The following is a 57,671-nucleotide window of genomic DNA, read 5'->3' on the forward strand; positions in this document are numbered from 1 at the left end:
AAAACCGGGAAACCCTACGACGAAACCACCGCCTGGGCACACCGCAACGACCAAGCCGCTTGACAACTTGGACCCCTGGGATGTCTTCGAGGCTCGCAAGCTCGCACCTCAGCCGGCGGAGGGGGCTTTGTCGGTCTCCACTCGACCGTCAGATACCCAATTCACCTCGCATGCGCGACAACTCGCGATGATACTGCTCGACGTTGCGCATCTTGATGTTCTCGTAGCCGCGGACCATGTCGGGCAGGTCGGCGACAGCGACCAACCGCTCCGCGTCGATCCTGCCGGAGTCGATCGCAGCGAGCATCGACTCGACGAGCTCCCGGTACTCGACGATGAGTGCGCGCTCGGTCCGTCGGATCTCGGTGCGGCCGAACGGGTCCAGCGCGGTGCCTCGCAACCGCTTCATCCGGGCCAACCCCGACATCGGGCGCGTGCTCCACGCGCCCAGCGACATCTTCTCCTTCTTCCCGAGCGCACGCAGCGTCGGCGGATGCAGCCGAACCGCGACCTTGGCGTCGTCCCCGAACTGCTCGGCGACCTGTGACGAGAAGTCCGGGTCAGCGGTCAGGCGCGCCACCTCGTACTCGTCCTTGTAGGCCATCAACTTGTACAGGTTGCGGGCAATCGCATCGGTCAGGCCGGCGTCACCGGCCTCGGTGTGCACTCGCCGGACCACGTCGAGATATTCACGGGCATAACGCTCGTCGGCGTAGGCGGTGAGTTCGTCGTACCGGATCGCGACAGTCCGCGCGAGGTCGCCGGTGATGCCGACCGCATCGACGGCACGCCGTGCAGCGTCACCAGGCTCGGTACCAGCATCGTCGCGGCCGTGCAGCGCGTCGAGGACCGCGGTCACCGCATCGGGGTCGGCGACCACCTGGCGGCCACGTCGGAACGCCTGCGTGTTCGCCGACACCGCAACACCGTTGAGTTCGATCGCGCGTTCGATCGACTCGGCCGAGATCGACAGCGCCCCGGTCTGATACGCAGCCCCGACCATCAGCATGCTCGCGTACTGCTCGTCGCCGAACAGGGCGGTCGAGACGGCGCCGGAATCCAGGTAGACGGCCCGCGCGACCCGCGAGTCGATGGCCGAATGCACTTGTGCGGCTGCGGGAAAACCGACGGTCGTGTCGATGACCATGAGTCCCGTCGGGATCTGCGTCGTCGAGACCACCGCGACCGTCTTCTCGGCCGCGGCCACCTTCAGGTTGACCGGGTCGGTGCCGACCAGCGGGTCGCAGACCAGGTAGAGGTCGCAGTCGTCGGAGGCCACCTTCGCGGCCTGCTCGGCCGGATGTGACGACACCTTGACGTCGCTGACCACCGCGCCGCCCTTTTGGGCGAGACCGGTCATGTCCACGGTTCTCGCCCACCGACCGTCGAGCACGGCCGCCGTCGCGAGCACCTGCGACACCGTCACCACACCGGTTCCGCCGATGCCGGTCACGCGCAACGAGAAGGTGTCCCGCATTGCACGCAACATCGGTGTCGGAACATCCGACGCCGGAATGTCCTGCGCCCGAACCGGTTGCCGCTTGGTTCCGGGAGTGACGGTGACAAACGACGGGCAGTCGCCTTTCAGGCACGAGAGATCGAGGTTGCACGAGCTCTGATCGATGCGTGTCTTGCGCCCGAACTCCGTCGACACCGGATGGACCGACAGGCAATTCGACTTCTCGCCGCAGTCGCCGCATCCCTCGCAGATTCGCTCGTTGATCATCACCCGCGTCTTCGGGGTTTCCATCGTGCCCCGCTTGCGCTTACGGCGCTTCTCCGCTGCGCAATGCTGATCGTGGATCAACACGGTGACGCCGGGAACAGCGGCCAATTCGGTTTGGACGTCCAGCATCTCGTCGCGGTGGCGTACCTCGACCGTCGACGGTAGCCGCAGTGAACGTGTCCGATGCGGATCGTCGGAGGTCACGACGACGCGTTTGACCCCCTCGTCGATCAGCAACGACGTGAGGCGTGGGAGGCTCATCGCGCCGACCGGATCCTGGCCGCCGGTCATCGCGACCGTCCCGTTGTAGAGGAGTTTGTAGGTCACGTTCTCGCCCGAGGCGACTGCTGCTCGCAACGCGAGCGAACCGGAATGCATGAAAGTTCCGTCGCCGACGTTCTGAACGAAATGGTCGGCGGTCACGAACGGTGCCATGCCCAGCCATTGCGCGCCCTCGCCACCCATCTGGGTGACACCGGCGACGTCGCCGACCTGCCGCGGATCCATCAGCAACACCATGGCGTGACAACCGATTCCGGCGCCGACCAAGGTGTCGGGCGACACCTTGGTGGAACTGTTGTGCGGACACCCGGAGCAGAAGTACGGGGTCCGCACCGCCAGCGGCAGTTCGATGCGAGTACCGCGGGCCGCCTTACGGTCGAGCCATGCATGCGCGGCGTCGACCCCGTGCCGCGCAAGGCGTCCGGCGAGACCGCGCGTGACGGAATCGACGTCGAGTTCACCGAAGCGGGAGAACAGTGTCGACCCATCCTCGTTGACCTTGCCGACGATGCGGGGTGCCCGAGGATGCCGGAAAAGGATGTCGCGCATCATCGTTTCGATGAAGTCGCGCTTCTCCTCGATGACGATCACCTCGTCGAGGTCGCCCCGGGCGGTGCCGAACATGAAACGATCGAGGATCTCGCGTTCGATCGGGTACACCATGCCGAGCTTGAGGATGCGGATGCCCAGGCGGCGGAGATCGTCGTCGGTGATACCCATGAGACGCAACGCTTCTCGAAGGTCGAGATAGGTCTTGCCGGCCGCCACGATGCCGATCCGATCGTCCGGGCTGGACACGACCACACGGTTGATGCCGTTGAGACGCGCGTACTCCAGGGCCCGTGGCAGCCGGGTGGTGAGCTGATTCTGTTCGAGCTCCATCAGATTCGCGCCCAGGAGGCGCCCGCTTGGGACGTGCGGACTACGCCCGAGATTGCCGTACACCGGGGTGATGCGTGCCGGATCGACGTCTGCGGTGGCGGCGCCGTCGGCGACATGCGCCGAGATCTTCATCGACGTCCACAGGCCGCTCACCCGGCTCATCATCGCGGCGTGCACGCCGAGGTCGAGGATGTCCTGCGAGTCGGCGGGGTAGAGGATCGGCATGTACAGATCGGCCAGCGCCATCTCCGACGCGCAGGGGACCGTCGAACTCTTGGCGCCCGGATCGTCACCGACGAGGGCCACGGCGCCGCCGTCGGGATGGGTGCCGATGAGGTTGGCGTGCCGGAGTGCGTCGGTCGCCCGGTCGAGCCCGGGAGCCTTCCCGTACCAGTAACCGACGACGCCATCGCGGTTGTCCGCGAGCGATCCCACCTGCGCGGCCAACTGCGACCCCATCACCGACGTCGCTGCGAGCTCCTCGTTGAGCCCGGGACGATGGACGATGTCGTACGGATCGAGGTACTCACGACGACGCGCGATCTCGAGGTCGTAGCCCGCGAGCGGTGAGCCCTCGTAGCCGGAGATGAAGGATGCGGTTCGTAGGTCTTGGCGGCGGTCGACGCGGGCCCGGTCGCGGACCATGCGCACCAATGCCTGGGTGCCGGTGAGGAAGATGGTGCCCGAATCGCGCGTATAGCGATCGTCGAGCGAGAAGCCGTCGTTGCCGTCTGCGCGCTGCTCTACCTGGGCTGATACGAGTTTGCGCGCGCGGTCGTCTGCGAGGGTCATGGGGTTACCTGGCCTTCATTGTGTCGGTCGCCGTTGGCCGGGGTGTGGCGTCGGGCGACGTGGTTGTACGGAACCCAGGGGTGGCGGGTTCCCCACCAATGTACGAGACGGAAGTGACCCGCGTCACGCTTGGCCGAGTGTGCTGATCCGCAGAGTTCGGTGACTAGCGCTCTGACCTGCGCGTAAGCGTCCGCCACCCCCCACCGCTCCCTGAGGTGTTCGAAGGGCAGGTGAACGGGCCACGTCAGCGAGCCACCGGGCCACTGAAAGTAGGGGAAGGTTCTTCCCCTGATTTCTGCCCCTGCTTGTTGAGTCGTCCGCGAGAAAATTCGCGGGGAGGACTCCAGGAGTAGGGGACGAGTTTCTTCCCCTATTTTTCGTGGATCATCGTCGCCTCGTCGCGCTCCACGGCCCTCTTCCCGCTGGGTACCGATATCCGACGGGCTGGCGTGGGCTCCGGCGGACTGACCGGCCGGCGCTGGGAGTCGGCTGTCTGAAGTGGTCGCCGTGACCTGTCCCCGAGGGCATAGTGCCCTCGGAGCGCACTGAGGAAGACTGATTCGGACGTCGTCGAAAGGGTTGTCTGATCAGTATGGATTTTGGTTCGGATTCCGGACGAAAAATCATACTGATCGCTGTCGGAGAGCCTCGTACTCGACTTTCGGCAGGTGGCTGACATCGACGGCCAAGTCGTGTACCGTCCTATTCAGTTAATGACCAGTAACTGAAAGGTCAATGATGACCACAACGGTCGAGGGGTTCCGAACCGCGCACGAGCAGAACCTCGACGTGCTGCGTCAACGGCTGACGACCGTCGCCGCCGGCGGAGGCGAGAAAGCGCGTGCCCGTCACGAATCGCGCGGAAAGCTGCTGCCTCGCGATCGCGTCGACGGCCTGCTCGACGTCGGGTCACCGTTCATCGAGGTCGGGCCGCTCGCCGCCTGGGGGATGTACGACGACAAGGCGCCCGCCGCGGGTGTGATCGCCGGCGTCGGACGCGTGGCCGGCCGGGAATGCATGATCGTCGCCAACGACGCGACGGTCTCCGGCGGCACCTACTACCCGGTCACCGTCAAGAAGCACCTGCGGGCGCAGGAGATCGCGGCGGCCAATCGGCTGCCGTGCATCTACCTCGTCGACTCCGGCGGCGCGATGCTGCTGCAGCAGGACGAGGTGTTCCCCGATCGCGAGCACTTCGGACGCATCTTCTACAACCAGGCGACCATGAGCGCCGCGGGCATCCCGCAGATCTCTGCGGTGCTCGGGTCGTCGACCGCGGGCGGCGCCTACGTCCCGGCGATGAGCGACGAAACGGTGATCGTCCGCAACCAGGGCACGATCTTCTTGGCCGGCCCACCCCTGGTGAAAGCGGCCACCGGCGAGGACGTGACCGCCGAAGAACTCGGTGGTGGTGCCATGCACTCGTCGGTCTCCGGTGTCACCGACCACCTCGTCGACAACGATCAGCAGGCCCTCGCCAAGGTCCGCGACATCGTGGCCACCCTCGGGCCGCGCGCCGCGCCGCAGTGGGACACGGTCGCGCCGCGCGAACCGCTGGCGCCTCAGACCAACCTCTACGACGTGGTGCCCACCGACCCGCGCACTCCGTACGACGTCCGCGAGGTCATCCGGATCATCAGCGACGCAGGTGAATTCAGCGAGTTCAAGGAGAACTACGGAACCACGCTGGTCACCGCTTTCGCTCATGTGCACGGCCATCCCGTCGGCTTTGTCGCCAACAATGGGGTGTTGTTCAGTGAATCCGCGCTCAAGGGAGCGCATTTCATCGAGTTGTGCGATCAGCGTCGGATTCCGCTGGTATTCCTGCAGAACATCACCGGTTTCATGGTCGGACGCGCCTACGAGGAGGGCGGCATCGCCAAGAACGGGGCCAAGATGGTCAACGCGGTTGCCTGCGCCCGGGTGCCCAAACTCACCGTCATGGTGGGCGGCTCCTTCGGAGCCGGCAACTACTCCATGTGTGGTCGCGCGTATTCGCCCCGCTTCCTGTGGATGTGGCCCAACGCCCGCATCTCGGTGATGGGCGGCCCGCAAGCCGCCGACACCCTGGCGACGGTGCGTCGCAATCAGATCGAGCGGTCGGGACAGGAGTGGGCCAGCCACGAGGAGGAGGCCTTCAAATCGCCCATCCGCGAACAGTTCGAGCGGCAGTCCGATGCCTACTATTCCACCGCCCGACTGTGGGACGATGGGATCATCGATCCCGCGGACACCCGAACCATGCTCGGATTGGCCTTGGAGACTTGCCGATACGCGCCCCTAGCAGATGCCAACTACGGCGTCTTCCGGATGTGATGACATGACCGACACGATCAGGCCCATTCGCAGTGTGCTCGTCGCCAACCGAGGCGAAATCGCATGCCGAGTCATCGACACCCTGCGGCGTTTGGGGATCCGAAGCATCGCGATCTACTCCGACGCCGACGCGAACGCACGTCACGTTCGCGAGGCCGATGTTGCCGTGCACATCGGACCCGCCGCCGCCACCCAGAGCTATCTCGACATCGCCAAGGTGGTCGACGCGGCGCGGCAGACCGGTGCCGACGCAGTGCACCCCGGATACGGATTCCTTTCGGAGAACCAGAAATTCGCGGCCGCGCTCGCCGAGGCGGGCATCGTCTTCATCGGCCCGCCTGCCCAGGCGATCGCGACGATGGGTGACAAGATCACCGCTCGCGCCGCCGTCACCGAGCGGAATGTGCCCGTGGTGCCCGGTATCTCGCGTCCCGGGCTCTCCGACGACGACTTGATCTCGGCGGCCCCCGACATCGGGTTCCCGGTGCTGATCAAGCCCAGCGCGGGCGGCGGTGGCAAGGGTATGCACCGTGTCGAGGACGCGGCCGGGTTGCCCGATGCGCTGACGCGCGCCCGTCGGGAGGCGTCGTCGGCCTTCGGTGACGACACCCTGTTCCTCGAACACTTCGTGGACACCCCACGCCACATCGAGGTGCAGGTGCTCGCCGATACCCACGGCAACGTCATCCACCTCGGCGAACGCGAATGCTCACTGCAACGCCGACATCAGAAGGTCATCGAGGAGGCGCCGTCGGCGCTGCTCGACGAGGCCACCCGCGCGCGAATCGGGGACGCGGCCTGCGACGCCGCCCGCAGCGTCGGCTACACCGGGGCCGGCACGGTCGAGTTCATCGTCTCGGCGCACCGCCCCGACCAGTTCTTCTTCATGGAGATGAACACCCGTCTGCAGGTCGAGCATCCGGTGACCGAGCTGGTGACCGGCGTCGACCTGGTGGAGCAACAGATTCGGGTCGCGCGTGGCGAGGTGCTCGCCCTCACCCAGGACGACGTCGTGTTGCGCGGTCACGCCATCGAGGCTCGCGTGTATGCCGAGGATCCGGCGAACGGCTTTCTGCCCACGGGCGGACGCATCGACTTCCTCGTCGAGCCGGACAGCCTGCCGGGCAACGGAATCCGAGTGGACTCCGCGATGCTTCCGGGTCTGGTCGTGGGCAGTGACTACGATCCCATGCTGGCCAAGGTCATCGCGCATGGTGCCGACCGCGAAGAAGCACTCGAACGCCTCGACCACGCGCTCGCCCACACCCGGGTGCTGGGCGTGGTCACCAACATCGACTTCTGCCGCCACGTCTTGGCTCAGCAGGCCGTGATCGATGCCGACCTCGACACCGAACTCCTCGACCGACTCGTCGTGGACTACCGGGCTCCGGCACCCGTCCCGGAAGCACTCGCTCTGGCAGGCATGGCGCGTATCGGAGTTCGTGATCGCAGTGACGTGTGGGAGTCCGCCGTGGGTTGGCGGGTCGGCGGTAAGGCGCCGGTGACCATGCGATTGGTCAGTGGCGGAGAACATTTCACCGTTTCGATCCGGGTCGACGAGACCGGCCATCGCACGCTCACCGGAATGGCGACGGTGACCACAGAAGGCGAGACGCCGGCGCCGAGTAGTGCTGCAGAGTGGAGCGCTGCGGTCGGCTACCTGCCCGAGACCGGACGCTTGATCGTCGACGGGATCAGCCAGTCGTGGTCGTCGGCGCTCATCGGCGACACGTGGTGGGTGGCCGGCCCGCACGGCACGTGGCAACTCGAGGTGGCACGCCCCATCCTCGACGAGGCGGCCGACGACAACGCCGGCGAGATCGTCAGCCCCATGCCCGGAACGGTGGTGGCCGTTCCGGTTACCGACGGCGAGACCGTCAGCCAGGGCAGCCCGGTCGTCGTCGTGGAAGCGATGAAGATGGAGCACTCGCTCACCGCCGCGGTGGACGGTTCCGTGTCGTTGACGGTCAAAGTCGGCGACAAGGTGTCCGCCGGGCAGGTGCTCGCACAGATTCAGACAGAAGCCGCCGATAACGCTGCTCCCGAGGAGAACTGATGGAACTGACGCAGGAATACACCGACCTCATCGCGACCGTGCGCGACTTCGCGCAATCGGTGGTCGCGCCGGTTGCGGCCAAACACGATGCCGAACACAGCTTTCCGTACGAGGTGGTCGCGCAGATGGGCCAGATGGGCCTGTTCGGACTGCCGTTCGACGAAGAGTACGGCGGCATGGGCGGCGACTACTTCGCTCTCGCCCTGGCGCTGGAAGAACTCGGGAAGGTGGACCAGTCGGTCGCCATCACCCTGGAAGCGGGTGTGAGTCTCGGCGCCATGCCGATCTACCGCTTCGGAACCGAGGAGCAGAAGCAGACCTATCTGCCCGATCTCACCGCAGGTCGGGCGTTGGCGGGCTTCGGCCTCACCGAACCGGGCGCCGGTTCCGACGCCGGGGCGACCGCCACCACCGCCAAGGACGACGGCGACTCGTGGATCATCAACGGCGCCAAGCAGTTCATCACCAACTCCGGGACCGACATCACCTCGCTCGTGACCGTCACCGCGGTCACCGGCACTCGCGAGAACGGCCGCAAGGAGATCTCCACGATCATCGTGCCGTCTGGCACCGAGGGGTTTGTGGCCGAGCCCGCCTACAACAAGGTGGGCTGGAATGCGTCCGACACACACCCGCTGAGTTTTTCCGATGTGCGTGTGCCCAAGGAGAATCTGCTGGGCACTCAGGGCCGCGGCTACGCCAACTTCCTGTCGATCCTCGACGAGGGGCGCATCGCGATCGCGGCGTTGGCCACCGGGGCGGCGCAGGGCTGCGTCGACGAAAGCGTGAAGTACGCCAGGCAACGTCAGTCCTTCGGCAAGCCGATCGGCCAGTACCAGTCGGTCTCGTTCGCGATCGCGCGCATGGAGGCCCGCGCGCACGTGGCTCGCACGGCCTACTACGACGCGGCGGCGAAGATGCTGGCGGGCAAGCCCTTCAAGAAGGAGGCGTCGATCGCCAAGATGATCGCCAGCGAGGCAGCGATGGACAACGCCCGCATGGCGACCCAGATCCACGGCGGCTACGGCTTCATGAACGAGTATCCGGTCGCACGGCACTACCGCGATTCCAAGATCCTGGAAGTCGGCGAGGGCACCACCGAAGTGCAACTCATGCTGATCGCGCGGGAGTTGGGATTCGCATGAGCGAGCGAAGCGACGTGGGATTGCCGCTGAGCGAGCGAAGCGACGTGGGATTGCCGCTGAGCGAGCGAAGCGACGTGGGATTGCCGCTGAGCGAGCCGCAGCGCGTCGTGCAGCGTGGGCTCTGGTTCGAGGAGTTCACCGAGAGCACCATCTACGAGCATCGCCCCGGACGGACCGTCACCGAGGCCGACAATGTGCTGTTCACGACGCTGACGATGAACACCCAGGCCTTGCACCTCGACGCGGCGTGGTCGGCGCAGCAGCCCGGCTTCGGCGGGCAGCGTCTGATCAACTCGATGTTCACCTTGTCGACGATCGTCGGGCTGTCGGTGTCGCAGCTGACCCAGGGCACGCTGGTGGCCAACCTCGGCTTCTCCGAGGTGGCCTTTCCCGCGCCTCTCTTTGCAGGTGACACGCTCTACGCCGAGACCGAATGCACCTCTAAGCGCGAATCGCGTTCGCGACCCGGGGAGGGCGTGGTGAACTTGACGCACATAGGACGCAATCAGCACGGCGAGGTCGTCGCGCGGGCGCAGCGGGCCACGCTGGTGCGGAAAAGGCCGACGCAATGACGATGAACTTCACGAATCGACAACTGGCGAACCCGTGGTTGCCGCCCGGGCCCGCGTTGCTGTTTTGTCCGGCCGACCGACCCGACCGCTACGAGAAGGCGCTCGAACGGGCCGACGTGGTGATTCTCGATCTCGAGGATGCGGTGGCACCGGACCGCCGGGCGGATGCCCGCGAGGCGCTGGTGGCCAACCCCATCGATCCGGATCGCACCATCGTGCGCATCAACCCGGCCGGCACCGGCGACTATCGGCGTGACCTGGCCGCGGTGGCCGAGACCAACTATCGCGTTGTCATGCAGGCCAAGGCCGAGGACATTGCGTCGATCGTCGACACCGCGCTGCAGACCATCGCGTTGATCGAGACACCGCTGGGGGCGACCCGCGCCCACGAGATCGCCGAAGTGGTGAACTGCGTCGGATTGATGTGGGGAGCCGAGGATCTGGTCGCCGGGCTGGGCGGTAAGTCGAGTCGATTCGGGCCCGACGAGAAGCACCCCGGCCAGTACCGAGACGTCGCCCGCTGGGTTCGTTCGTCGACCCGGATCGCGGCGGCGGCGCACGGGAAATTCGCCGTCGACTCGGTCCACCTGGACATCAACGACACCGAGGGGCTCATCGACGAGGTGCGGGATGCGGTGGCCCTCGGGTACAGCGCCACTGCCTGCATCCACCCATCCCAGGTTCCCTACATCCGTGACGGCTATCGACCCGCGGGCGACGAGGTCACCTGGGCCCAACGCGTGGTCGACGAATCGACTGCGCGCGGTGGTGGGGTCTTCAGCCTCGAAGGCCAGATGATCGACGGTCCGGTGTTGCGTCAGGCCGAGATGGTGCTCACCAGAGTGGCTGCCGCCAAAGAAGTTTCGAACAACGACGAGTGAGTCGGGGAGAACCGGAGCACAACCATGACCGAAAAGGCTTACGCGCGAGGTGAAGACACACCCGCGCTGCTCACCGAGACCATCGGTGCCACACTCGCTCGCACCGTCGAGGCACATCCGGACAACCTCGCGCTGATCGACGCGGCGGCGGATCTCCGGTGGACCTACCGCGAATTCCGCCACGGCGTGCGCGCTCTTGCGGCGGGTTTGCTGCGCATGGGTGTCGGAGTCGGCGATCGGGTGGGCGTGTGGGCGCCCAACCGATACGAGTGGGTGTTCACCCAATACGCGACGGCAGAGATCGGCGCGATCCTGGTCAACATCAATCCGGCGTATCGCCAGACCGAGGTCGAGTACGCACTGGCCCAGTCGGAGATCAGCGTGGTGATCGCTGCCGAACGGTTCAAGGATTCGGCGTATGCGACCATGCTCGACGAGGCTCGGGCGAAATGTCCCGATCTTCGTGAGGTGGTGCTGTTCGAGTCGGCGCGCTGGGAGGAACTCATCGCGGAACCGAGCGAGGACGAACTGGCCCGGGTGGCGGAGATCGCTGCTTCGCTGTCGCCCGACGACCCGATCAACATCCAGTACACCTCGGGCACAACGGGATTCCCCAAGGGTGCCACCCTCACTCACCGCAACATCAGCAACAACGGGTACCTGGTGGGTGAGCTGCTGAACTACACCGACGCCGACCGGATCTGCATCCCGGTGCCGTTCTACCACTGCTTCGGCATGGTGATGGGCAACCTCGCGGCCACCAGTCACGGTGCGGCGATGGTGATTCCGGCACCGGCCTTCGATCCGGAGGCCACGCTGCGGGCCGTCGCCGACTACAAGTGCACGAGTCTCTACGGCGTGCCGACGATGTTCATTGCCGAACTGGCGCTGCTCGATTCGGGCGCCGAGTTCGATCTGTCCAGTCTGCGGACCGGCATCATGGCCGGTTCGCCGTGCCCGGAACATGTGATGCGGCAGGTGATCGACCGGATGAACATGTCGGAGGTGTCGATCTGTTACGGCATGACCGAGACGTCGCCGGTGTCCACGCAGACCCGCGTCGACGATCCGCTGGAATTGCGGGTGACGACGGTCGGACGCGTCGGTCCGCACCTGGAGATCAAGGTGATCGATCCCGTCACCGGCGAGACCCTGGATCGGGGCGAGACCGGAGAGTTCTGCACCCGTGGTTACAGCGTCATGCAGGGCTACTGGAACAACCCGGAGAAGACTGCGGAGGCAATTGATTCCGAGGGTTGGATGCACACGGGTGATCTGGCGGTGATGGCGCGCAATGGGTATGCCGCCATCACCGGGCGGATCAAGGACATGGTGATCCGCGGCGGTGAGAACATCTACCCGCGCGAGATCGAGGAGTTCCTCTACACCCACCCCGACATCCTCGACGCCCAGGTGATCGGAGTTCCCGACGACAAGTACGGCGAAGAACTGATGGCGTGGGTACGCCTGCGTGAACCGGCCACCGATCTCACCGCCGACGACGTGCGCGACTTCGCCGACGGCAAGATCGCGCGTCACAAGATCCCGCGTTATGTCCACGTGGTGAAGGAATTCCCGATGACCGTCACCGGCAAGGTGCGCAAGGTCGCGATGCGTGAAGAGGCGATCGAACTGCTCGGGCAAGATCTGTGAGCTCATCGGACATGGACGAGTTCCGAACCCATCTGCGCGACAACGGCATCGACGTAGGCGACACCTACGAGGCGTTGTGGCAGTGGTCGGTCGATCAGCCCGCGGAGTTCTGGCGCTCGCTGTGGCAGTTCTACGATCTCGACGTCATCGCCGAGAAACCGCTTGCCGAGGGCGCCGACGCGGTGCTGGCGAATTCCGAGATGCCCGGAGCCCGTTGGTTTCCCGACATCCGCCTCAACTATGTGGATCAGATCCTGCGGCATTCGGGCCTGCCGGGTGCGGCGATCGTCGGGATCGACGAGACCGGTGCCCGCTCCGAGATCTCTTGGGCCGAGCTGGGTTCGGCGGTCGCAGGGCTCGCCGCGACCCTCCGTGATCTCGGCGTCGGAGAGGGCGACGTGGTCGCAGCCTATCTGCCACACATTCCGGAGGCGGTGGTCGCCTTCCTGGCGACCGCGAGTCTCGGCGCCATCTGGTCGGGCTGCGGTCAGGACTACGCGCCGGTGGGTGCGGCCGGGCGTCTGGGGCAACTCGAACCGAAGGTGCTCTTCACCGCGGACGGCTACCGCTACAACGGTAAAGACATCGACAAGGCCGCCGACAGTGCGGAACTCGCATCGTTGCTGCCCGAGCTTCGTGCGCGGATCGTCGTCGGGGGTGGCGGGGATGATGCGGACGTGCTCGACTACCGCGACGCGGTGGCAGCAGGAGATCCGACGACCCTCCAACCGGTGAAAGTGGCCTTCGACCACCCGCTGTGGGTGTTGTTCAGCTCCGGCACCACCGGCCGGCCGAAAGGCATCGTGCACGGACACGGCGGTGTCGTCGTCGAACACCTGAAGGCCGCTGGGCTGCACGGTGGACTCGGGGCCGACGACGTGTTCCTGTGGCAGACCGCGCTGAGTTGGATGATGTGGAACTTCCAGATCGCGGGACTGCTCGTCGGATCGAAGATCGTGTGTTACAGCGGATCTCCGCTCTACCCAGATGCCGACCGACTGTGGCAGATCGTCGCCGACGAAAAGGTCACCTACTTCGGAACCAGCCCCGGCCAGCTGCAGGCGTCGCGCAAGGCCGGTCTGGTGCCCGGGCGCGACCATGATCTGTCCGCATTGCGCGCACTCGGCAGCACCGGGTCGTCGTTGGCGGGTGATCTGTTCACCTGGGTCGACGAGAACGTCAAGGCGGGTCTGCCGATCTCGTCGATCAGTGGCGGCACCGACGTGGTCACCGCTTTCGCGGGCGGCTCGGTGGGCGAACCGGTGGTCGCCGGCGAGTTGTCGGTGCGTTATCTCGGTGTGGCGCTGGAGAGTTGGGCCCCGGACGCAACGACGCGCGTCGGTGAGGTCGGCGAGATGGTGGTGACCGCCCCGATGCCGTCGATGCCCGTGGGATTCTGGCGCGACGACGACGGATCACGCTATCGCTCAGCCTATTTCGAGCACGTATGGGAAGGGTCGGGCCCGGACGGTCCGGTGTGGCGGCACGGCGACTGGGTGACCCTCACCGACCGCGGTTCTCTCGTCATCCACGGCCGCAGCGATGCGACGCTCAACCGGCAGGGCATTCGGATGGGTTCGGCCGACATCTACGAGGTGGTCGAAGGGCTCGACGAGATCGCCGAGGCGTTTGTCCTCGGTGTCGACGGCGAGGGCGGCACGTATTGGATGCCGCTGTTCGTCACCCTGGTGCCGGGCGCGACGCTCGACGATGCGCTGCGCGGTCGGATCGCGGCCGAGATCCGCCGTCGGCTGTCGCCGCGGCATGTGCCCGACGAGGTGATCGAGGCACCGGGCATCCCGCATACGCGTACCGGTAAGAAGCTGGAAGTTCCGGTCACCGCGATCCTGGCCGGTCACGACGAGGTGAACGTCGACCCGAAGGCCGTTGACGACTACTCCCTGATCGACTGGTACGCCGAACGAGGTCGCGAACACAGCTGGTGACACCACTGGTGACGGACGGCCGTGTCGCGTCGAGGTGCACCACCGGTAGCGTGTGCAACGACGGTTACAAGCTATCTGTGAGCAGGAGCGAACTCATGACCTATCAACCCGGGGGGTACGGGCAGCAGCCCGCGACCGGTCAAGACTATGGACAGCAGAGCGCTGCGGCGGGATATCCGCAGGCCACAGGGCAGTCGGGTGCCGCCGATCAGTCGGGTGCGCAGTCCTACGGGCAGCAGGGTTACGGCCAGCAGTCCTATGACCCGCAGTCCTATGGACAGCAAGGCTACGACCCGCAGAGCTATGGGCAGCAGGCCTACGGTCAGCAGGGTTACGGCTACGCCCAGCGTCCGCCGAGCCAGGGACTGCCGGCCATCACGCCGCTCATCGTGGCCGGGACCATCGGTCTGTTCGGCCTGGTGGTGCTGTTCTGCGGTTTCGCCACCGGTAGCAGCTACTCGAGCGAATACGTCGACGTGTCGTCGAAGGTCTGGGAGACCTACTTCGTCGTGCCGTATGCGCTGATCGTGACCGCAGGTTTCCTCGCGCTGCTGGCGCTGGTGCCCAAGCTCGACTTCCGGCCGGCGCCGCTGGTGGTTGCCCTGGCCTTGGCTGCGTCGTTCATCAGCGTCTTTCAGATCGCGACCAAGGAAGGTGAGACGGAGACCGGTGCCGGTGCGATCATCGTCATCGTCTTCTCGATCCTCATCGCGCTGATCGCCATCTTCTGGCTGGTCATCGAGGCCGGACTCATCAAGGTGGCGCCGGGTGCGACCGCTGCACCGGCTGCTGCCGCGACCGGCGCAACCGCGTACGGCACCGGCACAGCGGCACCGACCGCCGATGCGTCCGCGTACGGTGCAGCGACCGGTCAGGCCGACGCCTCCGCCACGGCGCAGAGTGCCGCCCAGCCCGCGCCGTCCGATTCGGCGACCAGCGCGTACGGCTCGACGGCCGGCCAGACCGGCCAGCCCGGCTACTCTCCGTCGGCGTACCCCGGTTACGGGTCGTCCTACGCCCAGCCCACCTATGGTTCCTACGGCCAGTCGCAGGCAGCGCCGGCCGGTGGATACTCGGCAGGGGAGGCGAGCGCCACTCCCGGCGCATCGGCATCCGAAGCCGGGGCGTCGGCGGCCGAGCCCGCCGGCCCCGCTGGCGACGAGCACTCGACCACGGTCTACAAGCGTCCGGAACCCCCGCAGAGCAGCTGACCTCTACGACCGCCGCCCCATCTGGACACGCTCCGGGTGGGGCGTCGTCGTGTGATCACACGCTCTTCTCAGCAGGGGTGCGGCGCGTCTGTCGCTCGGGCGTCGACGATCGTGCGACGCTCGTAACCGATGCCCACCTTCTCCCCGACGCAGACCACCGAGAACCTGGCGTCGCAGCTGCGCAGGCTGCGGCGATCCAATCGTGCCCAGCGGGTGGCCTCCGAAGGATCGGCGCGGGAACTGGTGCTGGTGGCGTTCGCGGTTCCCGCCGCGGCTCTCGTCGTGCTGGCGGTCGTGGTCCTCACCGTCCTGTTGATGGCCGGCAGTGGGCTGACCGGACTCGGCACCGCGGTCGCGTCGTGCTGGCTCGCGATTCACCAGGTGCCCGTCACGATCAGCGGTGTGACGATCGGGGTGCTGCCGCTGCTCCCGACCATCGTCGTGGCGGCTGCGACCGGCAGATTCGCCGCCGCGGCGGCCCGATCGCGCGACACCGTGTCCGAACTCCTCGCGGTGGTGGCGTCCGCGGTGGCCGGGCCCGTTCTGATCACCGCCATGTCGCTCGCGGTCGTCATGGACGGCACCACCGTCCTGCCGATCCAATCGCCCAACCCGTTGCTCGCCTTTGTGTACACCCTCCTCGTCCACGTGGCGGGTGCCGTGGGTGGTGTCGTCTGGTCGCGCCGCGGCGACCTGACCGTCCGATGGGGTATCTCGACCACCGACCGACGCGGTATTCGCATGGGTTTCGCGGCAGTGCTGCTCCCGCTGACCGTCTCCGGGGTGCTGGTCACCGTGCGGTTGGTGATGCGGCACTCCACACTCGGTGAACTCATCGAGACCGGCAACGGGTTCGACGGCTACGTCGGCCTGACGATGCTGTCGCTGATGTACCTGCCCAACCTGATGGTCGGCGCGCTCGCCGTGCTCGTCGGCTCCGACGCGCACGTCGGCACCGCCACCTTCGGTCTGTCCGCGGTGCACGGCGGTCCGGTACCGCCGCTGCCGGTGCTGGCTGCGCTGCCGGATCCGCCCGGTCTGGGACGTGCGGGACTCATCGGCTTTGTGGTGCCGCTCGCCATCGCCGGATTCGTCGCGTGGCGGTGCCGCGACCTCGACCCACGCGCCAACGTGCGGTCGGTCGGTGTCGCCGCGGCGGTCGCAGCGTCGATTGTCGCGGTGTTGACGTGGATGGCCGGTGGTCGGCTCGGAGAGTTCGGCGACGTCGGAATCAGCGTCACCTCGGCATGTGTGTACACACTCGGCTGGATCATGGTGGTCGGCATGCTGACGGCCGCGGTGTACGGCGTGTTGCCGTCGACCAAGGCGGCGCGGTCGCGCGTCGTCGACGACGAGGATGCGCTGCCCGACTGGGACGACGACGGTTTCGACGACGACTACGTGATCGTCACCGACGCGGAACTCGACGGGGAGACCGACGAATTCGAGTACGACGACGAAGATGCCGAGTATCAGGACGCTGAATCCGACGAGTACGACGACTTCGACGACTTCGACGAAGTCGAGGATGTGGACGACGAACCAGAGTCCGACGCACCCGTGAATCGTCTGGCCGACGACGACTTCGACGACGACGAGGCCTACGACCTCTACTCGGCGCCCGACCAGCGACCCTGACCCGGCGAGGTCGGTGCGCATGCGCTGACCTGGGCAAACGTGGGGTTGCCGTGCCGAAAAATCTAGGGGAAGAACTTCTTCCCCGGGGTTCACAGTCATCCGCCAGAAATTTCTGGGGGAGGACACCAAGGGTCGGGGAAGAAGTTTCCTCCCCTACTTTTGTCGGCGAGGTGTGCAGCCTACCCTGGCGCAAAGACGACCGTCCTCGGCGATTAGGCTCAGACGCGTGAGTTCCGGACCCATCGCAGCACCGAACGGGCGTGTGCCGATCGTGGTGATGGCATCGGGCACGGGGTCACTGCTCGAATCGTTGCTGGCCCGCACCGCCGATCCGGGCAGTGTGTTCGACGTCGTCGCAATCGTCGTCGACCGCGACTGCCGCGCGGCGCAGATTGCGGTCGAGAACCAGATCCCGCTCATCAGTTGCCGCCTCGCCGATCACGCGGATCGGAATGCCTGGGACCAAGCACTCACCGAGGCTGTCGCCGGCGCGGCGCCCGAGTGGGTGGTCACCGCGGGCTTCATGAAGATCCTCGGTCCGCGATTCCTGGCTCGCTTCGGCGGCCGGGTGGTCAACAGCCATCCCGCACTGCTGCCGTCGTTTCCCGGCGCCCATGGCGTTGCCGACGCATTGGCTTACGGGGTCAAGGTGACCGGCGCGACCGTGCACCTGGTGGACGACGGCGTCGACACCGGACCCATCCTGGCCCAACACGTGATCGACGTCCTCCCCGACGACGACGTCGACACCCTGCACGAACGAATAAAATCGGTCGAGCGTGTTCTGCTCGCCGACGTGGTGACGAGCGTTGTCACCCGAGGAGTAGTCATCGACGGACGAAAGGCCCACATTCCGTGAACGCGCAGCATCCCGACACCCGTCCCATCCGACGCGCACTGGTCAGCGTCTACGACAAGACCGGTCTGGTGGAGCTGGCGACCGCGCTGCATGAGGCAGGGGTGGAAATCGTCTCGACGGGGTCGACCGCCAAAACCATTGCCGCGACCGGCATCCCCGTCGTCGAGGTGTCCGAGGTGACCGGGTTCCCCGAATGCTTGGACGGCCGCGTGAAGACCTTGCACCCCAAGGTGCACGCCGGGTTGCTGGCCGACCTCCGCAAGGAGTCGCACATCACCCAGCTCGACGAATTGGGTGGCACCGCTTTCGATCTGCTGGTCGGCAACCTCTATCCGTTCACCGAGACCGTTGCCTCCGGTGCCGGCCCGGACGAGTGCATCGAACAGATCGACATCGGCGGACCGGCGATGGTCCGCAGCGCCGCCAAGAACCATCCGGTGGTGGCGGTGGTCGTCGATCCGGCCGACTACACGTCGCTCACCGACGCGCTGAGCGCGGGCGGTTTCACACTCGCGCAGCGACAGGCATTGGCCGCCAAGGCCTTCCGTCACGTCGCCGACTACGACGTGGCGGTTGCGGAGTGGATGTCCACCGTCGTGTCGCCGGCGCAGGAGAGTCCGGAGTTCCCGGAGTGGACGGGTGCGACGTGGTCGCGATCGGCAGTGCTGCGCTATGGCGAGAACCCGCATCAGGCGGCCGCCCTCTACATCGACAACGCGGGCAGCGGGGGCCTTGCGACCGCAGAGCAGTTGCACGGCAAGGAGATGAGCTACAACAACTACACCGACTCCGACGCCGCGTGGCGCAGCGCGCACGACTTCGACGCACCCGCCGTCGCAATCATCAAGCACGCCAACCCCTGTGGCATCGCCGTCGGCGCCGACATCGCCGAGGCGCACCGCAAGGCGCACGCCTGTGATCCGGTGAGTGCCTACGGTGGTGTCATCGCCGCAAACCGCGAGATCACCGTCGAGATGGCGGAGCAGGTGGCCGAGATCTTCACCGAGGTGATCATCGCCCCGGGCTTCGCCGACGGTGCACTGTCGGTGTTGACCCGCAAGAAGAACATTCGCGTCCTCGTCGCAGCGGCCCCGACCGATGGGGGCCTCGAGACCAAGCCGGTGTCCGGTGGACTGCTCGTGCAGCAGCGTGACGTCCTCGACGCCGATGGCGACAACCCGGCAAACTGGACTCTTGCAGCCGGTGACCCGGTGGACGCGGCGACGCTGGCTGATCTCGAATTTGCCTGGCGCGCATGCCGTTCGGTGAAGTCCAATGCGATCTTGCTGGCCAAGGGCGGCGCGTCGGTCGGCGTGGGAATGGGGCAGGTGAATCGCGTCGACTCCGCGCATCTCGCGGTCAAGCGTGCGGGCGACCGTGCCGAGGGAAGTGTTGGCGCGTCGGATGCGTTCTTCCCGTTCCCCGACGGTCTGCAGGTGCTGCTGGCTGCCGGCGTGAAAGCGGTTGTGCAGCCCGGCGGGTCGATCCGCGACAACGAGGTGATCGCGGCGGCGGCCGACGCCGGGGCGACGCTGTATCTCACCGGGGCACGGCATTTCGCTCACTGATCTCGCGCTGCTGGTCGTCGCCGGGTTCGGCGCCGGTCTGATCGGCTACATCACGGGGCTGGCCTCGGTGGTCAGCTATCCGGCGCTGTTGGCCGTCGGCCTGACCCCGATCGCCGCGAACGTGACCAACACCGTTGCCCTGGTGGCGGTCGGTGTGGGCAGCACCGCCCAATCCGGTCGTGCGTTGCTCGACGGCGATCGTCGTCAACTCGTCGGCGGTGCCATCGCGTCGCTGATCGGTGGTGTGGTGGGCGCGGTCTTGCTGTTGGTGACTCCGGCAGGTGCTTTCGAGGCGGTCGTGCCGTACCTGGTGGCGATCGCCGCCCTCGCGCTGCTCGTGCAGCCGGCACTTCGACGCCTGGCCACCAGCCATGCCGAGCGGCCGTCGGTGTTCCTGTTGGGCGTCACCGTGATCGGGATCTACGGCGGGTACTTCGGTGCGGGGGCAGGCATCATGATCCTCGCTCTGCTCCTGGTGGTCACCAGCGAACCGCTGTGGCGCGCAGCGCTGTCGAAATCGTTGTTTCTCGGCATCGCCAACACCGTGGCCACGATCGGGTTCATGATCTTCGGCCCGGTCCACTGGTGGGCGGCGCTGGCCATGGCGGTGGGTTGCCTGGCCGGCGGCTGGTGTGGTCCGCCGGTGGTCAAACGACTGCCCGCCGGGCCCCTCCGGATTGCGGTGGGGCTCGGCGGGCTCGGTCTCGCGGTGTGGCTGGCCCTGCGCTGAGAACAGTTCAGCGCTGCGGGGGAATGGGATTGCCGTTCTCGTCCGAGCCTGGGGGATAGGTGCCGTTCGCGTACGGGTTGAAACCGTTGGTGAACAGAGTCGCGACGTCGAGGCCTGGTTCGATCTGCCCGATCCGAACGCCCTCGTCGACCCAAACCTTGAACTCCTTCGGATCGATCACCCCGCCGGGCACCGGGATTCCCGCACTCTTCCACTGTGCGACGAACTTTGTGTTCTCGTTACGCCCACGCTTGTTGATGATCTCGGTGAGCTTGGCGACCACCTCCTCGCGAGGATGAAGCTGCGCCCACCGGACGGCTCGAGCGTAGCCCTGCACGAAATCGACGACAGCATCCTTGTTCTGTTCGATGAAGTCCTTGCGGAGGACGGTGGTCGAAATGGCCAGCGATCCGATGAGATCGGTGTCGCGGAACAGTTCGTGCAGCCCGCCTGCCTGCACTGCCACATCCTTGAAGATGGTGCCGAGATTGCCGATGTCGATCTGGCCGGAGCGCAGCGCCTGCTCGGTGTTGATGGGTGGCACCACGGTGAGGCCGACCTGCCGAATCTCGCCATCCGACAGCCCGTTTCGATGAAGCCAGGCGTTGATGACGTACTCGTGATAGGCGCCGAGGGTGTTGATCCCGACCTTCTTGCCGATGAAATCGCGAGGCGCCTTGATACCGCTGCCTTCCAGCGAGTAGTAGCCGGAGAACGTCTGCTGGTCGGAGCCCACATCCGAGATGACCGCGGTGATAGGTGAACCCGCCTGTTGGAGTTTGGCCACCGACCCGTTGAATGCGGCACCCACGTCGACCTGGTTGGTGGCGACGGACTGGATATCCTGCGGCCCACTCGTCGTGTCGCCGACCCACTTCAGTTTGATCTTGCTGAAATACCCCAGCGCGTCGGCCAATTCGTACCATCGAACCGCCGACGTCTGTCCCTGATACCGGATGACCACCTTGCCATCCTCGACCTGTGTCGCGTTGGGCGAGCAGGCGGTGACGACAGCCGCCGCCAAGGCGACGAGAGCGAGGAGGAACGCAGTTGCGCGGCGTGGACGCCAGGTGCGAGTCATGTTCGTATCTCCTGTCTCTGCCCGGTCAGTCACGCGCCACGAAGCGATCACCGGATACGGCCACCGATGGGCTGCCGTCGGGGCCAACGGGGACGTCACCCTCGATGGTTGTCCGGAACAGGGTCCGTCGAACGTCGAGGTGGTTGATGTCGCTGGGTGCCAGGTGTGCCGTGGCTCGGTTGTCCCAGACCGCGACACTGCCCGCACGCCAACGGAATCGAACCGTGTAGGCGGGGTTGGTCACCTCGTCGAACAGCAGATCGAGCAGGGCGTCGCTCTGGCGGCGCGAGTAGCCGATGATGCGGCTGGTGAACCCGGGTGTCACGAACAGGATCTTCTCCCCGGTCCGCGGATGGACCCGCACCACCGGGTGCTCGGCGACCAGCGGTGCGGAGGCCACCTTGCGCCCGTACTCGCTGGCGTCGGTGAACACCGGTTTGCGTCCTCCGAACCGATGTTCGGCGCGCAGTCCGTCGACGAGTTCCTTCAGCGACTCCGGCAGCCCCGCATATGCGGCAGCCAGATTCGTCCAACTGGTGTCGCCGCCACGCTCCGGTGCGACGTCGGCGCGCAGGATGGTCACCGCCGGTGGATTCACCAGCGGGGTGACATCGGTGTGCCATTCGCTGGTGTAGCTTGCGGCCTTGACCCCGAATTTGCGTTCGTACTCGCGGTTGTCGACGGTGAGGATCTGCGGGAACTCGGTGGGGGCGTCGTCGTCATAGGGGTGCGAGTCGGTCACCGCCCCGAAGATGCGCGAAAACGCGATCTGCGCAGCGTGATCGAGGTCGTGCTGATCCCGGAAGAACAGCACCTTGTGTGCGTGCAGTGCCGCGACGAGCGCGTCGGCGGTCTGCGGTGGCAGCTCGCGCGACAGGTCGATGCCGTCAACGTAGGCGCCGATGTTGCCTGCTGCGCGGTGCAATTCGAGATCGATGATGGTCGTGTCGTCTGTGATGGTCATGGTTGTCCGTTCGTGTTCGATGATGGGTTGGCAGGTAAGAAAACTCAGCGACGCGTCGACAAGAAGGGTTCGCCCGAGACGGAATTCGACTTTCGCCCATCGACTCCCACGGGTATGTCGCCCTCGACGGTGGTGCGATGCAACACCCGCACCACGTCGAGATGCCCGAGGTCGGTGGGGGCGAGGTGAATGGTCGCGCGGTTGTCCCACACGCCGACACTGTCGGGCGTCCAGGCGATCCGGACGGTGTAGGCGGGATTGGTGACCTCGTCGAACAGCAGGTCGAGGATGCGGTCGCTGCGCCGAGCGCTCAGTCCCACTATGCGGCTGGTGAATCCGGGGTTGACGTAGAGCAGTTTGCGGCCGGTCACCGGATGCACACGCACCACGGGGTGCTCGCTGATGATCGGTTTGTCCCGGGTGAGGCTCTCCGATTCCGATCCGTCGCTCCACTGGGGTGCCCGCCCGCCGAAACGGTTCTCGGCGTTGAGCCCTTCCAGGAATCGCTGCAGCGACGCAGGCAGATTGTCGTATGCGGCAGCGAGGTCGGCCCAGGTGGTGTCGCCACCGAACTCGGGTACCAGTTCCGCACGCAGGACTGTCACCGCCGGCGGATTGACCAGCGCGGTCACATCCTGGTGCCAGAAGCTGGCATAGCTGTACTGGCGCCCGCCCGCACGGCTCGCGTACGTCCGCGAGTCGACCTCGAGGATCTCCGGAAACCCGGCCGGCGACTTGTCGGTGTAGCCGAGCGGATGCGCACCGGTCACCGGGCCGAAGTACTCGGTGAAGCGGATCTGCTGGTCGTGATCGAGCCGTTGGTCGCGGAAGAACAGCACCTTGTGCTCGAAGAGTGCGTCCCGCAGCGCATCACCCACCTGGGCGGTGATGTCGTCCTTCAGGTCGATCCCGGATACCTCCGCTCCGAGGTAACCCGCGATGGGTTCGACGGTGAGCTGTGCGGTATCCGTCTGGCGGTTCTCGATGACTGAGGTCATGGTTGTTGTCTCCTGATCGGTGAGCCGTATCGGCGGTCTGGACTGCCGTTCTTCTCGACTATCGATCGGCGCCACACGGGCGCAAGGAGGGCATCCACATTGTGGAAACGAACGGCGATTCTCGGGCCAATCGGGTCGGAAAAGTTCACCCTGCACACAAGGATTCACCCGCATCGGTCTGTGGGTGAGCATTGGACGCGACAGCTCACCGCTGAGTGCCCACCGGTCGCGAAGGAGGCCATCATGGATCTGAACCAGAAGGCCCGCACCGGATCTCAGTCGGTCGAGCGGGCGATTGCCGTGCTCTTCGCCTTCGACGGTGAGGACGCGGCAATGTCGCTCACCGATGTGGCCGATCGGGTCGGTCTGCCCGTGAGCACCACTCATCGCATCGTCGGAGCTCTGGTCAAGGGTCGTCTGCTCGATCGGGGGGCTGACGGCAACTATGTGATCGGGCCCGGCATCGTCGACCTGGCCGCACGCGCATTGCCGGAACTCGATCACAGTGCGGCAGCTCCGCATCTGCATCAACTGGCGGCCGAGATCGGCATCACCGCGAGCCTGGGCATGGAGGTGAAAGGCGAAGCCGTGACGGTCTACTCGGCGCATCCGCCGATTCGGTGGTGCAACCAGCAGATCCCGGAACCGAGAACGGCGTTGGACACCAGCGCGATGGGGCAGGCGATCGTTGCCTTCCATGCCGGCGGTCGTCGGCCCGCACTGCGACGCGGCGCCGCGTCGTCCGACGTTCGCCGGCGGGGCTATTCGATGGCCACCACCGCATCGGGGGTGACCGCGGTGGCCGTACCGGTGTTCGACGGCGCTGGCCGGGTATGCGCGTCGATCGGCGTGCAGGCGCGCAGCGCACGGCTCAACCGGGAGTTGATCGGCCGGGTCGTACCGGTGATGAGGTACACGGCTCGCGCCTTGACGCCGGTGCTGGCGTCGGCCGATTCCGGCAGGACACAGATGGAACAAATACCGGGGGTGAGATGACATGACCGAGCAGACACCGAAATTGGAACTGCGCGGCGTACGCAAGGTGTTTCCGGCACGGGGCAAGCCAGACTTCCTCGCGCTCGCGGATGTGACCGTTGCCGCGCAGCCGGGCGAATTCTTGGTGCTCGTCGGCCCGAGCGGCAGCGGAAAATCGACGTTGCTCGACCTGATCGGCGGCCTGACCCGCCCGACGGCGGGGGAGATCCTGCTCGACGGCACACCGATCACCGGGCCCGGCCTGGATCGGGGCATCGTCTTCCAGCAGTACGCGCTGCTGCCGTGGCGGACTGCCCGGGCCAACATCGAATTCGGGTTGGAGGCCAAGGGGGTGCGGCGGCGGGCGCGACGGCAGATCGCCGACGAATACCTGGCGCTCGTCGGTCTCACGGGTTTCGGTGACCACTACCCGCACGAGCTCTCCGGCGGGATGAAACAGCGGGTCGCGATCGCCCGCAGCCTCGCCTACGAACCCGAGATCCTGTTGATGGACGAGCCTTTCGCCGCACTCGACGCGCAGACCCGGGAGGGTTTGCAGGACGAGCTGCGCAAGATCTGGCGGGCCACCGGCAAGACCATCCTGTTCATCACGCACGGCATCGATGAGGCCGTCTACCTGGGGAACCGGGTGGCCGTGCTGTCGGCGCGGCCCGGCCGGATCACCGAGATCGTCGACATCGACCTTCGTCGGGAGGGGATCGAGGACCTGCGGTCGTCGGCTCAGTTCCGTGAGTACCGCCACCATCTGTGGCTTGCGCTCCGGGCGCAGCGGGATGCCACGCAGCGGGATGCCACACAGCGGGATGCCACACAGCGAGATGCCGCACAGCGAAATGCAAGTGGTCTGGTGGGAGCGTCGAATGTCTAGCGGCGTGCAGTTGGCTCTGTCCGACAAGCACATCGAAGAGGCGACTGCTGTGCCGGAGACCACGGAGGACTCCGCCGCTGTGGTGGCCGAGGCGTCGGACGATCGAGCGGCGTGGTGGCATCGTGTGTCGTCGGTGGCGGGCAAGGGTGTGCGGGTGTCGCTGGTTCTGCTGGTGCTGGCGCTGATCTGGGAGGTTGCACCACGCATCGGCGCGGTCGATCCCACCTTCCTGCCGCCGGCGTCCACCGTTGCCCAGGCCCTGTGGGAGCTCATCGGCAACGGCCAACTGTGGCAGCATGTGTCGGCCAGTCTGAGTCGCGCCCTGGCGGGCTACCTGATCGCGGTGGCGATCGGGATTCCATTGGGCCTGCTCATCGGCTGGTACCGGCTCGTTGCCCAATGGCTCAACCCGGCGCTCGAACTGTTCCGCAACATCGCGCCGCTCGCATTGCTGCCGGTGTTCGTCCTCGTACTGGGGATCGGGGAGACCTCCAAGGTCGCGCTGGTGGTGTACGCGTGCCTGTTCCCGATCCTGCTCAACACCATCTCGGCGGTGCGTGATGTGGACCCGCTGCTCATCAAATCGGCTCGTTCGCTGGGTCTTTCGCCGGCACGTCTCTTCGCCAAAGTCGTGCTGCCGGCCTCGTTGCCGACGATCTTCACCGGGCTGCGCCTCTCGGCCGCGGCGTCGATCCTCGTGCTCATCGCCGCCGAAATGGTCGGGGCGCAATCGGGATTGGGCTTCCTCATCATGGCGTCGCAGCTCAGCTTCCAGATCCCGGAGATGTATGCGGGGATCGTCGCGATCGCGGTGGTGGGCGTCATCTTCAACGCGGTACTGGTGCTCATCGAACGGTACTTCACGCGGTGGCGGGTCGACCCCGGTCACTGAACCATGTCGAAAGGACAACAACACACCATGTCTCGTCAACTGCATCTGAATGCGTTCGTGCTCGGCGTCGGGCACCACGAAGCCGCGTGGCGGCATCCGCTGACAGATGAGCAACGAGTGCTGGACCCGCGGCACTACATCGAGGTCGCCCAGCTCGCCGAACGTGGGCTTCTCGATTCGGTGTTCTTTGCCGACATCCTCGCGGTGGGACCGAATGTCGCGCGCAACTCGCAGCAGGTGTTCGAGCCGATCACCTTGCTGTCGGCCATCGCCGGGTCGACCCAGAGGATCGGTCTCATCGCGACCGCTTCGACGAGCTACAACCATCCGTACACGCTGGCCCGTGCCTTTGCCTCGCTCGAGCACATCAGCGGCGGGCGGGCCGGATGGAACGTCGTCACGTCGGCGACCGCGGACGAGGCACGCAACTTCGGGTTCAACGGAACTCCCGAGCATGCGCAACGGTATTCGCGTGCAGAGGAATTCGTTGATGTCGTCACCGCGCTGTGGCACAGCTGGGAGTCCGACGCATTACGGCTCGACGTCGATGCGGCGTTGTTTGCCGACCCCGACAAGGTGCACACCGTCGACCACGTGGGCCCGCACTTCACCGTCCGCGGTCCGTTGAATTCGCCGCGTTCCCCGCAGGGTCGGCCGGTGCTGGTGCAGGCCGGGTCGTCGGAGTCGGGTAAAGACCTTGCGGCCAGGATCGCGGAAGTGGTGTTCACCGCGCAGCGCTCTGTTGCCGACGGCACCGCGTTCTACGACGACCTCAAGAACCGTGCGTCGCAGTATGGGCGGGGTCGCGACGAGATCGCCATACTGCCGGGGATCGTGCCGTACATCGGTGACACCGAGGCGCAGGCCCGCGAACTCGAGCACGAGTTCACCACGCTCATCTCGCCCGATTACGCGTTGCGACAGCTTTCGGTCTTCTTCGGGCAGGACCTGAGCGGGATCGCGCTCGACGACCGGTTGCCGCCCCTGCCGCAGGAGTCGGAGATCGAGGGCAACAAGAGCCGCTCGAGTCTCGTGCGTGCACTGGCAGAAGGTGAAGATCTCACCGTGCGGGATCTCATCGGCCGGCTCGGCGGCGGCCGCGGGCATCGGACCATCGCCGGCACGCCGCAACAGATCGCCGACGACCTCATCGAGTGGGTGGATGCGGGTGCCGCGGACGGATTCAACATCATGCCGCCGTACCTGCCCGGTGGACTTGAGGCATTTGTCGACAAGGTGGTGCCGATCCTGCAGGAGCGCGGGCGTTTTCGTACCGAGTACACGGGTTCGACGCTGGCGGGTCACTACGGTCTCGACGCCGCGGCGCGAGGCGAGGTTCGTGCGGCGTCGCCGGTGACCCGGTAATCCCGGCGCCTTTAAATCGTGCTGCGACTAATGCTGTGTGACAATCAGATCCTGCACTACAAAGGCGTGGTAGCCACTGCACAGCAACCGAAGGGAGAGCCGAGAACATGCGCTGCCACGCGATGAACTGGTCGGATGGCTCCCATCACGGCTCTCCTCCCGAAGTTCCCGGATTCCGCGCCTGACCTGCACGATCCAACCGTCATTCTGACGACACAAGGGAACTCCGATGACCATCTCCATCTCTGACTCTGCCGTGCCCGCATCCGATCGGGGCGCCGCATCCGATCAGAATGCCGGCACCATCACCTCCGGCGTCGAACTCGACGTCGACGAATTCGGGCCCCACTTCGGTGCCGAACTGCGCGGCATCGACGTCGCGAACGCGTCCGACGACGAGGTCCGCGCGATCCGTCGGGCGCTGATCGACTACAAGGTGATCGTGCTGCGCGACCAGCAACTCGACGACGAGGCCCACATCGACTTCGGGCGCCGCATCGGGGACCTCACCGTCGGACATCCGGTGTGGGACAGCGGCGACGTCCCCGACGAGGTGTACTCGCTCGACTCCGCCGACAACGGATTTGCCGACGTCTGGCACACCGACGTCACGTTCATGCCGCGACCACCACTCGGCTCGATCCTGCGTCCAGTTGTGTTGCCCCGCAACGGCGGTGACACCAACTGGGCCGACGCCGAACTGGCGTATCGGTCGCTGTCGGAGCCCATTCGTACGCTCATCGACGGCCTGACCGCGGTGCACGACGGCAGCCGCGAGTTCGGCTACTACCTCAAGCAGCGCCGCGGCGGTAAGGGCAACGAATGGGACGGTGCCGAGGTCACCGAACTGACGCCGGTCTCGCACCCGGTGGTGCGGGTCCATCCCGAGACCGGTCGCAAGTCGTTGTTCGTCAACCCCGGATTCACCTCGCACATCGAAGGTGTGTCCGACGCGGAGAGTCGAGGCATCCTCGACCTGCTCTACGCACACCTGACCAAACCCGAGCACATCGTCCGACATCGTTGGCGCCTGGGCGATCTCGTGCTGTGGGATAACCGCAACACCGTCCACTACGCCAACCGCGACTACGGAGATTCGCGTCGCGTCATGCACCGCATCACGCTGCGTGGAGATGAGCCCGTCGGGCCGGTTGCCTGACTCGAAGGGTTACGTGACGGACCTCCACCGACCGTCGGAAATCTGTACCTGGGAGGTCGACCAGGTCCACAGTGCACGTGGTCAGACTGAGGCGTACAGGTAACTGACGGGGTGCTGGCCCCCTTTCCTCGTTTATTCAACCAAAGGGTTGACAACGACGTCGCGGAGGCGCAGGCTCGTACTCAACCAAACGGTTGAGTAACGGCACCGGGAGCGAAGCGATCGGGCCGAATGTCAGGAGATGACGTGGCAGACGAGTTGTCCAAGGTGTTCGCTGCGCTCGCAGATCCGACCCGACGCGACATGGTCGCCCGGCTCGCGGTCTCCGACGCGACGGTCAGCCAACTCGCCGAGCCGTACGACGTCAGCATCCAGGCGGTGTCCAAGCACCTCAAGGTGCTCGAGGACGCCGGACTGGTGACTCGCAGCCGTGCGGCCCAGACTCGCCCGGTCCATCTGGAAGCGGAGGTGTTCGACCTCATGACCAAGTGGATCGAGCGGTATCGCCGACGTGCGGAGGAGCGCTACCAGCGTCTCGACGTACTGCTGGCCGAACTGAACGAAGGCCCGTCAGGTGCAGCGCCTGGCGACGAACAACCACGAGCGAAAGGACAGGCGTCATGACCACCACCCGATACCCCGAGGCAACAATCGAGGCGGACAAGGAGGTGCCCATCATCCGCATCACCCGCGACTTCCGGGGCACCCCAGCGCAATTGATGAAGGCGCACACCGACCCCGAACTGTTCGTCCGCTGGGTCGGCCCGGATGCGATCAGCAGCCGGATCATCGACTGGGACGTGCGTGACGGCGGGAGTTGGCGTTACGTCTCCGAACACGACGGCCAGGAGTTCGGCTTCCGCGGCTGCTTCCACACGGTGTCGGACGACAAGATCGTCCAGACTTTCACCTTTGAAGGCATGCCCGACCAGGTCGCGCTCGAGACCCTCTGGTTCGAGGACCTCGGCGACGGCATCACCCGCCTGCATGCGCAATCGCTCTGCGACAGCTTCGAAGCCCGCGACGGCTGGCTCGCCTCCGGCATGGAGTTCGGGGTCAACGAAGGTTACACCGCACTGCAGAAGCTCATCGCCGACGGCGTGATCTGATCATGGCACTGGTGGAACTCTCTGCCGCGCAACGCCATCGGCAGGTGAGTGAGCGCTTCGGGGCCGTCGCGGACTCGGTCTCCGACTGGGACGCGCCGAGCCCGGTCGACGGCTGGGCGGCGCGCGACGTCGTCGGACATCTCGTCGAATGGTTCCCCGGCTTCCTCGCCGGCGGCGGTGTGGTGCTCGCCCCAGGGCCTGCCGTCGCCGACGATCCGGTGGCGGCCTGGGTGGCACATGCCGCCGCCGTCCAGGATCTGCTCGACGGTGACCGAGCCGACGAACAGTTCACCCATCCGATGGCCGGCACCCATCGTCTGGCCGACGCGATCGACCGGTTCTACACCGCCGACGTCTTCATGCACACCTGGGATCTCGCCGAGGCGGCCGGTGTCGACGCCGCCCTCGACCCCGCGTTCGCGCAGCAACTCCTCGACGGGATGGCGGGGATCGAGGACATGCTGCGGGCTTCCGGGCAGTACGGGCCGAGGGTCGAGGTGCCCGACGACGCGGACGTCGTCGTCCGCCTTGCCGGTTTCATCGGCCGCGATCCCGGGTGGCGGGAGAAATAGGGTCGGCACCGATCGCCGGTCGCGGAGTACCGTGGACGAGGTGCCAGAGGAGAATCTCATCACCAACACCTCCCAGACCACCGAAACCCGCCATCCGTCGCCCCGAACCGTCGGTGAGCTGCGCGCCAGCGGCCACATCCAGCGCAGCATCCGCGACGAGATCCGCAACAACCTGCTGACCGCCTTGAGGACGGGCGCCGATCCGTGGCCGGGCATCGTCGGCTTCGAGGGGACAGTGATCCCGCAGCTCGAGCGTGCCCTGATCGCCGGTCACGACGTCGTGATGCTGGGCGAACGTGGTCAGGGCAAGACGCGCATCCTGCGCACCCTGACCGGCCTGCTCGACGAATGGACGCCGGTGATCGCCGGCTCCGAACTCGGTGAGCATCCCTACGAGCCGATCACCCCGGCGTCGATCCGCAAGGCCGCCAACCTGCTCGACGATCTGCCGATCGAGTGGCGTCACCGCAGCCAGCGCTACAGCGAGAAGCTGGCCACCCCGGACACCTCGGTGGCCGACCTGGTCGGCGACATCGACCCGATGAAGGTGGCCGAGGGCCGCAGCCTCGGCGACCCCGAGACCATCCACTTCGGGCTCATCCCACGTGCGCACCGCGGCATCGTCGCCATCAACGAGCTGCCCGATCTCGCCGAGCGGATCCAGGTGTCGATGCTCAACGTCATGGAAGAACGCGACATCCAGGTGCGGGGCTACACGCTGCGGCTGCCGCTCGACGTTCTCGTCATGGCCAGCGCCAACCCGGAGGACTACACCAATCGCGGTCGGATCATCACGCCGCTCAAGGACCGTTTCGGCGCCGAGATCCGGACCCACTACCCGATCGAGCTCGACGACGAGATCGCCGTGATCGAGCAGGAAGCCGACCTCACCGCGACCGTCCCGACCTTCATCACGGAGATCCTGGCGCGTTTCACCCGCTATGCGCGTGATCATCCGTCGATCGATCAGCGGTCGGGTGTGTCGGCCCGATTCTCCATCGCCGGCGCGGAAACCGTTGCGGCAGCGGCATTGCACCGCTCCGCGGTGACCGGCGAGGAGCAGGCCGTGGCGCGGGTCGTCGACCTCGAGTCGGTGATCGAGGTGCTGCGCGGCAAGATCGAGTTCGAGTCCGGTGAGGAGGGTCGTGAGCTGGAGATCCTCGAACACCTGATGCGTAAGTCCATCGCCGACACAGTTCGTGCTCATCTCGGCGGCATCGACATGGCGCCACTGGTGGATGCGCTGGAGAGCGGCGAACCCGTCGTCACGGGGGATCGGGTCACGGCCGTCGACTTCCTCGGTTCGATCCCGTCGGCGGAAACCACGTCGGAACTGCTCGACGACATCGCCGAGCGCCTCGACGCCGAGGCCGACGGTGAGCGCGCGAGCGCCGTCGAACTCGCATTGGAAGGCCTCTACCTGGCCCGCCGGATCGGCAAGGAGGCCGACGAATCTGGTCAGACGCTCTACGGGTGAGGGAGTGAGCATGGCGCGCAAGAGCTTTCATCGATCTCGGTATCAGCGCTACAGCGGTGGGCCCGATCCGCTGGCGCCTCCCGTCGATCTGCGTGATGCGCTTGCCGAGATCGGCGACGACGTGATGGCGGGTGCCTCACCGCAGCGAGCGCTGCGGGAGTTCCTGCGTCGCGGCACCCCGGACATGCGTGGGCTCGACAAACTGCGCGAGCAGATCAATCGTCGGCGGCAGGAATTGCTCAAGCGCCGCAACCTCGACGGGACGTTCAACGAGATCCGCGAACTCCTCGACCATGCAGTTCTGGAGGAACGCAAACAACTCGCCCGTGACCTCGACGACGACGCACGTTTCGCCGAGATGCAGATCGGCAACCTGCCGCCGTCGACCGCGCAGGCCGTCGAAGAACTCTCCGAATACGACTGGCGCTCACCGCAAGCCCGCGAAGACTTCGAGAAGATCAAGGATCTCCTGGGGCGCGAAATGCTCGACCAGCGCTTCGCCGGCATGAAGGAAGCCCTCGAAGGCGCGACCGAGCAAGACCGCCAACGTGTTTCGGAGATGCTCTCCGATCTGAACGAGCTCCTTGAGGCGCATAATCGTGGTGAGGACACCACGCAGCAGTTCGACGAGTTCATGGACAAACACGGCGACTTCTTCCCGGAGAATCCGCGCAACACAGACGAACTCATCGACTCGCTGGCTCAGCGCGCCGCCGCGGCCCAGCAGTTCTACAACTCGCTGACGCCCGAGCAACGCGCCGAACTCGATCAGCTCGCGCAGCAGGCGTTCGGGTCGCCGGAACTGATGAACCAACTCGCGCAGATGGATTCGGCGTTGCGAGAGGCGCGTCCTGGTCTCGGCTGGGATGACGGGCAGTCGTTCTCCGGCGACCAGCCGATGGGGATGGGGGAGGGTGCGGCCGCTCTGCGCGACATCTCCGAACTCGACGCACTCAGCGAGCAGCTATCCCAGCAGTATGCGGGCGCGCAACTCGACGACATCGACCTCGACGCCCTGGCCCGTCAACTCGGTGAGGACGCGGCCGTCGACGCCCGGACCCTGCAGGAACTCGAGAAGGCACTCAACGAGCAAGGGTTCTTCGACCGCACCTCCGACGGGCAGCTCCGACTGAGCCCCAAGGCGATGCGGCAGCTCGGGCAGACCATCTTCAAGGATGTGGCCGAACAGCTTTCGGGTCGACGCGGAGATCGTCAGACCCGACGCAGCGGCCTTCTCGGCGAGCCGACGGGGGCCACTCGCGAGTGGGTGTTCGGTGACACCGATCCGTGGGACGTCACCCGCACGGTGTCGAATGCCGTGCTGCGCACCGTGTCCGAGACCACCGAGCCCGCGCTGACGACTGCCGAGATGGCGCGTGAGGGCGTACGCATCGACGTGCGCGACGTCGAGGTCGCCGAGACCGAGACCCGCACCCAGGCTGCCGTCGTGCTCCTCGTCGACACATCGTTCTCGATGGAGATGGAGGGCCGCTGGACACCGATGAAGCGCACCGCGATTGCGCTCAACCACCTGATCTCCACCCGATTCCGCAGTGACGAACTGCATCTCATCGCGTTCGGGCGGTACGCGCGGTCGATCGACATCGCCGAACTGACCGGGCTGCAGCCGCGGATGGAGCAGGGCACCAACCTGCATCACGCGCTGCTGCTCGCGCAGCGTCATCTGCGTCGCTTCCCCAACGCGCAGCCGGTGGTGCTCGTGGTGACCGACGGTGAGCCGACCGCTCACCTCGACCCCAGCGGCGAACCGTTCTTCTACTACCCGCCGCACCCGCAGACCATCGCACTCACCGTTCGCGAACTCGACCACGTCGCTCGTCTCGGCGCGCAGGTGACGTTCTTCCGGCTCGGGGAAGACCCGGGACTCGCGCACTTCATGGATCAGATTGCTCGTCGGATCGGCGGCCGGGTGGTGGCCCCCGACGTCGACGGGCTGGGCGCGGCCGTCGTCGGCGACTACCTCCGCTCACGACGGGGTCGCCGGCGCGGCTGACACTCCCGGTTGGCCTGCCCCTGATCCGAAGAGTTTGGTAAATAGTCCCGCTGAACTGCGGAAATGAGCCCCCGTCGTGCCCGCAAATCTAGGGGAAGAACTTCTTCCCCGGGGTTCATAGTCGTCCGCGAGAATTTTCCGGGGGAGGACTCCAAGGGTAGGGGAAGAAGTTTCTTCCCCTACTTTTGTGGTGCCGGTTCGCGCCGCCGACGATGATGCCGCCGCTGCGCACTCATGGCAACCACGTGGACGGATCGTGCGTCCATGCTCGACGATGACGCGCTTCCCACCTCGGCGGTTGGGTCGCTGATCCGAGAGGTTGGGTAACCGCCGCGGCGACCTGCGGAAATCTGTACCTGGGAGGCTGGCCACGTGCACAGTGCACGTGGTCTGGTTGAGGGGTACAGATTCCCGACGGGGTCGCGGTGCGTTCCCGTGGTCGGGCCAACGCGGTCGCGCTACGCCCTCGCCGACCGCGCACCCACCACCCACAGCACGATGCCGACGACGGTCAGAATGAAACCGAATCCGCCGCCGAACACCGCGAGCAGAATGCCGCCGGCGCTCATGGCGACCACGCCTGCGCTGAGCGCGGGTGCGCCGTACGCGGGGCGGTCGCAGCTGATGGTGTAGGAGCCGCTCGCCTTGATCTCGACGGTGCGGAACGATTCGATCTGTTGACCGTCGTAGCCGAAGTTGGTGCTGACCTCCGAACCTCCGGTGACGTCGGCGGGACCGTCGAAGGTGCAGGTCGGGGTAACGCTGTCCTCGGGGGCGAACAGCTGCAACGAATCTCCATCGGAGAACGTGCGGGAGGCCGTCGTGTCGATGGCAAAGATGTCGTCGGCCTGGCCGGCGATCTTGCTGAACCCGATCACCGCGAGCACGATCCCGGTCGCGACGCAGGCCACGAGGATGATGGCGCCGATCTATGTCATCCACTTGCCGATTCGCTTCATTCGCGACCGGTTCTTCTTCGCCGGGACTGGCTGGAACGGTTGGTACGGGTTGGGGGTGTAGGGGGAAGGAGACGGAACCGGTGGGTGGTACGGGCCGTACGGCGGGCCGGGCGTACTCATCTGTCGTCTCCTGGGTAAGGGTTGTCTCGGGGCCTTATTCTGGGGGCCATTCTCCGGGTTTCCACGGTGGTCGTCGGCCGGAATCGACACTAGTGTCGGGATCGTGACCACTCCCGACCTTCCGTCCGACGACCGTCGCGCGCGTCTGCGAGCCGCCGATGCCGATCGCGAACTGGTGCACGAGATCCTGTCGGCCGCGATGGCGGGCGGCAACCTCTCGCCGGCCGAGTACGAGGAACGCGCCGGAAAAGCCGTGATGGCCAAGACTTTTGGTGACCTCGACGAACTCACCGACGATCTTCCGGTGGCCCAGCTCGGCGTCGCGTTGCCCACCTGGCCAGTGGTCGACACGACGCGCGGCACGCGGGTGACCGGCAGGTCGGACAGCGCGGCAATCGTTCGTCATCGGCTCGCGATCATGTCCGGCAGCGAACTCAAAGGGACCGCTCCCGTCGGCGGACACCTGAGTGCGACCGCGATCATGGGCGGGGTTGAGATCGACTTGCGCGAGGTCGAGTTCACCGAGCCCGTTCTGACGATCCAATGCGTGGCGATCATGGGCGGCGTCGACATCACCGTCCCGGAGGACGTGACCGTCGACGTCGGTGGTCTGGGCATCATGGGGGGTTTCGGTGGCGCGAACGCGACTGGCGCGCCTGGCGCACCGACGGTGCGCGTCACCGGTCTGGCGCTGATGGGCGGCGTCGACGTCAAACGTAAGCCGGTCGACGAGTAGGCAATTCGACTCGAGTCCTGGGCCGGTCAACCCGTCAGGCAAGCACCAGCGAGATGATCGCGATCGCCGGGATCGACGCGAGGGTGGTGATGAGCGCGGTGTCGCGCGCGAGGATCTGACCGCGCCGATATCGCGTCGCGTAGACCATCACGTTCTGCGCGCTCGGCAGCGCACCGATCACCACCTGCGCGAAGAGTTGATGCCCGGTCTGGCCGAAGCCCCAACGCGCGACGACGTAGACCAGCGCCGGCATGACGAGCATCTTCAGGGCGGTGGCGAGCGCGATGTCGCGTCGTGGGCTCTCGCCCTTCTTGAACACCGTCACACCGGTCAGGGAGAGTCCAAAGGCGAGCAATGCTCCTGGCACCGAGGCGTTTCCGAGCATCTTGAGGGGTTCGAGTACCGGTGCCGGCGGTATCCAGCCAATGAGCGAGACGACAAGTCCGGTCACCCCGCCGATGACGATCGGATTGGTCAGCGGGGTGACGACAGCGTCGCGCCACAGCGAGCGGTGCGCGCCACGATCGAGCGCCGTGAGGTCGAGGGCCAGGAGCGCGATCGGGGAGTAGATGAGGATCTGGAAAAGCAGCAGCGGCGCGATGAACGTCGCGTCGTCGAGCACGAAGATGGCGATCGGGAGCCCGAGATTCACGCTGTTGACGTACGACGACGACAACGCGCCGATGACCAGCTCCGGAACCGCGCGCCGCAGCCAGAATCGGGCCACGACCACGTAGACCAGCCCGATTGCCAGTGCGCTGCCACCCGCGATGACCAGGGTCGAGGAGAAGATGACCGACAGATCCGAGGTAACAAGCGAATAGAAGAGGAGCGCCGGCGTGCAGACGAAGAACACCAGTCGCGACAACACCTCGTGGGCGTGGTCGCCGAGCAGGCGCGTCCGTCCGAGCACATATCCGATGCCCACCACGATGAAGATGACGGTGAACCCGGAAACCACGCCTGACACCAGCCGAGCTTATTCACTACCCTGAAATCCACATCAATCGGGCGATCGTGGAGGAGGTCAGCGTGACCAACACGCCTGGACAGGGATCGGGCCACCAGGACGACGGATGGGTCTCGCTGAACAAGGACGCACCGGTGCAGCCCGCGCCGTATGCACCCACCGAGTTCTCGCCGACCTATCAAGCCCCGCCCACCTATCAAGCCCCGCCCACCTATCAAGCGCAGCCGACCTATCAAGACCCGTCGAGCGATCCGTATCTGGCGGGCTACGGGGCCAATCCGCCGCTTCCGCCGGTCGCGGCGCCGGGGTCCGATGGCTATTACGGGGCGGTGTCGCCGAACCCGTACGGCCAGTACCCACCGACACCCGGGTATCCGCAGTACCCGGCACCGGTGCAGTACGGGGCGTACGGACCCGCGCCGTACGGCTACGGACAACCGATGTCGCAGACCAACGGAAAATCCACCGCCGCTCTCATCTGCGGCATCGCAAGCCTGGTCAGTGTCTTCCTGTTCAGCTGCTTCTCCATCCCGATCTCAGGTCCCACCGGCATCGTCGCACTGGTGATGGGAGTCAAGGCGCGACGCGAGATCGACGATTCGGCCGGCGCGCAGAGCGGCAGCGGCAACGCACTGGCCGGTCTCATCACGGGTGGCATCGGGCTTGCGCTCTCGGTGATCTGCACAGTTCTTCTCATCGCGATCATTTTCGGGACCTACTGAACGACTGATTTCGGCTGCTTTCCGAGGGGGATCGGAACGATCTTGACTAGGCTGTATCCGACGTGCCGCGCCTTGCGGTACCGATCCGTCTGCGCGTCTCGGGGAGCCGCGCGTTTCGAAAGGCCAAGCCGATGACGAACCCGACCGGCGACGACGATCCGTTCAAGAAGAAGCCCGCGGAACCCGAATCGTACGAGCCACCCGCCACGCCTTCCGGGGACGCGACGCGAGTGATCAAGACCGGACCGGGTGAGGGGTATCCACCGCAGGGCTCGCCGAGCAGCCCGCCCCCGCCGTCGTATGGCACACCGCAGCCACCCGCCGGTGGCTACGACGCCACCCGGGTCTCGCAGACACCGCCGCCGTCTTACGGATCGCCGTCCACGCCTTCGTCGGATCCGTCGCAGTACGGCGCTCCGCCGTCGTACGGTGCACCGGGCTCGACGCCGTCCTACGGCGCCCCCGGTTCGACGCCCTCCTACGGTGCATCGACGCCGTCCTACGGTGCGGACCCCGGCGCGTCGTCCGACCCGAACGTGCCGCCGTCCTATGGCACGCCGTCGTATGGCACCCCGCCCGCCAGCCCGTACGGTCAGCCCGGATACGGCGCTTCGGGTTACCCGGCAGCAGGCGCACCGGGGTACCCGGCGCAGGCGAAGAACAACCCTCTCGCAATCGCATCTTTGGTGTGCTCGATTGTCGGCTTGGTGTGCTGTGGCCTCACCGCCATCGTCGGCCTGGTTCTCGGCATCGTCGCACGCAAGCAGATCAAGGAATCCAACGGCACACAGACCGGCGACGGGATGGCGCTGGCCGGAATCATCATCGGCGCCATTGTGACCGTGCTGTTCATCATCTACTGGATTCTTGTGTTCGCCGGCGTGATCGGTAGCTTCGCCTTCGACACCAGCACCGACTACTGACAAGCCTCGTTTTGGAGGTTGCCGTCCTTGCCGGGTAGTCTGGTGAGGTTGTGTGACGCGCCCACCGGGCTGCAGGCGCACTGACCAGGGATCATCGCGCCAGCTGATCGATCCCAGACAGACCACCGTAGGAGAAGGGCTCAACCATGGCTGTACCGAAGCGCCGGATGTCGCGGGCCAACACCCGTAGCCGTCGTTCGCAGTGGAAGGCGGACAATCCCGCACTGCAAGAGGTGAAGGTGAACGGCGTCGTGCAGCGCATTCCGCGTCGTCTGGTCAAGGCTGCCCGCGCGGGCGTCATCGACCTGGACCGTCGCTGATCTAGAGCTGCCCGACGGTCGCGCCGCCGACCGTCGCGACAAACGAACCACCGACCGCCCCTGGGCCTTGTGCCCGGGGGCGGTCGTTCACGTGCGTGACCAACCGTTCGGATCGGTCATGGGCTGGTTACGATGACCGGGCACCACGTCGGTGCACCAACCAACGGGGGGACCAATCAGAATGCCCGAGTATTACGGCGGTTCGTCCGGTGATGATTCGTCGCAATGGGAGCCGACCCAGCTGAGCCAACGACCGGTGACGCCGCCCCGCTTGGACAAGGGGACCCCGCCGCTCCCGATGCCGATCACGCCTCCGCCGGTGTCGGGATCGCTGCCTCCGTTGCCCCCGCCGTCGTCTGCTGCGCTACCGCCGGTGCCGGCCTACGGCGCGCCGTCCGTGCAACCGTACGGTGCTCCGTACTACGGACAGCCGGCGTACGGGCCGCCGGTAGTCATTGCCCCGGTGCGCCGGACCAACGCGATGGCGATCACCGCGCTCGTGGTGTCGCTCGCCGGGTGTGGGTGTCTCAGCTGGTTGGGGATCGTGTTCGGCCTCATCGCGCGCAATCAGATCAAGAACTCCAACGGAACCGAAGAAGGCGACGGGCTGGCCATCGCCGGGATCATCATCGGTGCGATCGCACTTGTCGGAATCCTGGCGTACTTCGTCATCAACGTGATCTATCTGGGTCTGGTCGTCGGCGCATCGTCGACGTCGACCGACTACTGATGCGAAGTGTTCGGCGACCACCGCGCTGAACTGGGCAAATGCGATAGTGTCGTGCCGCAAAATCTAGGGGAGGAACTTCGTCCCCGGGTTTCATAGTCGTCCGCGAGAATTTTCCGGGGGAGGACTCCAAGGCCAGGGGAGGAAGTTTCGTCCCCTACTTTTCGTGGGGCGCCTGCTTCTGTCGTCGCGTTCGGCGGAACGCGACGACAGGTGACTGAGATCGGGCCCGTGAGCGAGTGCTTCCGGGAAATACCCGGAGGACCACCGTCAGGGGCCCGATCCTGGCCACCGGCCCGACCAACCTTCCTGCCCCCACGATCGCCGCCGCCGGCCGGTTCCTACTGGGCGATGAACTTGTTGACGGCGCGGTTGAGGAAGTTCGGGATGAACTTGGCCGCGTTGCCCAGCACCAGGGTCTGGGTACCGACGCCGTAGCTGGTCCGGTGCAGCAGCTTGTCCTGGCGGGTGGGATGTACTGACTCCCACACCTTGTCGGCGACCTGCTCGGGCGTGATCCGGATGCCCAGGGTCTTGGTCGACTTGGCGTCGGCGGCGGCCAGCGCGGTCTTGGCCCACAGCGGCCAGATGCTGACGACGCGGATGTCGTCGGGCTCCCACTCGAGTTCGAGCGCCTCGGTCAGGCCGGCGACAAAGAACTTGGTGGCGCTGTACACGGCGATGTCGGGCTGCCCGTAGATGGCCGACGCCGAGGCGATGTTGACCAGGTGTGCACCGGGCGTCGCCTTCAGGTACGGGTGCGCGGCCTGAGCCCCGAGCGCGACGCCGAGCGCGTCGATGTCGATCTGGCGCTTGATCGCGTCCGGGGAGATCTCGGTCAGCGGACCCTCGTGCAGGATGCCCGCGTTGTTGTCGAGGACATCGAGCGTGCCACCCGTCGCCTCGGTGAACTCACCGAGCGCGTGCGCCCACTGGGCCTCATCGCGGACGTCGAGTTCGCCGACGATCCAATCGGGGTGGTTCGCCTTGACCTTGTCGAGGGCGTCCTTGTTGACGTCGTAGACACCGATCGTCCATCCCTCCCGGTCGAAACGCTCCGCGGTGGCCAGTCCGATGCCCGCCGCGCCGCCGGTGATGAAAATCGATGACATATCCGTCTCCTGCCTTCTGACCTGCGTCGATGAGGTCCTCGGTCTAACTTACTCGCCAGTATATTCCTGTGTCTGTTTACTCGGTCGCAGCCCGGTGCTATCTTGACAACAAGCATTGTCATAACATCACACGTTGTCACGATTACTGGAGGCGAATCAGATGACTGCCGCTATGGACCGCACCCACGCCGGTGAGCCTGAGGCGCCCATCGACAACGTCGTGAGCATGCATGACCAGGGCACCCAGGAAGTGTCCGAGCGTCTTCTCGCGTCGGCCGCGCGGCTGTCGCGCAATGCGATGACCGAGATCGACTGGTCGCTGCCGATGGACCCCACCAAGTACGGCTGCAGCCCGGAATGGTCGTCGCTGTACGGGACGGCGTATTGGGATGAACTCACCGAGGAGCAGCGGATCTCGGTGACCCGCCACGAGTTCGCGTCGATCATGAACATCGGCATCTGGTTCGAGATGATCCTGCAGGAGATGGTGATCCGCGACCAGTACCTCGGCGCGTATCACAGCCCCGAATTCCAGTTCGCGCTCACCGAGATCGCCGACGAGTGCCGCCACTCGATCATGTTCGCCAAGGCGTCGGAGAAGATGGTCGGAACCTCCTACAAGCCCACCAAATGGGTTGGGCGCCTGGGTAAACTGTTCAAGCGAACCGCAAGGAACGAGGTCGCCTACGCTGGCATCCTGGTCGCCGAGGAAGTGCTCGACGTCTTCCAGCGTGGGTGCATGCGCGACGACCGGGTCCTGCCGTTCATCCGCACCGTCAACGAGATTCATGTGCTCGAGGAATCGCGCCACATGAAGTTCGCGCGCGAGGAAGTGCGCGAGTCGATGCAGGGTGTCGGCTGGTTCCGACGCCAGTTCTCTGCGTTCTACGTGGCGCTTGGCGCCTACTTCATCGTCTCGAGTCTGGTGCAGCGCAAGGCCTTCGAGGATGCGGGACTCGACGCGGATCGTGCGGTCGCGGAGATGAACTCCAACTCGCACTTCCAGTCGATGGTCCGGTCGAGTTGCGTGCATCTCATGGAGTTCCTCGACGAGGTGGGACTCCTGACCCGCCCGGCGATGCGCTACTACCGGAAAGTGCACATGCTCTGATGTTCGTCATCACTCAATCCTGCTGCAGCGACGCAGCATGCGTCTCGGTGTGCCCGGTGAACTGCATCCACCCGACGCCCGAAGAACGCGGGTTCGGTAGCTCCGACATCCTGCACATCGATCCCGAGGCGTGCATCGATTGCGGCGCATGTGCAGATGCCTGCCCGGTCGACGCGATCTACCCGGCCGACCGTCTCGGCGCCCGCGATCAGGTGTTCATCGAGATCAATGCCGACTATTACAAGAACAACGCCGACGTGAAGTCCGGCTGGGGTCCGGTGAGCTACCCAGAGATTCCGAAACTCCCTGCGGGACTGCGGGTTGCGCTAGTCGGTACCGGGCCGTCGGGTGGCTACGCGCTGCGCACCCTGCTGGACCGGACCGAGGCGCACGTCACCGTCCTCGACAAGCTGCCAACACCGGGTGGACTCGTTCGTGCCGGGGTGGCCCCCGACCATCCCGGCACGAAAGGGGTGTTGCGTGGATTCGACCTGCTCTACCGCGACCCGCGCGTCACCATGCTCACCAATGTGACTGTGGGCAAGGATATCTCGCCCGACGAACTCGCCGACCACTTCGACGCGGTGTTCTACGCGGTCGGTGCGAGCGAGTCACGTCGCCTGGGTATCCCCGGCGAGGATCTGCCCGGCTCGACGTCGGCCACCGAACTCGTGGCCTGGTACAACGCGGTCCCGGGAGCCGAGCAGGGTCCGCCCATTCGTCGTGGTTCCGACGATGATCCGGCCACCGGTCGGGCGGTGGTCGTGGGGACCGGCAACGTCGCGCTCGACGTCGCACGCATTCTGGTGTCGCCGCCGGAGTTGTTGGCCACCACCGACATCGCCGACCGCGCGCTCGACATCCTGCGGGAACAGAACGTCCACGAGGTGGTTCTGCTGGGTCGTCGGGGTCCCGAGGACGCCGCCTACACGGCAGCGGAATACCGTGCGCTGTCGGAGATCCCGGGCGTCGACGTGGTGGTCCACTCCGGAGGTGACGTGCCCGACCTGACCGGTCCGGCCGACCCGAGTCGTCGTCGAATCGTGTTCCTGTTCCACACCACTCCTGAGTCGATTGTCGGAGATGAGCGAGTGGAATCGGTGAACCTGCGGTCGGGCGAACACCGCCATTCCGTTGCCACCGACCTCGTGGTGCGCTCCATCGGATACCGCTCCACGCCGATCGAGGGCCTCGCCTTCGACGACAAGCGCGGCATCTTCCCCAACGTCGACGGCCGGATGACCGACGACTCCGGCGACGTCATCCCCGGCGTCTACGTGCTCGGCTGGGCCAAGCGCGGCCCGAGCGGGGGCATCGGCGCGAACAAGATGTGTGCACAGGCGACGGTCGAGGACTTCATCGCCGACGCCGTGTCGGGCGCGCTGCGCCGGACCACGCGTAATGCGGGCGACTTCCAGACGCTCATCCGACGCCGCGTGCGGCGCGTCATCGGCTATCGAGGCATGCGCGCCATCGACCGTTCCGAACGCCGACGCGGCGCCGAACAGGGCCGTCCGCGTGTGAAGTTCACCCAGGTCGCCGACATGGTCGGTGCGGCGGGGTGGCGCAAGCGCTGACAGTTCGCTCCCCGTGGTGCCTCTCCCGCTGTGGTGCCCCCTTCCGCTCCCTGAGATGCTCGAGGCGCTAGCCTCACTGCCTCGAAGGGCTGGTGAGACAACGCTCTCAGCTCACCAACGGCTTCGAGGCTCGCAAGCTCGCGCCTGCGCCAGCGGGGGCTCTACGCACAGTCGACGCGCGGTGCAGTGAGCGCCTGACAACGCCCCCGTAACATCGCCGCAAGTGGCATTTCACGCGTACTCGGGATAGTGGCGGGTATGTCCAGCACTCCGCACTTCCTCCAGGGCGTGTTCGCGTTCGCCGGGTCCGGGCTCACCAAACCCGGCCCCATCGACCCGTCGCTGACGTACACGGTGCCATCTGGCCTGACGGCGCAGCCGCTCTACTTTCGTGGCGGCAACAGCTCCGATGACCTCATCTACGTCACGCTCATGCGCGACGGTTCGCCGATGCGGATCTTCCCGATGGGTGCCAAGTCGTCGGTGAACGTGCCGCTGCGCGTCGTGGAGGACGTCGACCCCGACAGTGTCCTGGAACTCGTGCTCGCAGCGCCGGAAGGCACCATCGGCGAAGTCGTGATCGACTTCGGGATGGTCACCTTCTGATGCAGTCGTCGAACTGGGACCCGGACGCAGCGCCCAAACGCCGGCTGGTGGTGGTCGGCAACGGTATGGCCGGGGCGCGCACCGTCGAAGAGATTCTCGCGCGCGGGGGCGGCGACCAGTTCTTCATCACGATGATCGGCGACGAGCCGTACGGCAACTACAACCGAATCATGTTGTCGCATGTGCTGTCCGGCGAAACCTCCACGGACGACGACGACCTGATGCTCAACCCGATGGCGTGGTACTCCGAGAACGGGGTCACGCTGCATGCCGGCGACCGTGCCGAATCCATCGACCGGTTCGCCAAGAGCGTGCGGTGCGAGAGCGGTCGGATCATCGGGTTCGACGTCCTGATCATCGCGACCGGATCGCACACGTTTTTTCCCAACATGGACGGCCTGCGCGAGCCCGACGGCCGACTTGCGCGCGGGGTCTTCGGTTTTCGCACCATCGAGGACACCAACGGAATGCTGCAGATGGCGACCTCGCGAGATCACGTGAAGGCGGTGGTGATCGGCGGCGGACTGCTCGGTCTGGAGGCTGCCTACGGTCTCAAGACGCAGGGCGTCGACGTCGACGTGGTGCATTCGCCCGGCCACCTGATGAATCAGCAGCTCGACGAGCGCGGTGGTCGGGTGTTGCGCAACAAGATCGAGGAACTCGGGGTCGGGGTGCTCACCGGCAAACGCACGACCTCGGTACTGCGCGCCGACGACGGCACGGTCGCGGGTGTGGGCTTCACCGACGGCGGTTCGCTTCCCGCGGACATGATCGTGGTGACCGCCGGCATCCGGCCCAACGTCGAGATCGCTCGCGGTGCCGGATTGGTGGTCGAACGCGGGATCGTGGTCGACGATCAGATGCGTTGCGAAGACGAGGCATTCATCTACTCGGTCGGCGAATGCGCGCAGCACCGTAGCGAGGTCTACGGTTTGGTGGCTCCGCTGTGGGAGCAGGCGGTGGTCCTGGCCGATGTCATCACCGGAGCGAATCCTGCTGCGGAATATCATGGTTCGCGCCTGACGACGAAGTTGAAGGTCGCCGGCGTGGACGTCGCGGCGATGGGTGTCAAAGGGCCCGAACGCGACGACGACGAGTTCGTCCAGTTCTACGAACCGCGCAGCGGTATCTACAAGAGTGTCGTGGTGCGCGACAACAAGCTCATCGGCGCAATGCTGCTCGGCGACATCTCGAAGGCCAGCTTCCTGACCCAGGCTTTCGACGAGAAGGTGCCGCTGCCCGACGAGCGCATCTCGATGCTCTTCGATCTCGGAACACCCAGCGCGGCAACGGGTGCCGCCGAGCTGTCCGACGACGTCCAGGTCTGCAACTGCAACGGCGTCACCAAGGGTGACATCGTGGCATGCGTCGCGTCGGGCTGCACCAGCGTCAGCGACGTCTGCGCCAAGACCCGCGCCGGAAAGGGCTGCGGCTCATGCAAGGGTCTGGTCGCCGACATCGTCGAGCTTGCGGCCGGTGACGCGCTGACCGTCGACAAGTCCGCGGACTGGTACGTGCCATGCATCCCGCTGACCAAACCTGAACTCATCGAAGCCATTCGACGACAGGACCTCCGGTCGGTCACCGACGTGTTCGCCGCGTTGGCACCCGACGGTGAGGACGCGGCCGCCAAGATGCCACTGGCGTCGCTGTTGCGGGTGATCTGGGGCGCGGAGTGGAAACGTGAACCGGGTGCGTTGTTCGTCAACGACCGCGTGCACGCGAACATCCAGCGCGACGGCACGTTCTCGGTGGTTCCCCAGATGAAGGGCGGCGTCACGTCGCCAGAGCAACTGCGCAAGATCGCGGATGTGGCCGAGAAGTACGACATCCCGATGATCAAGGCGACCGGCGGTCAGCGCCTCGACCTGCTCGGCGTGAAGAAGGAAGATCTGCCCAAGGTGTGGGCCGACCTGGGCATGCCGTCGGGGTACGCCTACGGCAAGAGCTTCCGTACCGTGAAAACTTGTGTGGGAACCGACTATTGCCGGTTCGGTCTCGGCGATTCGACTCAGCTCGGCATCGACATCGAGACCAGATACCAGGGGCTCGAGTCGCCCGCGAAGCTGAAACTCGCAGTCACGGGGTGTCCGCGCAACTGTGCCGAAGCGCTGTGCAAGGACTTCGGGGTCGTCGCCATCGGCGATGGGAAGTGGGAGATCTACGTCGGTGGTGCGGCCGGGGCGCACATCCGCAAGGGTGATCTGCTCGCCACGGTCGATTCACCCGACGAGGTTGTCCGGTTATGCGGCATCTTCATTCAGCACTACCGCGAGACCGGAAAGTGGTTGGAGCGCACATATGCGTGGGTGCCGCGGATCTCGATCGAAGAGTTGCGAGCCATTCTGGTCGACGACCGTGACGGTCTGGTCGCCGGGCTTCAGGAGCGCATCGAGGAAGCAGTCGCCGGCTACGTCGACCCGTGGCTCGATCGCGTCGAACCGAAGTCGCCGGCCCAGTTCACGCCTGCGCTACCGCTATTGCCGTTACCTGCGGTTCCCGCGCGTGGTGCGCGGCCGTCTCCGGAGGTGGTTGCACGATGACCGCCGTATCGAGCGGAACCGCAACGGTTGTGGGGCCGATGGAAGACCTGATGGTCGGGGAGGGTCGGGCTTACTCGTTCCAGGGCAAACAGATTGCCGTGTTCCGGATGACCGACGGCACGTTGCGCGCCACCGACGCGATCTGCCCCCACAACGGCGGACCACTCGCCGACGGCCAGTTCGACCTCGGCACCATCGTCTGTCCGCTGCACCAATACGCCTTCTCGTTCGGCGACGGAACGTGCCGGAACGGGGCGGTCGGGTCGGTGACGGTTTACCGGGTGGAAGACCGCGACGGCGAGATCGTCGTGTGGTTGTGATCGCCCGGGGTGGATGGCACCTACCAAAAGCGACCACGTACCGCTGCCTGAGGTGTGAGGAGCGCAAGCGACGACCTACGGCTGCCTGAGGTGCGAGGAGCACCCACCGCTGCCTGAGGTGTGAGGAGCGCAAGCGACGAGCCTCGAAGGCCTGGCGACGAAACATCGATAGCCGCCTACCGGCTTGCTTGACCGCCAAACATCGAAAGCTGCCTACCGGCTTGGCGGTCGAACAATACTCCACAACGAACTCGTCGGCGTGTTCTCTGTGGACAACTCGAGCGCGGAAGTTGGAACGACATCCCTTGCGGCCACGATGGTCTGATGGGCTACGCATACATCATCGAGTGCGCCGATGGCGTCTACTACTCCGGTAGCACCGTCGATCTCGACAAGAGGATGAACCAGCACAGCACGGGCCAGATCGGATACACGGCCAAGCGTCGGCCGCTCAAGCTCGTGTGGGCGATGGAATTCCCGAGTGTGCGCGAGGCGTATGCCTTCAAACGACGGTTGCACGGCTGGTCGCGGCGGAAGAAGAAGGCGCTGATCGACGGAGATTTCAACGTGCTGAAGTCTCTGTCGAAGCGGCGGGGTGGATTGCCACGAAAGCGAGAGTAGAGAGTTGCACGGCTCCGATGTTTTCGTCGCCTGGCCTTCGAGGCTCGTCGCTTGCGCTCCTCGCACCTCAGGCAGCGGTAGGTCGTCGCTGTGCTCCCTTCGAGACGCTCGCAAGCTCGCTCCTCAGGGCGGCGCCTCGCACCTCAGGCAGCGGTAGGTCGTCGCTTGTGCTCCTCACACCTCAGGCAGCGGATGGGGCGCGTAGGGGCGGCGGATGGGTCGGCACCCCGGCAGCGGTGGCTCAGTACACGTCCCGAACGTAGCGTTTGTCGGCGGCGAGGGCCTTGACGTAGGACTCGGCGCTCTTGGCCGAGCGCCGACCATGCTGTGCGACAATCCCTTTGAGAGCGGCGTCGACATCCTTGGCCATGCGCGACGCGTCGCCGCAGACGTAGACGTGGGCGCCGTCGTGCAGCCACTGGTAGAGCTCTTCGCCGTGTTCGCGCATCCGGTCTTGGACGTAGATCTTGCGATCCTGGTCGCGGGAGAAGGCGACGTCGAGGCGGGTGAGCACGCCGTCGGAGAGCATCGAGGTGAGCTCGTCGCGGTAGTAGAAGTCGGTGGCGGAGTACTGCTCGCCGAAGAACAGCCAGTTGGGTCCGTTGTGGCCCAACGCTTCACGCTCGCGAAGGAAGCCGCGGAACGGTGCGATGCCGGTGCCCGGACCGATCATGATCATCGGCGTGTCCGGGTCGGCGGGGGGACCGAAGTGGGTCGACTTGGTGACGTACAACCCCACGTCCTCGGCATCGGCGTGATCGGCGAGGAACGTGGAACAGACGCCGCCGCGCGGGGTGCCGAACATGTTGTAGCGCACGGCCGACACCGTCAGCTGCACTTCCTCGGGATCTTCCAGCGGGCTCGACGAGATCGAATATGACCGTGGCACCAACGATTTGAGCGCAGCAATCCACTCGGCGGCGGTGGCGCGTGCCGGATACTGGGCGAGGACGTCGACGCTCTGTCGGCCCCACATCCAGCGATTGAGTGCATCCTTGTTGCCCGGAGCCACGAGGTCACGCAGCTCCGACGACCCGCTGCGTTCGGCGACCAGACGCACGAAGTCGGGTGTCACCTTCGCGAAGTCGACACGCTCCCGTAGAGCTCGGCGCAGTGTCATGGTGTCGCCGTCGGGAAGGTCGACCATCTCGTTCTCGTCGAGCTTGGTGAGGCTGAGCCACTCGTCGATCAGCGTGTGAGTGTTCAACGGCCAGACACCCAGCGCATCGCCGGTGTCATAGCGAAGAGTGTCCGGAGGGATGCGAAACCCGAAGTTGCGCACGTCTTTCCCCGAACCATCACCGTTGAGTTTGACGTTGCGGGTCAGCGCGGTCACCAGCGGCTGCTTGCGCGAGTAGGCCGGCGCCGTGCGGATCGACGGTGCTGCCGAGGAGTCGGCGGGTTCGCTGACCACCACGACCTTGTCGTCGGTGGCCGTCCCTTCGACAACTGGTCCGTGCATGCTGATCGCTCGGATCACGCTGTCGAGCCAGCCGCCCGCTGATTCTTCGAAGTCCGGTTCGCAATCGACACGGTCGACGATCCGCCGACCGCCGAGTTCGGCGATCTTCTCGTCGAGTTTGCGTCCGTGGCCACAGAAGTCGTCGTAGTTGGAGTCGCCGAAGGCCAGTACGGAGAAGTCGACGCCCGACAGGTCGGGCGCACCCTCGGTGTTCAAGCTGTCCCAGAAGGCGCTTCCGTTGTCCGGTGGTTCGCCGTCGCCAGTGGTGGAGGTGACGAACAGGGTTGTCCCGGAAAGGGTTGCGACGTCGACCTCGTCCATCGATTTCGCGGTGACCGTCCGCCCGGTGTCGGACACCTTGTCGGCCACCGACGTTGCGTAGTCCTCCGCGGCCCCCATCTGCGACGCCCAGAGCAGGGTGACGGTATCCACAGAACTGTCATCGGCAGAAGCGGAATCAACAGGCACGGCCGAAGCCGAGCGCGCAAATCGACCGGCGAGCACCCCGCCGACCCACATCCGTACTTCCTCGCGGATCGGCGCATCGGACGGAATGGTCGGTACACCAACCGGTTCCGCGCCGATCCCGGCGGCAAGCCCGGCCACATACAGCTTCTCGGACGCAGTCAGCTCAGGCGCGGAAATCCCGGCAACGCCCAGAGCGTCGGACAGACTCGAGTGCGGCACTGACATGGACTCCTCAACTACGACGGCGGTTGCGACCTTGGTGAGCGTCACCGCGCAGACCTTGAACTCGGGTTGTTGCGACGCTGCGTCGATGGCGTCTGAGGTGACCGCGTTGATGGCGTAGTGCTCGCCGAACATGTCGTTCCAATGGAATGGCACAAAGCAATTGCCCGGACGTACGCGGTCGGACACCCTGGCGGGCAACACCGCTCGCCCGCGCCGGGACGCGATCTCGACCGTGTCCCCGGTCGACACCTCCATCGCCGACGCATCGTCGGGATGCAGTTCGACGAACGGGTCGGGGTTGAGCTTGTTCAGTTTGGCCACTCGGCCGGTCTTGGTCATCGTGTGCCACTGGTGGGGCAGCCGACCGGTGTTGAGCAGGAACGGGTAATCGTCGTCGGGCATCTCGACAGGGTCGATGTGCGGCCGCGCGAAGAACTGCGCGCGCCGATTGGGTGTGGCAAAGGCCAGACGCGGCACCGAGCCGTCCGCGGCGTGATGGAGCGTCTGACTCCGACCGTCGTTCAAATAGCGGATCGGATTGCGCGCACCACCGTCGGTGGGGTCCGCATCCGGCGGGCACGGCCACTGCATCGGGGTTCGACGCAGGCCGTCGTAGGTGACGCCGCGAATGTCGTAACCCGTTCGAGGGTTGGCGAATTGCTTGATCTCCTCGAAGATATCCTCGGCGCTCGAGTAGTCGAAGGCGTCGGCGTAACCCATCTCCGACGCGATGCGGGCGATGATCTGCCAGTCCGGGATCGCCTGTCCGGGCGGCGGGAGCGCGGGTTCGAACAGTGTGAGGTTGCGTTCGGAATTCACCATCACGCCGGTGGATTCGGTCCACAGCGTCGCCGGGAGCACGACGTCGGCGTAGGCGTTGGTCTCGGTCTCGGCAAACGTGTCCTGCGTGATGACCAGCTCGGCTCGTTCCAGCCCCTCGATGACGGTCTTTCGATTGGCCACGGAGGCAACCGGATTGGTGCAGATGACCCAACATGCGCGGATCTCGCCGTCGGCCATGCGGCGGAACATGTCGATGGTGCCGCCGCCGACGTCGGTGCGCAAGGTACCGCGTGGCACACGCCACACCTCCTCGACGAAGTCGCGGTCGGCGTCGGAGATCACCGCACGCTGACCGGGCAGACCCGGTCCCATGTAACCCATTTCGCGTCCGCCCATCGCATTGGGCTGACCGGTCAGCGAGAACGGCCCACTGCCCAGCCGGCAGATGGCGCCGGTGGCGAGGTGAAGGTTGATGAGCGCGTTGGTGTTCCACGTGCCGTGTGTCGACTGGTTGAGACCCATCGTCCAGCAGCTCATCCAGTTGCCCGCGGTGCCGATCATCTCCGCCGCCCGGCGCAGGTCGTCCTCGGCGACACCGGTCAACTCGGCAACCACGTCTGGCGAGTACGAAGCAGAGAAGTCCGGCATCTGCTCGAAGCCGTCGGTGAAGTCGGCGATGAACTCGTCGTCGGTGTGCCCACCGGCGATGAGCAGGTGCAGGATTCCGTTGAGGAGCGCGAGGTCGGAGCCTGAGCGAACCTGCAGGAACAGGTCGGCCTTGTCGGCGGTCGCGGTACGACGCGGATCCACCACAATCAGCTTCGCTCCGGCCTTGACGCGGTCCATCATGCGCAGGAACAAGATCGGATGGCAGTCGGCCATGTTGGCGCCGATGACGAAGAAGACGTCGGCGTGGTCGAAGTCCTGATACGACCCGGGCGGGCCGTCGGACCCGAGCGACTGCTTGTAGCCGGTGCCGGCGCTGGCCATGCACAGCCGGGAGTTGGATTCGATCTGGTTGGTGCCGATGAATCCCTTGGCCAGTTTGTTGGACAGGTACTGCGCCTCCAGTGACATCTGACCGGAGACGTAGAGCGCGACGGCGTCGGGCCCGTGCTCGTCGATGATGCTGCGCAGACGTTGTGCGGTGTCGGTGATGACCTCATCGAGATCTGCCGAGGTGAGTTCGTCACCGCGTCGCGGACGCACCAGCGGCGTCTCGAGTCGACCACCCCCGGCGAGCATGTCCGCGGTGGTGGAGCCCTTGGTGCAGAGCCGGCCGAAGTTGGTGGGGTGGTCGGTGCGTCCGACGGTCTTGGTGACGATCGGCAGACCACCGTCGTCGGCGACCTGCAGCTTCATACCGCAACCCACGCCGCAATAGGCGCACAGCGAGTCAACGGTTGCAGCGGTCACGCACTCCAGCGTCGGAAATCCATGTTTCTGGACTCAAAGGGCCCGGTTACGCAGCAGTCAACTTGCCCTCACAGCGGCCGCGAGCCCCTGTGCGTACCAATTGAGAACCCCAGGTCAGTCGTTTACGGCGTTGCTCAGCGACATCTCAGTCGTTACGGATAAGACTGTAGGTATGCGCATCCTTGTGGTCGACGACGATCGGGCGGTCCGTGAGTCGCTGCGTCGTTCGCTCAGCTTCAACGGGTATGCGGTGGACACCGCGGGCGACGGAATCGAGGCACTGGAGAAGATCGTCTCCGACCGTCCCGATGTCGCGATCATGGACGTGATGATGCCGCGCCTCGACGGTCTCGAGGTGTGTCGTCGTCTGCGTTCGGCCGGTGACGACCTGCCCATCCTGGTCCTGACCGCCCGCGACACCGTCTCCGAGCGGGTCAGCGGCCTCGACGCCGGCGCCGACGACTACCTGCCCAAACCGTTCGCGCTGGAGGAATTGCTCGCTCGGCTGCGCGCGCTGCTGCGTCGGGCCGCCCCCGAGGACGACGCCGATTCGGAGACGTTGCGCTTCGCCGACCTCTCCCTGGATCCGGTGACCCGCGACGTCATGCGGGGTGAACGGCACATCAGCCTCACGCGCACCGAGTTCGCGCTGCTGGAGATGCTGATGGCCAACCCGCGCCGGGTGCTGTCGCGCAGTCGCATCCTCGAGGAGGTGTGGGGTTACGACTTCCCGACCTCCGGCAACGCGCTCGAGGTGTACGTCGGCTACCTGCGGCGCAAGACCGAGGCCGACGGTGAGGAACGTCTGATCCACACCGTGCGCGGCGTCGGCTATGTCCTTCGGGAGACGCCTCCGTAGTGGCCGGCGGAAATACCCCGTCCGGGCATCTCTCCGATTGGTCGATGCGCCGGGCGATGCGTTCCGGGCGTGACGAGAACCGCGAGATGCGCGCCCCGATTCCCCTCACCCGGGCCGTGTCGTTGCGTGTGCGCGTCACGATGCTGTCGGCGACGGTCGTGCTCGTGTCGGTGAGTCTGATGGCCGCCGCCGCCTACTTCGTGGTGTACCGCGCGATGTACAACGAGGTCGACAAACAACTCGAGAGCCGAGCCGACGGCATGACGGCGCTGGCCAAGACCGGGTTGCTCAACGAGCGTCCCGAATCTCTCGTCGCCGGCACCGTGTTCTCCACCAACATCTCGGTGGCCCTCGTCCGCCCGACGGGGCAGACGTATCTGATCGGCCAGGTGCCGTTCGAGAAGGTCGAGCGGGACGTCGCACGGTCGAAGAACACGCCCGGCAACAACCGGCAGAGCCTGCGAACCGTGGGCAATCAGCGGGTGCTCGCACGCAAACTCGACGACGGGAACACGCTGATCCTGGCGCAGAGTCTGTTGCACACCGACCGGGTGCTCAAACGGTTGGCGTGGGTGTTGTTCGTCGTCGGCTGCGGGGGTGTCGCGTTGGCCGCGCTGGCCGGCACGGCGGTGGCGCGGGCGGGTCTGCGCCCGGTCGCGCGGCTCACCAGGGCGGCCGAAAGAGTGTCGCGCACCATGGATCTCACACCGATTCCGGTGTCGGGCAACGACGAGCTGGCGCGGTTGACGGAGAGTTTCAACACGATGCTCGGCGCGCTGGCCACCTCCCGCGACCGGCAGGCCCGACTGGTCGCCGACGCCGGCCACGAACTGCGCACACCGCTCACGTCGTTGCGTACCAACCTCGAGCTGCTGATGGCCGCGAGCGAGCCGGGCGCACCGGCCATGCCCGTCCAGGACATGGTGGAACTGCGCTCGGACGTGATGGCCCAGATCGAGGAACTGTCCACTCTGGTGGGCGATCTGGTGGACCTGGCCCGCGAGGACGCGCCCGAGGTGGTCTACGAGGAGGTCGATCTCGTCGTCATCATCGAGCATGCGCTGGAACGGGTTCGACGCCGACGCAGCGACGTCGAGTTCCAGACCAACCTCACGCCATGGTTCGTGTTCGGCGAGGAGCACGGTCTGAGTCGCGCGGTGCTCAACGTGCTCGACAACGCCGCCAAGTGGAGTCCGCGGGGGCGAGCGGTGATCGTCGAACTCAATCAGGTGGGCATCTCGACCGCCGAACTGACCGTCGCCGACGCCGGGCCGGGCATTCCTGTGGAGGACCGTGAGCTGGTGTTCGAGCGCTTCTATCGGTCGACGCAGTCGCGGTCGATGCCGGGTTCGGGACTCGGACTCGCGATCGTCCGTCAGGTGTTGATGCGCCACGGCGGTTCGGTGGGCGCGGAGCAATCCGACCTCGGCGGTGCGCTCATTCGAATGACTTTGCCGGGTCGGGCGACGCCGGCGGAACCATCGCCGCAAGTGGTTCGTCAGTAAAGAAGGACGGCCGCGGTGATCGACGCCTGTGTGATGACTCGCTGTGGCCGGATCGGCATACCACTAGTGTTGTGCGTGTTCACTGACGTGCCGGTGAAGCATCGGTACCGGGGAGAAAGAGACTGCAGATGACGACTGGCGGTTCGCAGGGTAGCGGCCCGTTCGGCGACGACCGGCCGGAGAACGCCCGGGAGGGCGCACGGCCGGACGACGCCGGGCAAGCCCCGGAGACGGTGTCGGCACCCCAGGACGGGCCGTCGGAGCCGTCGACGCCTGCCTACGGCCTGGACAAGGTCACGGGGTCGGAATCCCCGACCGCCGCGGTTCCGGGTTCGGAGGCGGCCACTCGTGCCCACGGAACCAACCTCCCGCCACGTCCGCCGCAGGACTACAGCGCACCGCAGTACGGAACTCCTGGCACACCCGGCAACGAGGCACCTGGCGCCGCCAGCTACGGACACCATTCGCGGCCCGGCGGTTACGGCCAGCCCGATCCGAATCCGTTCGGCCAGTCAGGTCCCGCGCCCGCGTACCGGCCCGGCCCGACGCACGCGTTCGGCCAGCCCGGTCCGACGCCCCAACCCGGCCCGACTGCCCAGCCAGACCCGACGACCGCGTTCGGCCAGTCGGGTCCCACCCAGGCCTATGGCCAGCCCGGTCCGACGCACGCCTTCGGCCAGCCCGGCTCGACGCCGCCCGGCACCCGGCCGGAAACCGCAGGTCTGGCACCGGTCGGCGATCCGTACGGCGCACCCGAGCCAGCGAAGAAGAAGCGGTCGGGCGTCGGCAAGACCCTGCTGGTGATCGGTGCCGTGCTGCTCGCACTGGTGGCCGGTGGCATCGGCGGTTTCCTCAGCGCCAAGGTCTTCGACTCCGACAGCGACCCCGCGTCCAACAACCGGCCGCTCGGCGGCGACAAGAGCACCGACCAACCGGCCGCGCCCCCAGGGTCGGTGCAGGACGTGGCGGCCCGCGTCCTGCCATCGGTGGTGTCGATCGATGTCACCGAGGGCAGCCAGTCGGGTGAGGGGTCGGGCGTCGTCATCGACTCCAATGGCGTGATCATGACCAACAATCACGTGATCAGTGCTGGTGGCAGCCGTCCCGCGAGCCAGGTGACGGTGGACTTCTCCGACGGCACGCGCGCCCCGGCGCGGGTTCTCGGCGCCGACCCGATCTCCGACATCGCCGTCATCAAGGTCGAGCGCACCGGCCTCAAGCAGATCGACATCGGCACGTCGAGCAACCTCGCCGTCGGGCAGGACGTCATCGCGATCGGGTCGCCGCTGGGCCTGGCCGGCACCGTGACCACCGGCATCATCAGTGCGCTGAACCGTCCGGTGTCGACGTCGCGGGAGGGTGGCACCGCCTCGGTGATCGACGCCATCCAGACCGACGCGGCCATCAACCCGGGCAACTCGGGTGGTGCGCTGGTCAACGCTCGGGGGGCGCTGATCGGTGTGAACACCGCCATCGCGACCCTCGGCGGCAGTGAGCAGCAGCAGACCGGCAGCATCGGCCTTGGTTTCGCGATCCCGATCGACCAGGCCATCCGCGTGGCCAAGCAGTTGCAGGAGACGGGCAAGGCGACCCACGCCGGTATCGGTGTGACGGTGCGACCCAACACCGACCCCGACAACCCCGGCGCACTGGTCAACGACGTGACCCAGGGTGGCCCGGCCGACGACGCCGGAATCCCGAAGGGTGCGGTGATCACCAAGGTCGACAATCGCGTCATCACCTCTGGCGATGCGTTGGTGGCAGCGATCCGGTCGTACGCGCCTGGCGATCAGGTGACCGTCGAATACACCTACCAAGGGCAGACCAAGACCGCGCGTGTGACGCTCGCCGAGCTGCCTACCAGTTGATTCCAGATCCACGTTCGAGCTCTCGAAAGGTGTACAGATGACCGCCGATTCCGCTTCCCGCTTTGTGACCGACACGGCCGACACCGGTGATGTGGATCCGGCCGACGTGGTGGCCGCCGATGCCGCTGCCCGCGAGTTCGTGGCGCGGCACCCCGACGGTTCATCCGAGGTGACCGGCGAGGTCGGTCGGGCGCTCGTCGTGGTGGTCGACGACGAGGCCGCCCACGGGGACGACCATCGCCTGCTCGGCCCGCTGGTGGGAGAGTTGTTGGCGGAGGCCGGTTTTCACGTCGACGCGACCGTGGTGGTGTCATCGGACGAGATCGAGATCCGCAACGCGCTGAACACCGCGGTGATCGGTGGCGTGGACCTGGTGCTGTCCGTCGGCGGCGTCGGCGTGGGGGCTCGCGACGTGACGCCCGAGGCCACCGAACCCCTGCTGGATCGGCGTCTGGAGGGCATCGAAGAGGCCGTCCGGAGTTCCGGGCTCGCCGCGGGCGCCACCGACGGTGGTCTGTCGCGCGGTCTGGCCGGCATCTCCGGTCAGACGCTCGTCGTCAACATCGCGAATTCCCGTGCAGCCGTGCGCGATGGCATGGCCACCGTCGCACCCCTCGCCAAGTTCGTGATCGAGAGCATCAGCGAGTTCTGAGCGTCCCAATCGCACCCACCGCACCCAATTGCTGGTCGAGTAGCCGCAAGCGGGAGCCACCCACCGCCCCCTCCGCTGGTTGAGGAGCCGCAAGCGGGAGCCAACTACCGCTCCCTGAGGTGCGAGGAGCGCTAGCCGCCGGGCTGAGGAGCCCCATGCGAGGTACGAGCACGGAGCGTCTCGAAGTCGACGAGCCTCGAAGGGCTCGCGACCCGACAATGTCAGCAACCACCGCCCCAACCAACGATTTTGTCGATCGATAGATTCTTGACGAAAACGTATGCGTGCGACGACGATCGGGCGTAATGGAGTGAACAGTGGGTGAAGAGTCAATGCCGAGTAGTGCCGATCACACTGAAAAACCGGGCGTGAGCAGTGACGCTAACGATCGTTCGCGCGGTGCACGGCGTCGTCGGATGCGCGACGATGTCTTCGGAATCGACCTTCCCGACACGACTTCGGACGAGCGTGACGAAGATCACAACGGGCACTCGCGAGAATGGTACGAATCACAGCGTCCGCCTCATTACGAGTGACGCATATATGTTCTGACATGCCCGCAGCAGCGTGTTTTCCTTCCGTTAACATTTCCGAATCTATCAATGGTGAATGTCCGATTCGCGATATCGAGTCTGGGGTTGCGACACCACTGATTCCTCCTGTTGCCGGTACAGATATCGACCCGATAACGTTCGCCTCGACAACGCTCGGTGCCCAACGTCGGGAACCAGGGGGGAGTCCTGCGATCTGTCGCGAGTGACAACGCAGCAGTGACCAGGGTTCACGAAACCTTGCCTTCTTCTAAGCCATGCGTAAGACCCGGCTTAGCGGATACTGTGAGGTTTCGGGGACGACCCGAGGGTCATCAACTTGTGGATGCGCATGCATCCATAGGAGAACAGCCGAATCCTGTGAGAGGGAACGAATGAGCAAGTTCAGCAAGCTTGGGCTGCGCCGCGTTGCCGGCGCCGTCGCCATCGCGTCGGTGGCGGCCCTGGGCCTGGCCGGTATGGGGGCAGGCGACGCAGCTGCCGCGAAGCTGCCGAATGGTTACAAGAAGGCCACCGGCATTGACGGTGAGGTCGTGCAGACCTGGCGCACTAATGAGAGCGCCTATGCGATCGGCACCGTGGCCAACAACCCGACCGCCCGCGGATTCGTGCTCTCGGGCACCTACACCACTAAAGCTTCGGCGGGTGTCGCTGGCAACATCGCCGTCAAATACATCGTCGGCTGCCAAGTTGACATCAGCGGAGTGGAACTTGGCCTCAGCGGCGCTCTTGATTTCGTTGCTGCGACCGCGAACATCTCCGG

46 protein-coding genes (1 of these 46 running past the window's edge) are annotated in these 57,671 nt (G+C 65.8%); 38 read left to right on the forward strand and 8 right to left on the reverse strand.

The window, feature by feature from the left end:
- Positions 1 to 148: 148 nt before the first annotated feature.
- On the reverse strand, positions 149 to 3,682 hold the full coding sequence (locus ACWDTF_RS20480) for an indolepyruvate ferredoxin oxidoreductase family protein (RefSeq protein ID WP_449754959.1): 3,534 nt from the start codon (positions 3,680 to 3,682) through the stop codon (positions 149 to 151).
- Positions 3,683 to 4,420: 738 nt separating this feature from the next.
- Here ACWDTF_RS20480 and ACWDTF_RS20485 point away from each other — a divergent pair.
- The 12 genes from ACWDTF_RS20485 to ACWDTF_RS20540 all read left to right on the forward strand — a co-directional run bounded on the left by ACWDTF_RS20485 (position 4,421) and on the right by ACWDTF_RS20540 (position 20,257).
- Positions 4,421 to 5,998 (forward strand): carboxyl transferase domain-containing protein, encoded by a 1,578-nt coding sequence (locus ACWDTF_RS20485; protein ID WP_240856352.1) that lies wholly within the window; start codon positions 4,421 to 4,423, stop codon positions 5,996 to 5,998.
- 4 nt (positions 5,999 to 6,002) lie between these two features.
- Positions 6,003 to 8,054 carry an acetyl-CoA carboxylase biotin carboxylase subunit gene (locus tag ACWDTF_RS20490; protein ID WP_240856353.1) on the forward strand — a complete coding sequence of 684 codons (2,052 nt, stop codon included), beginning with the start codon at positions 6,003 to 6,005 and terminating at the stop codon, positions 8,052 to 8,054.
- Positions 8,054 to 9,199, forward strand: coding sequence for an acyl-CoA dehydrogenase family protein (locus tag ACWDTF_RS20495; RefSeq protein ID WP_355275383.1), 1,146 nt, complete (start codon positions 8,054 to 8,056; stop codon positions 9,197 to 9,199). The genes ACWDTF_RS20490 and ACWDTF_RS20495 overlap by 1 nt, the downstream gene beginning before the upstream one ends.
- Before the next feature lie 86 nt (positions 9,200 to 9,285).
- Positions 9,286 to 9,771, forward strand: coding sequence for a MaoC family dehydratase (locus tag ACWDTF_RS20500; RefSeq protein ID WP_240856530.1), 486 nt, complete (start codon positions 9,286 to 9,288; stop codon positions 9,769 to 9,771).
- A 2-nt stretch (positions 9,772 to 9,773) separates the two neighbouring features.
- Positions 9,774 to 10,652 (forward strand): HpcH/HpaI aldolase/citrate lyase family protein, encoded by an 879-nt coding sequence (locus ACWDTF_RS20505; protein ID WP_449754960.1) that lies wholly within the window; start codon positions 9,774 to 9,776, stop codon positions 10,650 to 10,652.
- Positions 10,653 to 10,676: 24 nt separating this feature from the next.
- Complete coding sequence (locus tag ACWDTF_RS20510; RefSeq protein ID WP_449754961.1) at positions 10,677 to 12,305, forward strand: AMP-binding protein; 1,629 nt, start codon at positions 10,677 to 10,679, stop codon at positions 12,303 to 12,305.
- Positions 12,306 to 12,316: 11 nt separating this feature from the next.
- Positions 12,317 to 14,251, forward strand: coding sequence for an acetoacetate--CoA ligase (locus ACWDTF_RS20515; protein WP_240856357.1), 1,935 nt, complete (start codon positions 12,317 to 12,319; stop codon positions 14,249 to 14,251).
- A gap of 95 nt (positions 14,252 to 14,346) precedes the next feature.
- On the forward strand, positions 14,347 to 15,462 hold the full coding sequence (locus tag ACWDTF_RS20520) for a DUF5336 domain-containing protein (RefSeq protein ID WP_240856358.1): 1,116 nt from the start codon (positions 14,347 to 14,349) through the stop codon (positions 15,460 to 15,462).
- A 129-nt stretch (positions 15,463 to 15,591) separates the two neighbouring features.
- Positions 15,592 to 17,100 carry a cell division protein PerM gene (locus ACWDTF_RS20525; protein WP_449754962.1) on the forward strand — a complete coding sequence of 503 codons (1,509 nt, stop codon included), beginning with the start codon at positions 15,592 to 15,594 and terminating at the stop codon, positions 17,098 to 17,100.
- A gap of 277 nt (positions 17,101 to 17,377) precedes the next feature.
- Complete coding sequence (purN, locus tag ACWDTF_RS20530; protein WP_449754982.1) at positions 17,378 to 17,959, forward strand: phosphoribosylglycinamide formyltransferase; 582 nt, start codon at positions 17,378 to 17,380, stop codon at positions 17,957 to 17,959.
- Positions 17,956 to 19,527, forward strand: a complete 1,572-nt coding sequence (gene purH, locus ACWDTF_RS20535) for a bifunctional phosphoribosylaminoimidazolecarboxamide formyltransferase/IMP cyclohydrolase (RefSeq protein ID WP_449754963.1) — start codon at positions 17,956 to 17,958, stop codon at positions 19,525 to 19,527. The genes purN and purH overlap by 4 nt, the downstream gene beginning before the upstream one ends.
- Positions 19,514 to 20,257, forward strand: coding sequence for a sulfite exporter TauE/SafE family protein (locus tag ACWDTF_RS20540; RefSeq protein WP_449754983.1), 744 nt, complete (start codon positions 19,514 to 19,516; stop codon positions 20,255 to 20,257). The genes purH and ACWDTF_RS20540 overlap by 14 nt, the downstream gene beginning before the upstream one ends.
- A 7-nt stretch (positions 20,258 to 20,264) precedes the next feature.
- On the opposite strand, the gene ACWDTF_RS20545 is transcribed toward ACWDTF_RS20540, so the two are convergent.
- The 3 genes from ACWDTF_RS20545 to ACWDTF_RS20555 are packed head-to-tail and all read right to left on the reverse strand — an operon-like array spanning position 20,265 to position 23,300.
- The gene (locus ACWDTF_RS20545) at positions 20,265 to 21,338 is read right to left on the reverse strand and encodes an ABC transporter substrate-binding protein (RefSeq protein WP_240856361.1); all 1,074 of its coding nucleotides are present in this window, start codon (positions 21,336 to 21,338) and stop codon (positions 20,265 to 20,267) included.
- A gap of 25 nt (positions 21,339 to 21,363) precedes the next feature.
- Positions 21,364 to 22,302 (reverse strand): TauD/TfdA dioxygenase family protein, encoded by a 939-nt coding sequence (locus tag ACWDTF_RS20550; protein ID WP_240856362.1) that lies wholly within the window; start codon positions 22,300 to 22,302, stop codon positions 21,364 to 21,366.
- Positions 22,303 to 22,346: 44 nt separating this feature from the next.
- Entirely contained in the window at positions 22,347 to 23,300 is a 954-nt protein-coding gene (locus tag ACWDTF_RS20555) for a TauD/TfdA dioxygenase family protein (RefSeq protein WP_355279666.1), read from the reverse strand.
- Positions 23,301 to 23,543: 243 nt separating this feature from the next.
- On the opposite strand from ACWDTF_RS20555, the gene ACWDTF_RS20560 reads away from it, so the two are divergent.
- From ACWDTF_RS20560 to ACWDTF_RS20605, 10 genes are all read left to right on the forward strand, one after another.
- Complete coding sequence (locus ACWDTF_RS20560) at positions 23,544 to 24,296, forward strand: IclR family transcriptional regulator (protein ID WP_240856364.1); 753 nt, start codon at positions 23,544 to 23,546, stop codon at positions 24,294 to 24,296.
- Position 24,297: 1 nt separating this feature from the next.
- The gene (locus ACWDTF_RS20565) at positions 24,298 to 25,164 is read left to right on the forward strand and encodes an ABC transporter ATP-binding protein (RefSeq protein WP_449754964.1); all 867 of its coding nucleotides are present in this window, start codon (positions 24,298 to 24,300) and stop codon (positions 25,162 to 25,164) included.
- A complete protein-coding gene (locus tag ACWDTF_RS20570; RefSeq protein ID WP_240856366.1) occupies positions 25,157 to 26,056 on the forward strand; it encodes an ABC transporter permease in 900 nt (299 codons plus the stop codon). The genes ACWDTF_RS20565 and ACWDTF_RS20570 overlap by 8 nt, the downstream gene beginning before the upstream one ends.
- Positions 26,057 to 26,083: 27 nt before the next feature.
- Positions 26,084 to 27,421, forward strand: a complete 1,338-nt coding sequence (locus tag ACWDTF_RS20575; protein ID WP_433258418.1) for an NtaA/DmoA family FMN-dependent monooxygenase — start codon at positions 26,084 to 26,086, stop codon at positions 27,419 to 27,421.
- 229 nt (positions 27,422 to 27,650) lie between these two features.
- Positions 27,651 to 28,580: a TauD/TfdA family dioxygenase gene (locus ACWDTF_RS20580; protein WP_433258421.1), complete on the forward strand. Its 930-nt coding sequence runs from the start codon at positions 27,651 to 27,653 to the stop codon at positions 28,578 to 28,580.
- 246 nt (positions 28,581 to 28,826) lie between these two features.
- On the forward strand, positions 28,827 to 29,204 hold the full coding sequence (locus ACWDTF_RS20585) for an ArsR/SmtB family transcription factor (RefSeq protein WP_240856369.1): 378 nt from the start codon (positions 28,827 to 28,829) through the stop codon (positions 29,202 to 29,204).
- Positions 29,201 to 29,689, forward strand: coding sequence for an SRPBCC domain-containing protein (locus ACWDTF_RS20590; protein WP_433258423.1), 489 nt, complete (start codon positions 29,201 to 29,203; stop codon positions 29,687 to 29,689). Before ACWDTF_RS20585 ends, ACWDTF_RS20590 begins: the two co-directional genes overlap by 4 nt.
- A gap of 2 nt (positions 29,690 to 29,691) precedes the next feature.
- The gene (locus ACWDTF_RS20595; protein WP_240856371.1) at positions 29,692 to 30,261 is read left to right on the forward strand and encodes a maleylpyruvate isomerase family mycothiol-dependent enzyme; all 570 of its coding nucleotides are present in this window, start codon (positions 29,692 to 29,694) and stop codon (positions 30,259 to 30,261) included.
- 31 nt (positions 30,262 to 30,292) lie between these two features.
- Positions 30,293 to 31,738 carry a sigma 54-interacting transcriptional regulator gene (locus ACWDTF_RS20600; RefSeq protein WP_240856372.1) on the forward strand — a complete coding sequence of 482 codons (1,446 nt, stop codon included), beginning with the start codon at positions 30,293 to 30,295 and terminating at the stop codon, positions 31,736 to 31,738.
- 10 nt (positions 31,739 to 31,748) lie between these two features.
- Entirely contained in the window at positions 31,749 to 33,752 is a 2,004-nt protein-coding gene (locus ACWDTF_RS20605) for a vWA domain-containing protein (protein WP_240856373.1), read from the forward strand.
- A gap of 458 nt (positions 33,753 to 34,210) precedes the next feature.
- Here the strand turns inward: ACWDTF_RS20605 and ACWDTF_RS20610 are convergent, their stop codons facing one another.
- Positions 34,211 to 34,663, reverse strand: coding sequence for a hypothetical protein (locus ACWDTF_RS20610; protein ID WP_449754965.1), 453 nt, complete (start codon positions 34,661 to 34,663; stop codon positions 34,211 to 34,213).
- Positions 34,664 to 34,934: 271 nt separating this feature from the next.
- On the opposite strand from ACWDTF_RS20610, the gene ACWDTF_RS20615 reads away from it, so the two are divergent.
- Positions 34,935 to 35,567 (forward strand): DUF1707 SHOCT-like domain-containing protein, encoded by a 633-nt coding sequence (locus tag ACWDTF_RS20615; RefSeq protein WP_449754966.1) that lies wholly within the window; start codon positions 34,935 to 34,937, stop codon positions 35,565 to 35,567.
- Between the two features lie 34 nt (positions 35,568 to 35,601).
- Here ACWDTF_RS20615 and ACWDTF_RS20620 read toward each other — a convergent pair whose 3' ends face one another.
- A complete protein-coding gene (locus tag ACWDTF_RS20620) occupies positions 35,602 to 36,537 on the reverse strand; it encodes an AEC family transporter (RefSeq protein WP_433258427.1) in 936 nt (311 codons plus the stop codon).
- Positions 36,538 to 36,599: 62 nt separating this feature from the next.
- Here ACWDTF_RS20620 and ACWDTF_RS20625 point away from each other — a divergent pair, with 62 nt between their 5' ends.
- The 4 genes from ACWDTF_RS20625 to ACWDTF_RS20640 all read left to right on the forward strand — a co-directional run bounded on the left by ACWDTF_RS20625 (position 36,600) and on the right by ACWDTF_RS20640 (position 39,232).
- Positions 36,600 to 37,259 (forward strand): DUF4190 domain-containing protein, encoded by a 660-nt coding sequence (locus tag ACWDTF_RS20625; RefSeq protein WP_433258429.1) that lies wholly within the window; start codon positions 36,600 to 36,602, stop codon positions 37,257 to 37,259.
- Positions 37,260 to 37,390: 131 nt separating this feature from the next.
- Positions 37,391 to 38,182, forward strand: a complete 792-nt coding sequence (locus tag ACWDTF_RS20630; protein ID WP_433258431.1) for a DUF4190 domain-containing protein — start codon at positions 37,391 to 37,393, stop codon at positions 38,180 to 38,182.
- 146 nt (positions 38,183 to 38,328) lie between these two features.
- Entirely contained in the window at positions 38,329 to 38,502 is a 174-nt protein-coding gene (rpmF, locus tag ACWDTF_RS20635; protein ID WP_240856379.1) for a 50S ribosomal protein L32, read from the forward strand.
- 181 nt (positions 38,503 to 38,683) lie between these two features.
- The gene (locus ACWDTF_RS20640; protein ID WP_433258433.1) at positions 38,684 to 39,232 is read left to right on the forward strand and encodes a DUF4190 domain-containing protein; all 549 of its coding nucleotides are present in this window, start codon (positions 38,684 to 38,686) and stop codon (positions 39,230 to 39,232) included.
- Between the two features lie 338 nt (positions 39,233 to 39,570).
- Here ACWDTF_RS20640 and ACWDTF_RS20645 read toward each other — a convergent pair whose 3' ends face one another.
- Positions 39,571 to 40,341, reverse strand: coding sequence for an SDR family oxidoreductase (locus ACWDTF_RS20645; protein WP_240856381.1), 771 nt, complete (start codon positions 40,339 to 40,341; stop codon positions 39,571 to 39,573).
- A 160-nt stretch (positions 40,342 to 40,501) separates the two neighbouring features.
- On the opposite strand from ACWDTF_RS20645, the gene ACWDTF_RS20650 reads away from it, so the two are divergent.
- From ACWDTF_RS20650 to ACWDTF_RS20675, 6 genes are all read left to right on the forward strand, one after another.
- On the forward strand, positions 40,502 to 41,452 hold the full coding sequence (locus ACWDTF_RS20650) for an AurF N-oxygenase family protein (protein ID WP_449754967.1): 951 nt from the start codon (positions 40,502 to 40,504) through the stop codon (positions 41,450 to 41,452).
- Entirely contained in the window at positions 41,452 to 43,029 is a 1,578-nt protein-coding gene (locus tag ACWDTF_RS20655) for a 4Fe-4S binding protein (RefSeq protein WP_449754968.1), read from the forward strand. Before ACWDTF_RS20650 ends, ACWDTF_RS20655 begins: the two co-directional genes overlap by 1 nt.
- Before the next feature lie 258 nt (positions 43,030 to 43,287).
- Complete coding sequence (locus tag ACWDTF_RS20660; protein ID WP_449754969.1) at positions 43,288 to 43,635, forward strand: molybdopterin oxidoreductase; 348 nt, start codon at positions 43,288 to 43,290, stop codon at positions 43,633 to 43,635.
- Complete coding sequence (gene nirB / locus ACWDTF_RS20665; protein ID WP_449754970.1) at positions 43,635 to 46,178, forward strand: nitrite reductase large subunit NirB; 2,544 nt, start codon at positions 43,635 to 43,637, stop codon at positions 46,176 to 46,178. The genes ACWDTF_RS20660 and nirB overlap by 1 nt, the downstream gene beginning before the upstream one ends.
- Positions 46,175 to 46,498: a Rieske (2Fe-2S) protein gene (locus ACWDTF_RS20670; protein ID WP_449754971.1), complete on the forward strand. Its 324-nt coding sequence runs from the start codon at positions 46,175 to 46,177 to the stop codon at positions 46,496 to 46,498. Before nirB ends, ACWDTF_RS20670 begins: the two co-directional genes overlap by 4 nt.
- Before the next feature lie 324 nt (positions 46,499 to 46,822).
- A complete protein-coding gene (locus ACWDTF_RS20675) occupies positions 46,823 to 47,119 on the forward strand; it encodes a GIY-YIG nuclease family protein (RefSeq protein WP_449754972.1) in 297 nt (98 codons plus the stop codon).
- A gap of 241 nt (positions 47,120 to 47,360) precedes the next feature.
- Here ACWDTF_RS20675 and ACWDTF_RS20680 read toward each other — a convergent pair whose 3' ends face one another.
- Entirely contained in the window at positions 47,361 to 51,419 is a 4,059-nt protein-coding gene (locus ACWDTF_RS20680; protein WP_449754984.1) for a molybdopterin-dependent oxidoreductase, read from the reverse strand.
- Positions 51,420 to 51,645: 226 nt separating this feature from the next.
- Here ACWDTF_RS20680 and ACWDTF_RS20685 point away from each other — a divergent pair, with 226 nt between their 5' ends.
- From ACWDTF_RS20685 to ACWDTF_RS20705, 5 genes are all read left to right on the forward strand, one after another.
- Entirely contained in the window at positions 51,646 to 52,332 is a 687-nt protein-coding gene (locus ACWDTF_RS20685) for a response regulator transcription factor (protein ID WP_449754973.1), read from the forward strand.
- A 44-nt stretch (positions 52,333 to 52,376) separates the two neighbouring features.
- A complete protein-coding gene (locus tag ACWDTF_RS20690; protein WP_449754985.1) occupies positions 52,377 to 53,837 on the forward strand; it encodes an ATP-binding protein in 1,461 nt (486 codons plus the stop codon).
- A 128-nt stretch (positions 53,838 to 53,965) separates the two neighbouring features.
- On the forward strand, positions 53,966 to 55,705 hold the full coding sequence (locus ACWDTF_RS20695; RefSeq protein WP_449754974.1) for a trypsin-like peptidase domain-containing protein: 1,740 nt from the start codon (positions 53,966 to 53,968) through the stop codon (positions 55,703 to 55,705).
- A gap of 37 nt (positions 55,706 to 55,742) precedes the next feature.
- Positions 55,743 to 56,357, forward strand: coding sequence for a MogA/MoaB family molybdenum cofactor biosynthesis protein (locus ACWDTF_RS20700; RefSeq protein ID WP_355275100.1), 615 nt, complete (start codon positions 55,743 to 55,745; stop codon positions 56,355 to 56,357).
- A gap of 925 nt (positions 56,358 to 57,282) precedes the next feature.
- Positions 57,283 to 57,671: the 5' portion of an MspA family porin gene (locus ACWDTF_RS20705; RefSeq protein ID WP_449754975.1), read on the forward strand. It continues 256 nt past the right edge of the window; 389 of the gene's 645 nt are visible here — the first part of the coding sequence; the start codon lies at positions 57,283 to 57,285; the stop codon falls past the right edge of the window.

This window comes from Gordonia sp. NPDC003422 (assembly GCF_053588675.1).

Bases quoted from the DNA above. Each gene is read 5' to 3' on its own strand.
- ACWDTF_RS20695 (WP_449754974.1), top strand. From the start codon at position 53,966: ATGACGACTGGCGGTTCGCAGGGTAGCGGCCCGTTCGGCGACGACCGG.
- ACWDTF_RS20670 (WP_449754971.1), top strand. From the start codon at position 46,175: ATGACCGCCGTATCGAGCGGAACCGCAACGGTTGTGGGGCCGATGGAA.
- ACWDTF_RS20680 (WP_449754984.1), bottom strand. From the start codon at position 51,419: ATGAAGCTGCAGGTCGCCGACGACGGTGGTCTGCCGATCGTCACCAAG.
- rpmF (WP_240856379.1), top strand. From the start codon at position 38,329: ATGGCTGTACCGAAGCGCCGGATGTCGCGGGCCAACACCCGTAGCCGT.
- ACWDTF_RS20590 (WP_433258423.1), top strand. From the start codon at position 29,201: ATGACCACCACCCGATACCCCGAGGCAACAATCGAGGCGGACAAGGAG.
- purN (WP_449754982.1), top strand. From the start codon at position 17,378: ATGGCATCGGGCACGGGGTCACTGCTCGAATCGTTGCTGGCCCGCACC.
- ACWDTF_RS20650 (WP_449754967.1), top strand. From the start codon at position 40,502: ATGACTGCCGCTATGGACCGCACCCACGCCGGTGAGCCTGAGGCGCCC.
- ACWDTF_RS20515 (WP_240856357.1), top strand. From the start codon at position 12,317: ATGGACGAGTTCCGAACCCATCTGCGCGACAACGGCATCGACGTAGGC.
- ACWDTF_RS20605 (WP_240856373.1), top strand. From the start codon at position 31,749: ATGGCGCGCAAGAGCTTTCATCGATCTCGGTATCAGCGCTACAGCGGT.
- ACWDTF_RS20575 (WP_433258418.1), top strand. From the start codon at position 26,084: ATGTCTCGTCAACTGCATCTGAATGCGTTCGTGCTCGGCGTCGGGCAC.
- ACWDTF_RS20490 (WP_240856353.1), top strand. From the start codon at position 6,003: ATGACCGACACGATCAGGCCCATTCGCAGTGTGCTCGTCGCCAACCGA.
- ACWDTF_RS20580 (WP_433258421.1), top strand. From the start codon at position 27,651: ATGACCATCTCCATCTCTGACTCTGCCGTGCCCGCATCCGATCGGGGC.
- ACWDTF_RS20660 (WP_449754969.1), top strand. From the start codon at position 43,288: ATGTCCAGCACTCCGCACTTCCTCCAGGGCGTGTTCGCGTTCGCCGGG.
- ACWDTF_RS20565 (WP_449754964.1), top strand. From the start codon at position 24,298: ATGACCGAGCAGACACCGAAATTGGAACTGCGCGGCGTACGCAAGGTG.
- ACWDTF_RS20595 (WP_240856371.1), top strand. From the start codon at position 29,692: ATGGCACTGGTGGAACTCTCTGCCGCGCAACGCCATCGGCAGGTGAGT.
- ACWDTF_RS20485 (WP_240856352.1), top strand. From the start codon at position 4,421: ATGACCACAACGGTCGAGGGGTTCCGAACCGCGCACGAGCAGAACCTC.
- ACWDTF_RS20550 (WP_240856362.1), bottom strand. From the start codon at position 22,302: ATGACCATCACAGACGACACGACCATCATCGATCTCGAATTGCACCGC.
- ACWDTF_RS20510 (WP_449754961.1), top strand. From the start codon at position 10,677: ATGACCGAAAAGGCTTACGCGCGAGGTGAAGACACACCCGCGCTGCTC.
- ACWDTF_RS20495 (WP_355275383.1), top strand. From the start codon at position 8,054: ATGGAACTGACGCAGGAATACACCGACCTCATCGCGACCGTGCGCGAC.
- ACWDTF_RS20630 (WP_433258431.1), top strand. From the start codon at position 37,391: ATGACGAACCCGACCGGCGACGACGATCCGTTCAAGAAGAAGCCCGCG.
- ACWDTF_RS20560 (WP_240856364.1), top strand. From the start codon at position 23,544: ATGGATCTGAACCAGAAGGCCCGCACCGGATCTCAGTCGGTCGAGCGG.
- ACWDTF_RS20640 (WP_433258433.1), top strand. From the start codon at position 38,684: ATGCCCGAGTATTACGGCGGTTCGTCCGGTGATGATTCGTCGCAATGG.
- ACWDTF_RS20570 (WP_240856366.1), top strand. From the start codon at position 25,157: ATGTCTAGCGGCGTGCAGTTGGCTCTGTCCGACAAGCACATCGAAGAG.
- ACWDTF_RS20545 (WP_240856361.1), bottom strand. From the start codon at position 21,338: ATGACTCGCACCTGGCGTCCACGCCGCGCAACTGCGTTCCTCCTCGCT.
- ACWDTF_RS20480 (WP_449754959.1), bottom strand. From the start codon at position 3,682: ATGACCCTCGCAGACGACCGCGCGCGCAAACTCGTATCAGCCCAGGTA.
- ACWDTF_RS20505 (WP_449754960.1), top strand. From the start codon at position 9,774: ATGAACTTCACGAATCGACAACTGGCGAACCCGTGGTTGCCGCCCGGG.
- ACWDTF_RS20685 (WP_449754973.1), top strand. From the start codon at position 51,646: ATGCGCATCCTTGTGGTCGACGACGATCGGGCGGTCCGTGAGTCGCTG.
- ACWDTF_RS20525 (WP_449754962.1), top strand. From the start codon at position 15,592: ATGCCCACCTTCTCCCCGACGCAGACCACCGAGAACCTGGCGTCGCAG.
- nirB (WP_449754970.1), top strand. From the start codon at position 43,635: ATGCAGTCGTCGAACTGGGACCCGGACGCAGCGCCCAAACGCCGGCTG.
- ACWDTF_RS20645 (WP_240856381.1), bottom strand. From the start codon at position 40,341: ATGTCATCGATTTTCATCACCGGCGGCGCGGCGGGCATCGGACTGGCC.
- ACWDTF_RS20700 (WP_355275100.1), top strand. From the start codon at position 55,743: ATGACCGCCGATTCCGCTTCCCGCTTTGTGACCGACACGGCCGACACC.
- ACWDTF_RS20675 (WP_449754972.1), top strand. From the start codon at position 46,823: ATGGGCTACGCATACATCATCGAGTGCGCCGATGGCGTCTACTACTCC.
- ACWDTF_RS20520 (WP_240856358.1), top strand. From the start codon at position 14,347: ATGACCTATCAACCCGGGGGGTACGGGCAGCAGCCCGCGACCGGTCAA.
- ACWDTF_RS20555 (WP_355279666.1), bottom strand. From the start codon at position 23,300: ATGACCTCAGTCATCGAGAACCGCCAGACGGATACCGCACAGCTCACC.
- ACWDTF_RS20690 (WP_449754985.1), top strand. From the start codon at position 52,377: ATGCGCCGGGCGATGCGTTCCGGGCGTGACGAGAACCGCGAGATGCGC.
- ACWDTF_RS20655 (WP_449754968.1), top strand. From the start codon at position 41,452: ATGTTCGTCATCACTCAATCCTGCTGCAGCGACGCAGCATGCGTCTCG.